Origin of the sequence: Nitrosospira multiformis, from assembly GCF_900103165.1 — a bacterium.
GTDB lineage: Bacteria > Pseudomonadota > Gammaproteobacteria > Burkholderiales > Nitrosomonadaceae > Nitrosospira > Nitrosospira multiformis_D.
Window position 1 is genome coordinate 1,211,101 of record NZ_FNKY01000001.1, and the last position, 57,671, is coordinate 1,268,771.

General features: G+C 52.3%; 49 protein-coding genes (2 of these 49 only partly in view). 34 read left to right on the forward strand and 15 right to left on the reverse strand.

Annotated elements, in window-relative coordinates; all coding sequences use genetic code 11:
- Positions 1-1,143, forward strand: partial view of a TonB-dependent receptor gene (locus BLR00_RS05435; RefSeq protein ID WP_074631315.1) — the final stretch only. 1,545 nt of this gene lie to the left of the window's left edge; the window shows 1,143 of its 2,688 coding nt (coding positions 1,546-2,688); the start codon falls outside the window, past its left edge; the stop codon is at positions 1,141-1,143.
- 82 nt (positions 1,144-1,225) lie between these two features.
- Here BLR00_RS05435 and serB read toward each other — a convergent pair whose 3' ends face one another.
- Entirely contained in the window at positions 1,226-2,056 is an 831-nt protein-coding gene (gene serB, locus BLR00_RS05440; RefSeq protein ID WP_074631317.1) for a phosphoserine phosphatase SerB, read from the reverse strand.
- Between the two features lie 397 nt (positions 2,057-2,453).
- On the opposite strand from serB, the gene purT reads away from it, so the two are divergent.
- Both purT and BLR00_RS05450 read left to right on the forward strand, forming a co-directional pair.
- Complete coding sequence (gene purT / locus BLR00_RS05445) at positions 2,454-3,671, forward strand: formate-dependent phosphoribosylglycinamide formyltransferase (RefSeq protein WP_074631319.1); 1,218 nt, start codon at positions 2,454-2,456, stop codon at positions 3,669-3,671.
- A 326-nt stretch (positions 3,672-3,997) separates the two neighbouring features.
- Entirely contained in the window at positions 3,998-4,681 is a 684-nt protein-coding gene (locus BLR00_RS05450) for an SH3 domain-containing protein (RefSeq protein WP_256324055.1), read from the forward strand.
- Between the two features lie 301 nt (positions 4,682-4,982).
- Here the strand turns inward: BLR00_RS05450 and BLR00_RS05455 are convergent, their stop codons facing one another.
- The 4 genes from BLR00_RS05455 to BLR00_RS05470 all read right to left on the reverse strand — a co-directional run bounded on the left by BLR00_RS05455 (position 4,983) and on the right by BLR00_RS05470 (position 13,927).
- A complete protein-coding gene (locus tag BLR00_RS05455) occupies positions 4,983-6,599 on the reverse strand; it encodes a sensor domain-containing diguanylate cyclase (RefSeq protein ID WP_074631322.1) in 1,617 nt (538 codons plus the stop codon).
- A gap of 224 nt (positions 6,600-6,823) precedes the next feature.
- Positions 6,824-10,285 (reverse strand): transcription-repair coupling factor, encoded by a 3,462-nt coding sequence (gene mfd / locus BLR00_RS05460; RefSeq protein ID WP_074631323.1) that lies wholly within the window; start codon positions 10,283-10,285, stop codon positions 6,824-6,826.
- Between the two features lie 468 nt (positions 10,286-10,753).
- Positions 10,754-12,553, reverse strand: coding sequence for a single-stranded-DNA-specific exonuclease RecJ (gene recJ / locus BLR00_RS05465; RefSeq protein ID WP_074631324.1), 1,800 nt, complete (start codon positions 12,551-12,553; stop codon positions 10,754-10,756).
- 120 nt (positions 12,554-12,673) lie between these two features.
- Positions 12,674-13,927: a DUF1207 domain-containing protein gene (locus tag BLR00_RS05470; protein ID WP_081346652.1), complete on the reverse strand. Its 1,254-nt coding sequence runs from the start codon at positions 13,925-13,927 to the stop codon at positions 12,674-12,676.
- 736 nt (positions 13,928-14,663) lie between these two features.
- Here BLR00_RS05470 and BLR00_RS05475 point away from each other — a divergent pair.
- The 3 genes from BLR00_RS05475 (at position 14,664) to BLR00_RS16910 (ending at position 16,294) form a co-directional block, all read left to right on the forward strand.
- Entirely contained in the window at positions 14,664-14,996 is a 333-nt protein-coding gene (locus tag BLR00_RS05475; RefSeq protein ID WP_074631325.1) for a DMT family transporter, read from the forward strand.
- A gap of 858 nt (positions 14,997-15,854) precedes the next feature.
- Positions 15,855-16,190, forward strand: coding sequence for a hypothetical protein (locus tag BLR00_RS16905; protein WP_176759915.1), 336 nt, complete (start codon positions 15,855-15,857; stop codon positions 16,188-16,190).
- Positions 16,160-16,294, forward strand: a complete 135-nt coding sequence (locus tag BLR00_RS16910; RefSeq protein ID WP_256324056.1) for a PEP-CTERM sorting domain-containing protein — start codon at positions 16,160-16,162, stop codon at positions 16,292-16,294. Before BLR00_RS16905 ends, BLR00_RS16910 begins: the two co-directional genes overlap by 31 nt.
- A 132-nt stretch (positions 16,295-16,426) precedes the next feature.
- Here the strand turns inward: BLR00_RS16910 and BLR00_RS05490 are convergent, their stop codons facing one another.
- On the reverse strand, positions 16,427-17,908 hold the full coding sequence (locus tag BLR00_RS05490) for a transglycosylase SLT domain-containing protein (protein WP_256324057.1): 1,482 nt from the start codon (positions 17,906-17,908) through the stop codon (positions 16,427-16,429).
- Between the two features lie 131 nt (positions 17,909-18,039).
- Entirely contained in the window at positions 18,040-18,459 is a 420-nt protein-coding gene (gene queF, locus BLR00_RS05495) for a preQ(1) synthase (RefSeq protein WP_074631326.1), read from the reverse strand.
- 114 nt (positions 18,460-18,573) lie between these two features.
- On the opposite strand from queF, the gene smc reads away from it, so the two are divergent.
- From smc to def, 7 genes are all read left to right on the forward strand, one after another.
- A complete protein-coding gene (gene smc / locus BLR00_RS05500) occupies positions 18,574-22,116 on the forward strand; it encodes a chromosome segregation protein SMC (RefSeq protein ID WP_074631328.1) in 3,543 nt (1,180 codons plus the stop codon).
- 14 nt (positions 22,117-22,130) lie between these two features.
- On the forward strand, positions 22,131-23,390 hold the full coding sequence (locus BLR00_RS05505) for a cell division protein ZipA C-terminal FtsZ-binding domain-containing protein (protein WP_256324058.1): 1,260 nt from the start codon (positions 22,131-22,133) through the stop codon (positions 23,388-23,390).
- Complete coding sequence (gene ligA / locus BLR00_RS05510; protein WP_074631333.1) at positions 23,391-25,478, forward strand: NAD-dependent DNA ligase LigA; 2,088 nt, start codon at positions 23,391-23,393, stop codon at positions 25,476-25,478.
- Positions 25,479-25,490: 12 nt separating this feature from the next.
- Positions 25,491-26,375 (forward strand): UTP--glucose-1-phosphate uridylyltransferase GalU, encoded by an 885-nt coding sequence (gene galU / locus BLR00_RS05515; RefSeq protein ID WP_074631335.1) that lies wholly within the window; start codon positions 25,491-25,493, stop codon positions 26,373-26,375.
- 37 nt (positions 26,376-26,412) lie between these two features.
- Complete coding sequence (locus BLR00_RS05520) at positions 26,413-26,958, forward strand: hypoxanthine-guanine phosphoribosyltransferase (RefSeq protein ID WP_074631339.1); 546 nt, start codon at positions 26,413-26,415, stop codon at positions 26,956-26,958.
- 155 nt (positions 26,959-27,113) lie between these two features.
- Positions 27,114-27,860, forward strand: coding sequence for an S-methyl-5'-thioinosine phosphorylase (locus BLR00_RS05525; protein WP_074631340.1), 747 nt, complete (start codon positions 27,114-27,116; stop codon positions 27,858-27,860).
- Positions 27,850-28,383, forward strand: a complete 534-nt coding sequence (gene def / locus BLR00_RS05530; RefSeq protein ID WP_074631342.1) for a peptide deformylase — start codon at positions 27,850-27,852, stop codon at positions 28,381-28,383. The genes BLR00_RS05525 and def overlap by 11 nt, the downstream gene beginning before the upstream one ends.
- 24 nt (positions 28,384-28,407) lie before the next feature.
- Here def and BLR00_RS05535 read toward each other — a convergent pair whose 3' ends face one another.
- The 5 genes from BLR00_RS05535 to BLR00_RS05560 all read right to left on the reverse strand — a co-directional run bounded on the left by BLR00_RS05535 (position 28,408) and on the right by BLR00_RS05560 (position 30,926).
- On the reverse strand, positions 28,408-29,016 hold the full coding sequence (locus BLR00_RS05535) for a shikimate kinase (protein ID WP_074631344.1): 609 nt from the start codon (positions 29,014-29,016) through the stop codon (positions 28,408-28,410).
- Positions 29,017-29,244: 228 nt separating this feature from the next.
- Positions 29,245-29,529 (reverse strand): EF-hand domain-containing protein, encoded by a 285-nt coding sequence (locus BLR00_RS05545; protein ID WP_074631348.1) that lies wholly within the window; start codon positions 29,527-29,529, stop codon positions 29,245-29,247.
- A 210-nt stretch (positions 29,530-29,739) separates the two neighbouring features.
- Positions 29,740-30,105, reverse strand: a complete 366-nt coding sequence (locus BLR00_RS05550; protein WP_074631350.1) for a hypothetical protein — start codon at positions 30,103-30,105, stop codon at positions 29,740-29,742.
- A complete protein-coding gene (locus BLR00_RS05555; protein ID WP_074631352.1) occupies positions 30,102-30,470 on the reverse strand; it encodes a phage holin family protein in 369 nt (122 codons plus the stop codon). The genes BLR00_RS05550 and BLR00_RS05555 overlap by 4 nt, the downstream gene beginning before the upstream one ends.
- A 42-nt stretch (positions 30,471-30,512) precedes the next feature.
- A complete protein-coding gene (locus BLR00_RS05560) occupies positions 30,513-30,926 on the reverse strand; it encodes an ElaB/YgaM/YqjD family protein (RefSeq protein WP_074634151.1) in 414 nt (137 codons plus the stop codon).
- Positions 30,927-31,587: 661 nt separating this feature from the next.
- Between BLR00_RS05560 and rpsB the strand changes: the two genes are divergently transcribed.
- From rpsB to BLR00_RS05625, 13 genes are all read left to right on the forward strand, one after another.
- Positions 31,588-32,328, forward strand: coding sequence for a 30S ribosomal protein S2 (gene rpsB / locus BLR00_RS05565; RefSeq protein WP_074631354.1), 741 nt, complete (start codon positions 31,588-31,590; stop codon positions 32,326-32,328).
- 112 nt (positions 32,329-32,440) lie between these two features.
- Entirely contained in the window at positions 32,441-33,349 is a 909-nt protein-coding gene (gene tsf / locus BLR00_RS05570; protein WP_074634152.1) for a translation elongation factor Ts, read from the forward strand.
- An 8-nt stretch (positions 33,350-33,357) separates the two neighbouring features.
- Positions 33,358-34,074, forward strand: a complete 717-nt coding sequence (gene pyrH, locus BLR00_RS05575; RefSeq protein ID WP_074634153.1) for a UMP kinase — start codon at positions 33,358-33,360, stop codon at positions 34,072-34,074.
- Positions 34,075-34,135: 61 nt separating this feature from the next.
- Positions 34,136-34,693 (forward strand): ribosome recycling factor, encoded by a 558-nt coding sequence (gene frr / locus BLR00_RS05580; RefSeq protein WP_074631356.1) that lies wholly within the window; start codon positions 34,136-34,138, stop codon positions 34,691-34,693.
- A gap of 102 nt (positions 34,694-34,795) precedes the next feature.
- Positions 34,796-35,602, forward strand: coding sequence for a polyprenyl diphosphate synthase (gene uppS, locus BLR00_RS05585; protein ID WP_074631358.1), 807 nt, complete (start codon positions 34,796-34,798; stop codon positions 35,600-35,602).
- Positions 35,603-35,638: 36 nt separating this feature from the next.
- Complete coding sequence (locus tag BLR00_RS05590; protein WP_074631360.1) at positions 35,639-36,460, forward strand: phosphatidate cytidylyltransferase; 822 nt, start codon at positions 35,639-35,641, stop codon at positions 36,458-36,460.
- Complete coding sequence (ispC, locus tag BLR00_RS05595) at positions 36,457-37,644, forward strand: 1-deoxy-D-xylulose-5-phosphate reductoisomerase (RefSeq protein WP_074631363.1); 1,188 nt, start codon at positions 36,457-36,459, stop codon at positions 37,642-37,644. Before BLR00_RS05590 ends, ispC begins: the two co-directional genes overlap by 4 nt.
- Before the next feature lie 291 nt (positions 37,645-37,935).
- On the forward strand, positions 37,936-39,303 hold the full coding sequence (gene rseP / locus BLR00_RS05600) for an RIP metalloprotease RseP (protein ID WP_074634154.1): 1,368 nt from the start codon (positions 37,936-37,938) through the stop codon (positions 39,301-39,303).
- A gap of 16 nt (positions 39,304-39,319) precedes the next feature.
- The gene (gene bamA, locus BLR00_RS05605) at positions 39,320-41,602 is read left to right on the forward strand and encodes an outer membrane protein assembly factor BamA (protein WP_074631366.1); all 2,283 of its coding nucleotides are present in this window, start codon (positions 39,320-39,322) and stop codon (positions 41,600-41,602) included.
- A gap of 25 nt (positions 41,603-41,627) precedes the next feature.
- Positions 41,628-42,155 (forward strand): OmpH/Skp family outer membrane protein, encoded by a 528-nt coding sequence (locus tag BLR00_RS05610; RefSeq protein WP_081346654.1) that lies wholly within the window; start codon positions 41,628-41,630, stop codon positions 42,153-42,155.
- A 151-nt stretch (positions 42,156-42,306) separates the two neighbouring features.
- Complete coding sequence (gene fabZ, locus BLR00_RS05615; protein WP_074631369.1) at positions 42,307-42,747, forward strand: 3-hydroxyacyl-ACP dehydratase FabZ; 441 nt, start codon at positions 42,307-42,309, stop codon at positions 42,745-42,747.
- Positions 42,748-42,866: 119 nt separating this feature from the next.
- Complete coding sequence (rnhB, locus tag BLR00_RS05620; RefSeq protein ID WP_074631371.1) at positions 42,867-43,472, forward strand: ribonuclease HII; 606 nt, start codon at positions 42,867-42,869, stop codon at positions 43,470-43,472.
- A 176-nt stretch (positions 43,473-43,648) separates the two neighbouring features.
- A complete protein-coding gene (locus BLR00_RS05625) occupies positions 43,649-44,128 on the forward strand; it encodes an FKBP-type peptidyl-prolyl cis-trans isomerase (RefSeq protein ID WP_074631374.1) in 480 nt (159 codons plus the stop codon).
- Positions 44,129-44,144: 16 nt separating this feature from the next.
- Here BLR00_RS05625 and mutS read toward each other — a convergent pair whose 3' ends face one another.
- The 3 genes from mutS to BLR00_RS05640 all read right to left on the reverse strand — a co-directional run bounded on the left by mutS (position 44,145) and on the right by BLR00_RS05640 (position 50,679).
- Positions 44,145-46,730 (reverse strand): DNA mismatch repair protein MutS, encoded by a 2,586-nt coding sequence (mutS, locus tag BLR00_RS05630; RefSeq protein WP_074631376.1) that lies wholly within the window; start codon positions 46,728-46,730, stop codon positions 44,145-44,147.
- 171 nt (positions 46,731-46,901) lie between these two features.
- Complete coding sequence (locus BLR00_RS05635) at positions 46,902-49,601, reverse strand: MGH1-like glycoside hydrolase domain-containing protein (RefSeq protein WP_074631379.1); 2,700 nt, start codon at positions 49,599-49,601, stop codon at positions 46,902-46,904.
- 265 nt (positions 49,602-49,866) lie between these two features.
- Positions 49,867-50,679 (reverse strand): inositol monophosphatase family protein, encoded by an 813-nt coding sequence (locus tag BLR00_RS05640; RefSeq protein ID WP_074631381.1) that lies wholly within the window; start codon positions 50,677-50,679, stop codon positions 49,867-49,869.
- A gap of 266 nt (positions 50,680-50,945) precedes the next feature.
- On the opposite strand from BLR00_RS05640, the gene BLR00_RS05645 reads away from it, so the two are divergent.
- The 8 genes from BLR00_RS05645 to BLR00_RS05675 form a co-directional block, all read left to right on the forward strand.
- The gene (locus BLR00_RS05645) at positions 50,946-51,701 is read left to right on the forward strand and encodes an RNA methyltransferase (RefSeq protein ID WP_074631384.1); all 756 of its coding nucleotides are present in this window, start codon (positions 50,946-50,948) and stop codon (positions 51,699-51,701) included.
- A gap of 260 nt (positions 51,702-51,961) precedes the next feature.
- On the forward strand, positions 51,962-52,432 hold the full coding sequence (gene iscR / locus BLR00_RS05650; protein WP_074631386.1) for a Fe-S cluster assembly transcriptional regulator IscR: 471 nt from the start codon (positions 51,962-51,964) through the stop codon (positions 52,430-52,432).
- Between the two features lie 72 nt (positions 52,433-52,504).
- On the forward strand, positions 52,505-53,659 hold the full coding sequence (locus BLR00_RS05655; RefSeq protein WP_074631388.1) for a cysteine desulfurase family protein: 1,155 nt from the start codon (positions 52,505-52,507) through the stop codon (positions 53,657-53,659).
- Between the two features lie 336 nt (positions 53,660-53,995).
- Complete coding sequence (locus tag BLR00_RS16620) at positions 53,996-54,163, forward strand: hypothetical protein (protein ID WP_176759942.1); 168 nt, start codon at positions 53,996-53,998, stop codon at positions 54,161-54,163.
- 31 nt (positions 54,164-54,194) lie between these two features.
- The gene (locus tag BLR00_RS05660) at positions 54,195-54,602 is read left to right on the forward strand and encodes a DUF4870 family protein (protein ID WP_074631390.1); all 408 of its coding nucleotides are present in this window, start codon (positions 54,195-54,197) and stop codon (positions 54,600-54,602) included.
- 372 nt (positions 54,603-54,974) lie between these two features.
- The gene (locus BLR00_RS05665; protein WP_074631392.1) at positions 54,975-55,223 is read left to right on the forward strand and encodes a KGG domain-containing protein; all 249 of its coding nucleotides are present in this window, start codon (positions 54,975-54,977) and stop codon (positions 55,221-55,223) included.
- Positions 55,224-55,342: 119 nt separating this feature from the next.
- Positions 55,343-55,762, forward strand: a complete 420-nt coding sequence (locus BLR00_RS05670; protein ID WP_074631394.1) for a cyclic nucleotide-binding domain-containing protein — start codon at positions 55,343-55,345, stop codon at positions 55,760-55,762.
- Positions 55,763-56,375: 613 nt separating this feature from the next.
- Positions 56,376-57,671, forward strand: the 5' portion of a protein-coding gene (locus tag BLR00_RS05675) for a cytochrome B6 (protein ID WP_074631396.1). The gene runs 249 nt beyond the window's last position; the window shows 1,296 of its 1,545 coding nt (coding positions 1-1,296); it begins with the start codon at positions 56,376-56,378; its stop codon lies off the right edge, out of view.

A 57,671-nucleotide genomic window follows, 5' to 3' on the forward strand; every position in this document is an offset into this window, starting at 1 on the left:
CTTAAGCTGAGCACTCCAGCGCTATTCGGCAATCCAAAATGGTCATTAGTAACCGGCTACCACTGGGATCAGTACAATTTGAACTTCAAGCAATATAGTCTAACAGATTTCGATACGCTTCAGCGAGGTGCGCTGCAGGCTAATAGAAACAATTCTGGCCGTACTTCGACTCAGGCCTTCTTCGGACAGTCCGCTATTCGCTTTTTGCCTGACTGGGACATTACCGCAGGAGCCCGTTGGGAATGGTGGTCGGCCTCGAATGGAGTCGCCTCAAGTACCATCGGTACGGGTTCCTCTGCAGTCACTGTAAGTACACCGAGGCCAGATCGTGACCTGTTTGCAGTTTCACCCAAGGTTTCTGTGGGCTACGAGCCGGGAAACTGGAAATACCGGTACTCGTTTGGCCGTGCTCATCGATTCCCGGTAATTGCTGAACTATTTCAGTCTCTCAGTTCGCCAACTAGTATTACTGAAGCCAATGCGGATCTTAAAGCCGAGAATGGCACTCATCACAACTTTATGATCGAGTACGGTCTACCAAGGGGCTATATGCGCATGAATGTGTTTCGTGATGATATTAAGGACGCCATCCAACAGGTACTCCGGGCATCGGGCCCCATTACATCAAGTTCATTTCAGAATATCCCCAAAACTAGTACTACCGGGATTGAGCTCATCTTTAACCAACGCCGCATCATGGATTCAAAATTTGATTTCATGTTCAATGGGACTTGGATGAATGCAAAGGTAGACAATGGGGGAGGGATTATCAAATTCACAAATTCACTTGGACAGAATGCTGATTACAGTATGGATGGGTTACAACGCATCCGCTTACCTCATTGGCGGGTAAATGCTTTCGTTACCTATAACGCTACCGAAAACTGGGATACATCGGCCGCGGTTCGTTACACCAGTGATTCGTTTAATGATCCTGATAACAAGGATTTTGTCAACAATGTATTTGGTGCTCAGAGCGATTTCACCTTTGTGGATTTAAAAACAAATTACCGGCATAAATTCGCATCCGGCATTAAAAGCCGTTTTTCGTTTGGTATTACCAACGTGAATAATATGCAAGCGTATGTTTTTCATCCTTACCCCCAACGCACCTATCTTGTTGAGGCTGCGTTTAGCTATTAAGTAAATCCTGTATGGTTCCTGGTGAACCGCCCTAGCGGCAAACCCGGGTCTTCATTCAGAGAGTCGAGATAAGCGGCGAAGATTAGCCAAACAAATTAATCACTCCGTCAAGGCCGACATGATTGATTGCATAAGTAGCCTTTTCCTGCACGATGGGCTTGGCATGATAAGCGATACTGACGCCGGCTTCCTCCAGCATCCTAAGATCGTTGGCGCCATCACCGATGGCGATCACTTGCTCCCGCTTCAATCCCAGTTCCTCGCGCACGCGTTTGAGCACGTCGGCCTTTCCCTGCGCGCCAATAATTTCACCCAGTACCTTGCCAGTAAGTTTTCCGTTCACAATTTCAAGTGTATTGGCGGCCGTATAATCGAATCCCAATTTTGTTTTTATTCTATCGGTAAAAAATGTGAATCCCCCGGAAATGACCATCGTTTTGAGGCCCGCCGACTTCATCTGTTGCAGCATTTTTTCCGCGCCGGGACTTAATTGCACGCGCTCGTCGTAAACTCGTTGCAACGCATCCTGGTCCAGTCCTTGCAGCAATGCGGTGCGTTGTCTCAAGCTCTCGGCAAAGATGATTTCGCCCCGCATGGTTCTCAGGGTAATTTCGGATACTTGTGCCTTCACACCATGCATGTCAGCTACTTCGTCGATGGATTCGATCGCAAGCAATGTGGAGTCCATATCCATCGCCACCAGGCCAAAGTCCCCGAGAGGCGCCGTTTGCTCAACGAAAGCGAAGTCCAAGTCGGCACCGGCACAGTATTCGGCGATATGTTCCCGCCGGCTTGCATTCTTAAGCCGGAACGCTTCACCGGTGATGCGCTCGATCTGGTTAGCACCAGCAAGCTTTGCCAATTCTCTTAAATCATGGTTGGCTATCTCAGAGCCCTGAATAATGAGATTCATAGAAGATATCAGTTATTATTAAAAAAGTTTTTTGTACGATGGATTGTCTCAAACCCGTTGCTCAATAGAGGGCCTATCTTGTTATTGTCATAAGAAGATCTCATAAGCGGTATGGGTGTACGCGGATTACCCATGCAACAACCTTTCCCCGAAATGTGTGAGTGGTTTTGAATACTGATGTTTTTTTAACAGCCCGTATTTTGCCAGCAATTGCAGCTTACTTCCATACAAGGTTTCCAGTAAGCTGAAAATGCCACACGCCTCAATTGTTTAGCCCAATTGTTGACAATGCCCTTAAGATACCCCTATGCCATGAGATAGCTCCGCGCCATGAGAATGGCAAGTGGATATATCTATGTTCTACCCTTCATAACGAAAATGTTCAAACAGGTGAATCATGACTAAACCGCTTATTATCGGGACCCCGCTGAGTCCCGCCGCCACAAAGGTGATGTTGTTGGGCAGTGGTGAGCTCGGCAAGGAGGTCATTATCGCATTGCAACGCCTTGGCATAGAAACCATCGCCGTTGATCGCTATGCGAATGCGCCCGGTCATCAGGTGGCGCACCGCGCGCATGTAGTCAATATGGCGGATGGCGCCGCATTGCGTAAACTGATAGAACAGGAGCAGCCGCAACTTATCGTACCCGAAATCGAGGCGATCGACACCGGCATGCTGGTAGAAATCGAACGGATGGGCATAGCACGTGTCATTCCGACAGCACGCGCCGCGCAACTCACCATGCACCGTGAGGGAATCCGCCGTCTTGCGGTTGAAACGCTGGGCTTACCAGCGTCATCGTATGCCTTTGCCAGCAGCCTGAAAGAATTGCGTACAGCGATTGAAAATAGCATCGGCTATCCTTGCATAGTGAAACCGGTGATGTCTTCTTCCGGCAAGGGTCAATCGAAAATTGATCGTACGGGAGAAGTAGAGACCGCGTGGAACTATGCTGCCAGCGGCAGCAGAGTGGATCAGGGACGGGTAATTGTCGAGGGTTTCATCGATTTCGATTACGAAATAACACAGCTTACCGTACGTGCGATGAATGCGAATGGTGACGTGGAGACGCATTTTTGTGAGCCGATTGGTCATATTCAAATTCACGGCGATTACGTGGAAAGCTGGCAACCGCAGACAATGTCACTACTTGCGCTGCAACGTGCGCGTTACATTGCCGAGAAGATCACCGATAACCTCGGAGGCCTGGGTATTTTTGGCGTGGAACTATTTGTTAAGGGTGACGATGTCTGGTTCAGCGAGGTCAGCCCGCGCCCGCATGATACCGGCATGGTAACGATGTGCAGTCAGTTTCAGAACGAATTCGAGCTTCATGCCCGCGCCATACTTGGTCTTCCAGTGAATACCGATTTGCGCGCGCCGGGTGCGAGTGCCGTGATTTACGGGCAGCTGGATCAGAAGGCTATCGCGTTTAGTGGCGTAGATGAAGCGTTGCGTATACCGCAAAGTGATTTGCGTCTATTCGGTAAGCCGGAATCGTTCGTCAATCGCCGCATGGGCGTGGCGCTCGCAAATGGTGTCGATACGGTTGAGGCGAGGGCTCGCGCAAAACTTGCGGCCAGCCGCGTGATGGCGGTAAAAAATACCGCTTAAAAACGGGCGGTTAAGGTAAAGTCCAGGCATATTGTACCGTTATTGTAAGTAGTCTATCAGCGTACTGATGCCTATCACATAAAGCTGAGCTGCGAAATGAGAACTGCGCGATAATACATCGTGTATTTTAAGTATTGGAACCGGGAGATACGGAAGTGAAAGGATTTTCGATACAGATGGATAAGCCATACAGGCTGCCACAGGTTCGAGCGGGACAGATGTTATGCTGGATAGCCTTGGTGTTGCTGGGTTTAAACATGATGGGATGCAGTCTCCTTCTGAAATCTCAATCACCCGAGCTTCCGGCCGTCTCTCCAGAGTCCAATATGAAGGAACAGCAAGAAATTGAACGCATGCAGAAGCTGCTAGTGGAAAAGGAAGCGGAAAAAGAGGCGCAGCAGCAGGAAATCGAACGCCTGCAAAAGATACTGGTGGAGAAAGAGGCGCAGATCCGCGTTCAACAAGCCCGGCAGCAGGATCAGGCCAAGACTTTACAGGAGACAAGCAGTCAGGCTGTCCACGCCCAGGTGAAGCTTCGGCGGTTGGCCACACGGCCCGCCGCCGCTTCGACAATTGCGGAGGCTGAAGTTGCCATGGAGAACTTGAAATCATCTCCATTTACAGAATCCGAGCAGGTGGTGCAAAGCCAGGCACAGCGTCTCTTGAGCGCTGCCGCCGCGTCCTACGCGGAAGACAATCATGTCGCGGCCATGGAGTACGCTGCGTACGCTCGCGGATTGATCGACATGATAAAGAATAATCGTGCTTTCAAGACGTCGGATTCGCGCCGTGTGACAACGCCGTTCGAGGTACCCATCCCGTTGCGTGCCGCGACCAACAGCAATCTGCGCCAGAACCCGGCGCTCAGCGCAGCGGTGTTGAGTGTAGCGAAGAAAGATTCCCTGATGACAGCGGAGGCATATCAAGGTGACTGGCTGCGAATTCAGACAGCCGATGGGCAGTCGGGATGGGTACTGAATACATTGGTGGAAGCACAAGTGGGCAAGTAGTATTGTTCACAACAACGACGAATAATGCGGAATGGGAATAATCCAGTCGTGACTCTATGCGGTTTCCTGCGCAGGCGTCAAATCGAGAATAGTTCGCGGGTATATTCTTAAAACAAGCGATATTTCTGATGCACCAGTAGTGTCCGCCGAACTCAAAGGAAATCGGCTGCAAAAGTTATCTGGCCGGTCCATATTTCGCCGCTTTTTTCAGCCAATGAAACAACTATTGGCCTTCAGAATCGTCAAAATTTGTCCTCGCCCCGTTACTTTTTCGCTTCGATTCTTTAAGTACGATAGACCGCTAGGAGACGCAGAAAGCTCGATTACGGCCGGCATGCTTTGCCCCATAGAGTGCGCTATCGGCGCGAGCGAATACCGCTGTGGGTGTCATATCGCCGGACTGGCACTGCACGACGCCGATACTCACCGTTACTGCGATTACCGAGTCATTGGCGCTGTAACGCATGTTTTCCACCTGGGAGCGAACGCGCTCCGCCGTTTTCAGCGCCTGGTCCGTTGACGTTTCCACCAGAATAATAATGAATTCATCGCCGCCATAGCGTGCCGCATAATCAATACTGCGGATCGACTGAATGAGTATTCGGGCTACCGCTGTCAGGATCTCATCGCCAGTAATGTGGCCATAAGTGTCGTTGAGCGTTTTAAAGTAATCGATATCCATCATCAACAACGTAAATTCTCGCTGGGTACGTTTGAAACGCGCAAGTTCATCGCTGAGGATCGCGTCAAGTTTGCTGCGGTTGTACAAGCCGGTAAGACTATCGGTGATGGAGAGTGTTTCCAGCACCTGATTCTGCTGCTGCATGGCTTGATTGGCAGCCATAATCTCGGCGTGACTATGACGCAACCTGTCTGCCATCTGATTGAATACCTGTGTGAGATGTCCCAGCTCGTCATTGCGTGTTGCAGTCAGCCGCACCTCAAGATCGCCGCCGGCGATCCTGTCCGCCGCGCCAATCAGACGTTGCAGCGGCCCGACAATCGAACGGCCCATCTGAAAGGCCACTGCCGCCACTACAATGACCAGCGCACCTACAAGCGCCAGAAACATATCGCGCAGTTCTACCCAGGCGCTGTATACCTCGCCGCGATCACGTTCCGCCACGATGGTGACTGGCAGATTTTCGGATACGTCGGCGAGTCCGATAACCTCCCGATGCGTCATTCCCTGGAAGACCAGGGACTCGCCGGGTTGTGACTGCAAGCGTCGCAGTACCGATGTATCCAGTTGCTTCAGCTTCTCCGCATCGATCTGACTGCTGACAAGAATTCTTCCGTCCCGATCCAGCAGGAGTACTTCGCCCGGCGGCGATTTCTTGGCACTTTTCAGATGAGGCTGTAGCGTACGCAGGTCAAGCACGGCAACCAATGCACCCATTATGAGATTGTCGTATGATAATACTGGAACCGCGATGCTGAGTGTGGTGGTGGTGTATTGTTCGTCCCAATGAGGAGGTGTGATCACGAGACCCTCCGTAAGAGAGTTTGGCGACCACTCGTCTGGAAGCGTTACGGCGGCGGCCACTGCCGCACTACTGGCTACGACCTGCCCGTCGGCGTTCACTACGGTTAGTTCCCGGAACGTGTCGAGCTTTTCCTGGACTGAACGCAGATAGTGCGCCAGGGCTTGCGGATTCTTGGTGACCGTATTTGCCCGGATATTCGCTTGCGGCCGGGCAATCGCCGATAACCCGTCGATGACCGCATTGGACGTGGACGATACGCGCACCTCGTGGGCACGTTTATCAATCCAGAGTTCTATTTCGCGACTGGCGTCACTTGTCAGCGTACGAAGTTCACGAGTGACGTTACCGCTGATCTGCGCCTCATTCTGCCGAAACGACAGCAATCCCAGTCCCAACGATGGAATAAGCGTGGCTATGATGGCGAAAACCATTATTTTGCTTCTTATACTTTTTAACCACACCATGTGAATAAGTATATCTAAAAATTTCAAAATAGACGGGAACGTCATACCCGAACGCAGGATTATTTTTCCTGAAGGCAGCGATTCTACGCTTGAAAGTCCTACTGAAAAAATCCTATAGCGGTTCTCAATATGCGCCGGAATCGTACGGGAATGCAATACGGATTTTAAGCATATTTGATTTTACGGGACTTTCATTTACTTAACTCTGTGATCAAGTTCTTTATTCGTTTTACCCGTTCCACCACCCCCGTAATCTTTACCTTTATTTTCAAGCGATCGGGGCCTGAAAGTTCATATTCGCGGCTGCGTTGAATAAGTGCGATGATTTTAGCGACATCTACCGGTGGATCGGGGATAAATTGTACCTGGATATACTCAATGCCAGCTTCTACCCGGGTGATTCCCAATGGCTTGGCGGCGGCGCGCAGGCGATGGCAGTCCAGCAATGCTCTGACAGGATCCGGCAAAAGGCCGAAGCGATCGATCAATTCACTTTGCATGTCATCCAGCTGCTCATCGCTTGTGCAATTGGCCAGGCGTTTGTACAGTGTCAGGCGCTCATGCACGTCACTGCAATACTCCTCCGGCAACAAGGCGGGTACATGCAGGTTAATCTCGGTCGCGACTCCCAGGGGATGCTGGATATCGGGTTCTTTACCCTCTTTCAATGATCGAACGGCGGCATCCAGCATGGTGGTATAGAGACTGAAGCCAATTTCCTGCATTTCGCCGCTTTGGGATTCACCCAGCACTTCCCCGGCACCCCGGATTTCCAGGTCGTGCATGGCGAGGTAGAAGCCTGCTCCCAACTCTTCCATTGTTTGAATGGCTTCGAGACGCTTTCTGGCTTGTGTGCCCAGCGCCTCTTCCTCCGGTACTAGAAGGTAGGCATAGGCCTGATGATGTGAGCGCCCCACTCGCCCGCGCAACTGATGCAATTGGGCAAGGCCGAATCTGTCCGCGCGATTGATGATGATGGTGTTGGCCGTGGGGATGTCAATGCCGGTCTCGATGATGGTGGTGCAAAGCAACAGATTAAAACGCTGCTGATAGAAATCCTTCATCACGTGTTCCAACTCGCGTTCGCGCATTTGTCCATGGGCGATCTGTATGCGCGCTTCGGGCAATAACCGGACAAGCTTGTCATATATCAGCGGAATGGTGCCTATTTCGTTGTGCAGAAAATATATTTGGCCGCCACGTTTTAGTTCTCGCAGGCACGCCTCGCGGATGACCCCCTCGGAAAGGCGGCTGACAAAAGTTTTGATTGCAAGCCGCCGCTGCGGTGCGGTGGCAATCACGGAAAAGTCGCGCAGGCCCTCCAGCGACATCGCAAGCGTACGGGGAATGGGTGTCGCGGTAAGTGTCAGTACATCGACTTCAGCGCGTAGATTCTTCAGTTGCTCCTTTTGGCGCACGCCAAAGCGATGCTCCTCGTCAATGATGACCAGGCCCAGATTCTTGAATTTCACCCCTTTTTGAATCAGTTTATGGGTGCCAATGACAATTTCTATTTGCCCATTGGCCAGTCCATTCAATGCCTGGGTTTGCTCTTTGGCTGAACGGAAACGTGACAGCTCCGCAATTTTTATTGGCCACTCCTCCGCAATCAGACTGAAGCGATCGGAGAAATTCTGGAAGTGTTGCTCGGCCAGTAACGTGGTAGGCACCAGCACCGCAACCTGTTTGCCATCGGCAACAGCGACGAACGCGGCGCGCAACGCCACTTCGGTTTTACCAAAACCTACGTCGCCACAGATCAATCGGTCCATCGGCTTACCTGAAGTCAGATCCTCGATCACTGCCTCAATCGCAGCTGCCTGATCGGGTGTTTCCTCGAAGCCGAAGCCCTCGACAAAGGCTTCATAATCATGTTGCCTGAAACCAAACGCATGGCCCAGACGAGCGGTCCGCTGAGCATACAGATTGAGCAGTTCCGCAGCGGTATCGCGCACCTGCTGCATCGCTTTGCGCTTGGCTTTGTCCCATTGGCCGCTGCCGAGTTTATGCAGCGGTGCGGCTTCGGGCGCCGCCCCGCTATATCGCCCGATAAGATGCAGTTGCGAGACCGGTACGTAAAGTTTGTCTCCTCCCTCGTATTCCAGCGATAAAAACTCGGTTGCGCCTTCTCCCAGATCCATGCTTATCAGCCCAAGGTAACGGCCAATGCCATGTTGTTCATGTACCACCGGATCACCGGATTTGATTTCGGAGAGATCGCGCAGCATTGCATCACCCACCGCTGTAGCTTTACGCGAATCACGTTCACGGCGGCCGTGCAGATGTCTTGCGTAGAGTTCACTTTCGGTAATGAAGGCCATGCCCTCAGCGGATAGTATGAACCCGTTATGCAACGGCGCAACGCTGAGCATAAAGGATTGGGTGCTTGCCAGAAATTGTGCGTAACCATCGCAAATATCAGGGGATAGCCCATATTGCTTCAGGTGATCCAGGATCAACTCCCGTCTACCAAGGCTTTCCGCCAGCAGCAATGTTCGCCCCGCCGGCGATTGGAAGCTGGCGGTGAATTCCGGAATGAACCTGGCAAGCCTCTCCGCGGGATTGTCAGCGCGGCGGTCGATTTGCAGGGGCGGCAGCAAACGGGTCAAATTCTGGGCATTGAGATCCGTGCCTTGAATTTCGGATGGGATTTCAACACGAGGATAAGGCTTTAGCGCGCCAAAAAAAGCATCCGTCGTGACAAACAATTCTCCCGGTGGTAGAAGCGGCCGGTCATGGTCGCCGCGTAGCAACTGATAGCGTGATTGCGTGTCATGCCAAAAGCTCTCGACTGCCGGGTAGATATCATGGTGGAGGCATAGCGGCATCGTTTGTGGCAAGTAGTCGAACAGCGTCGCAGTATGGGCAAAAAATAGCGGCAAGTAATACTCAATCCCCGCGGGTGCGACACCTTTGCTTACATCCTTGTAAATGCGGCTCCGTGACGGATCGCCTTCAAATTTTTCGCGGAAATTGCTTCGAAAACAAGCACGGCCCTCTTCGTCAAAAGGGAATTCACGCGCCGGCAATAACCGTATTTCGGTGACGGGATAGACGCTTCTTTGCGTATCCACGTCGAACGTGCGGATGGTTTCGATTTCATCGTCCAGTAAATCAATGCGGTAAGGCAGCGGACTGCCCATCGGGAACAGATCAATCAGACCGCCACGCAAGCTGTATTCTCCTGGCGATAGCACTTGAGTGACATGAGTGTAACCCGCCAGAGTCATCTGGCTGCGCAGCGCGCTTAGATTGAGCGTTTCTCCCCGCTTAAGAAAAAAAGTGTGCGCAGCAAGATATTCTCGCGGCGGCATGCGATATAGCGCGGTGGTGACGGGTACGATTAATATATCGCAGGCGCCGCTCATGAGCTGATAAAGCGTGGAGAGCCGCTCGGAAATCAGGTCGTGGTGGGGTGAGAAGGTGTCGTATGGCAGTGTCTCCCAATCCGGCAGCAGATGAGTTTTCAGTTCGGGTGAAAAAAAAGGTATCTCTTCCAGTAATCTTTGCGCGGCAAGCGCGCTCGCCGTAATAATCGCTATCGGTTTTGCCTGCTGTGCCAGCTGTGCGAGCGCGAGCGCATCGCAAGAGCCGTCGAAATGGGGATAGCGAATTGTTGATCTGGGTGCGGGAATCGTCAGCTTGAGTGGCATCTGCGGATACTATTGTCTGTTATCGATGGGCAGCGAATGATAAACCTAAATCCGGCAGTTGATCGCTCATTTAATAGATCAGTGTTGTGATTAATAACAATATTTCGTATTATTTTACGCTTACCTTTTGGGTGAGTCCGCTACAGGGCAGATTGCACGGTTTTTACGGCGCATGGCAGCGTTGCAACTCCTTGGAATGGAATGACCATTCCGCGTCGTTGCGCCTCGCTCTGCACCCCAAAAACCGCACACTCCGCCCCGTCCAACTGCCGGATTTAGGATAAACGCCATCGCTCCCCATTGAAAAGAAGTTTATGTGTCAGTGATCGGGCCGGCGTCCGGTATGGCTGGTTGACTGTTGCAGGAAAAGTGGCGCCGCTGTTCATCCGGTTCAACAGGCTGATCAAGGGACGAGAGGCAGATGGCAAAATGAGCACGTCAAGGTTCTTGCCTTTCAGGAACCGATAATCAGGCGCCAGTGCTTAAAGCGGATGGAAACCAGTAATCCAGAATGAATTGCAGGGTGGAGCCGCCGTTGAACTCATTCATTTCCAACCGATAAACCGCATCTATCGTTTCCGGAAGCGGAGTCGTGTGAAAGAACAGCATGGCGTCATAGAGACGGCCTGATTTGTTCGATTCGCGCTCTCCGGGCCGTGTTTCCTGTTTCCTCAATTTTAACTTCAGATGCTTCTCTCCGACTATTCGCTGCGTTTCCACCCGGAAGCAGGCATTGAATGCGGGCTGGGTGAAGCCCTGCCCCCACACCTGTTCCGTAAGACGCCGTACCAGTTCCGGACTCAACTCGGACTCATCCAGGCTCCCGTCGGTTTCGATAACCAGCGTGAGGTCGGCCGGGGTAAGCAATGTCTGCGCGATTTGCTCGAAAGCATCACGAAATTTTTCGAAATCGCTGGCGCGTACTGTCAGCCCCGCCGCCGCCGCGTGGCCCCCAAACTTGAGCAGCAGGCCTGGGTAACGCTTGGAAACCAGATCCAATGAGTCCCGCAGATGGAACCCTGTAATGGATCTCCCCGAGCCTTTTATTTCGCCGTCGCCGCCAGGTGCAAATGCAATAACGGGGCGATGGAATTTGTCCTTTATGCGCGATGCGAGTATGCCGATCACGCCCTGGTGCCAACCCGGATTGAACAGGCTCAAGCTATGGGTATTCAGAGTCTTGCCAGTGGCGTTTTGCGTCGCATTATGCATAGGCTGCGTGGAAAGCGCGGTCTCCAGCATAACCAGTGCGCTGTCCTGCATGTCCGATTCGATTTCCCGGCGTTGACGATTAAGCGCGTCGAGTTGCAAGGCAATTTGCGAGGCGCGAGATTCGTCCTCGGTGATGAGGCACTCAATGCCCAGTGCCATATCGTCCAGCCGTCCCGCGGCATTCAATCTCGGCCCAAGCATGAAACCCAGTTCGTAGGTGGAGGTCCGCCGGAAATCCCGCCGCGCGACTTGCATCAGTGCGTTGATACCCGCGCAGCCATGTCCTCTGCGGATGCGTTGCAAGCCTTGCTGCACCAGGATACGATTGTTGTCATCAAGCTTCACTACATCGGCCACGGTGCCCAATGCAACCAGGTCAAGCAGGCTGGCCAGATTAGGTTCTTTTTGGGGAGGTGCAAATATTCCTCTAGCGCGCAGCACCGCCCGCAGCGCCAGCATCAGGTAAAATATCACGCCCACTCCGGCAAGATGCTTACTGGGAAAATCACAGCCGCGTTGATTGGGATTTACAATAACGGCGGCGTCTGGCAGTTCATCCCCAGGCAGATGATGGTCGGTCACAAATACTTGCATGCCGAGACGATTGGCTTCCGCCACCCCTTCCACGCTGGCGATGCCATTATCCACCGTTATGAGGATGTCCGGACGATTCGTGGTAGCGGCGGCAAGCCGTACGATTTCCGGCGTGAGGCCATAACCATATTCGAAACGATTGGGAACAAGATAATCCACTATCGCGCCAAATTTTCTCAGTGCACGTATGCCAACAGCACAAGCGGTGGCGCCATCCGAGTCATAATCGGCAATAATCAGCAGGCGCTTCCGCGCAAGGATTGCGTCGGCCAGGCGCACCGCCATGGTGGAAACGTTCTTCAGACGCTCAAATGGAATCAGTCGCGACAATTCCATGTCGAGTTGATTCGGCTCTTCGATGCCACGCGCAGCGTAAACGCGAGCCAGTACTGGATGTAAGCCACTTCGGACAAGCGTATCGAAGGTATGCGACGGATAATTGCGAATAATGATATTGGGCATGCACTAGAGATTGAAACCTTTAATTTTCTAGTATAACGCCTGCCGCTTTATTCGCGTTCCTTTCCAATCCTCTGCGACGGGAAAGAACACTCGTCATCCATTCATCTATACAAATTGAATTCAAAAATGGTAGTGCGCTCCGATACCGAGATATTCGACCCTTTCCCTATAAAACTGGCCGGTTGGAGAATTGCCGTGAAAATACTCCACGAGAAACTGGAGCTTGCGGCCGAATGCTTGAAAATTATCGAATTGCACGCCGGCTCGGGCGGATACGTCGAGGTTCCAATTGTTTTGTTCCCAGTTTTTCATATCCACCGCCAGAATCGGTCGCATTGCCGCGAACTCAATACGCCAGGGGCTTCTGAACTCAACGCCATAGTGTATTAACCAGGGCTTGATTGTCGATGGCTGTTTGTGAAAAATACCGCCCCCACCACCGTATACCCGCAATCCATACGGGAGTTCGTACGAAAGCTTGAGATCAGCCCCCTCGTAGCTGAGATTTATGCGCTCCACGGTGGTACGCAGCAGGAACTCATCGCCAAGATGCGAGCTTTGATGGAAGATACGGCCAAATGCGGAAAATTGACGTGCGCGAACACTTGCGTAAACCGATGCAATAAAATCTGTGTTGATGAGGTCGGATGAGCGTGCATCCAGGTTGAAGTCACTGAAGACACCGGCCTGCAGACCTGTCTCCCATTGCACAATGGACTTCCCCAGATTGGCCCGATAAAACGGTATCGTTTCACCAAAACTGACCGCTCCATTGTTGTTTCCGTCAATATTATCCCCGATATAATTGCGGTAGGCGGCTGAGAAGTGAGCCCATCGCGGATCAGCCAGTAATGGTTTAAACAGGTGCCCGGTGGGTAGAAAGCCCGTCGCAAAAACGGTTGTATTTGTTTCGGATGAACTTTCGGGAGCGCTCCGGATGCCTGGCGCTGCAGGATCGGCTATAACCTGCTGATGGGCGCTTTCCAGCTTTTTATCCGCTGCTTGCTCGGTTTGAACAGGGTTGGGCGCTATAACCTCTTTGCCGGTGCCTTCCAGCGCTATTACTCCGGTAACTCCGGGGATTTCCGATAACGTCTGCAAAATTCGTGTTCGGTCTTCTGGCGTTAAATCACCTACCGGCACCGTAATAACGCCATTTCGTACCACCAGGGAGGAGAGATCGAGCTTGAAATCACGTTTGAGGGCCCCTGCGGCGTAACCCGCAATATAGGAATCATCGGGTATTGCGGCGCTGCCAACGGACGGGTGAAATAAAATGGCCGCAATGATTGGTAAGAACCATGAAGCATCCGTCATCTTTTTGCCGTACAGCCTGAATAACCAGGAGAGTGTGAGCATTTTTTTTCTTGGCATTTTTCACCTCTTGTTAAATGATCTGAGAAACGGTTTTTTTTAGTTTGAATGAATTGGTAATCGAGAAAGTTTAATGAAAAGATGGGATTGGGGTCGGTACGTTGCCACACAAAGCATTGTTATTATCGATGATTGAGATTGCCGTGCCTGGCCCTTTATTCGGGTCGACTGATAATCTCATTTCGCTAAAGTCAATGATGTTCTTCGTTATTAATCGCAGGAATGCTTTTACTCTGTTCAGCAGGACACGCGACCAGGTGAAAGCTTTCTCTAGGGCCTGTTAACACTTATTTTGCACCCGCGTTGCTACACAAAAAACACGGAGGCAAGGCGCGAAGCGCAGGCCATAGTAGGCCTATGGCCAAGCTTCGCAACGCGGCATCCGCGTTTTTTGTGCGCAACCCGAAGGGACGGGACGGATTTCATCCAGCCCTTCGTTACTCGCCGCTTACGGAAGCCTGCTCCGCCGCGCGGCTCATGCCTCGTGCTGGATGAAATCCGTCGCCATCGCGGGTGCAAAATAAGTGTTAACAGGCCCTAGATGAACAGCCATCTCAGCATGTTGCTGAGACAAGGGGAAACCTGCTTGCGAATTTCTGCTAAATTACAGAAACTGATGCCATCAATTTAATGTAATCCCCTATCACTCTATCGCGAGTTTCTGTCTCTATTTGATAGGGGAGTGATATTGAATTTGTGGATTTTGGCCGGCGTCCATTTGTGAAGGAGCACAGCAATGAAGCAGTGGCTTTTCCTCTCCATCGCAATCGTCAGCGAAGTGGTGGCGACCTCCGCCTTGAAGGCGAGCAATGGTTTCACACAATTGTGGCCCTCGCTTTTAGTGGTGGCAGGTTATGCTATTGCCTTTTTCTTTCTGTCGTTGACCTTGCGCACTATTCCGGTGGGAGTTGCCTACGCTATCTGGTCCGGCGCCGGTATCGTACTTATCGCGCTCATCGCCTGGCTGGTTTTTGGACAATCACTTGATATCCCGGCTATCATTGGACTGGCGCTTATCATTGCCGGGGTGGTCGTTTTGCAATTATTTTCCAAGTCGGCTGTACATTAGCTGCCGGATTTAAAGGAAATTGCCCTAAAAAAGATATTCCGGACCAAACCGCTTGCCTGGGCCAATGGAACTGCCACTGGCTTCAAAATCCTCAAAGTCCTTCCTCACCCGATTGCTCATTCGCCTGAATTCTTCAAATCCGGTTGGCTGCGAGGTGTACTAATGTCCAATTGTGCCTTTAGCCAGAATTGCTACGATGCAAACATACTCAACGCTGAGTTTCAGCGTAATAGCTCTGGCATCGGAATCTTCATATCATGGACACAGCAAAATTTTTATTTCAGGCAGCGGCATTGCTGATCGTTTTATTTTCAGCGAGCGCTCACGCTATCCCAATATTGCAAGTCAATGGGGCGAGTGCTGCGAATGAAGATATTTATTCCGCGAAGTACAGTATGAGCCGCCCGGAAGCTGATAACGTATTATTTCCTGTGAATTCTTCCGTATGGAGTGAGAACGCTAATAAGAATAATCTGCTAGATAATTTTAGCGGGCTCAGTTTGCTTTATGGCCTCTACTCAGCCTTTGCAGCGCCGTTGCTGAGTTCGCCCGCTGCCGGTTTCACGATTTTCGATCTCCCCTTGGGCAAGATCGCCGCAAACGATGAAGATATCGGATCAAGCGAGGATGAAAATACAATTATTGGTTTCTTTGCTACCCTGGGCCTCGGTTCGATGGACTGGGGGCCAGATGGAGGAAGCCCGGAGGCCGCTGGCCAGCAGGCTCAATCGGATCAGACCCACAACTCCTCCCCGGCGCCGCGTGGTCCGAGAGGCGATTGCCTGCAACGGCATCATGGGCAGTCGCAAAAGACCGGCTTACGGGACGATGGCCTTTGTCCCGGAGGGACTGGCCTAGGTGGCGCGGGTAGCAGAGGAGGTGGCCGTACCCTCTCCGCTGGGAGCAATGGTGGTTCTGGTGGCGGCGGCGCTGGCGGTGGCGGTTCTGGCGGTGGTGGTTCTGGTGGTGGTGGTTCTGGTGGTGGTTCTGGCGGTCCCGGTTCTGGCGGTCCCGGTTCTGGTGGACCTGGTTCTGGTGGACCTGGTTCTGGCGGCCCCGGTTCCGGTGGACCTGGTTCCGGTGGACCTGGTTCCGGTGGACCTGGTTCCGGTGGTCCTGGTAGTCCTGATCCCGTTGATCCTCCCAGTACTATTCCCGAGGAAGTGGGCACCGTTCCGGAACCAGCGACGCTAGCGCTTCTCGGTCTTGGCCTCGCGAGCATGTATGCCATGCGCAGTCGTAGGAAAATACCCGGGCGAGCCAATCATCTTGACGGGATTCATAGCGAAAGCGTCTAAGGAACTTCAGGATAAGTCATTGCCGTTTGGGGAGGAGCATCGGACCAGCCTGTATTTCGCCGCTTTTTTGGCCGATAGAATTAATTGTTTCTCGCTTCGGTCTTCAAGTCCGGTAGGCGGCTGGCAGCAACGTCACATACTCTTTTTTGCGGGGAGGGCGCTTTTCTCTGACGAGCGAAGGGGTGTTCTGTCAAACGGGGTATGCTTGAGCACGAGTTTCTGGCCGATCAGGAGCCGTTCGGTACCGTCATTCCATGCCTTTATTTGTGCCACAGTAACACCGTAACGCTGGGCGATACCGAATAGCGCATCACCTTTTTTGACGGTATAGACGAAATCGCGTTCGAAGATTCTTGGTGCAACAGGTTTGTTGTTCATGATTGAAATATCCGCACCATCAGCGCGACCGTTAAACGGTACCAGCAACGTCTGCCCCGGCATTATCCTGCTGTGTCCGTTTATGTCATTGATTTCTTTCAGCCGCTGTACACTAATGCCGTACCGCACTGAGATTTTCTCGGCGGTTTCTCCTTTTTTTGCCTGGTAGGCTTGCCACGACACCAGGGGTTTGTCATGATTCCTCAGATTCTCAGTAAAAATGTCTACTTTATCTACCGGCAGCAGCAGGATGCGCGATCCATCGACATTTATGACGGGGCGGTTGTGGGCGGGATTAAGCGCGTTAAACTCGTCCACGGAAATATCCGCAAGGTTTGCCGCAAGTTTTACATCCATATGGCGAGTTGCCGGGACTTCCTCGAAATAAGGCTGGTTAGGCACAGATTCAAGCTCGATACCAAAGATTGCCGGATTGGAGATGATATTTTTTATGGCGATCAATCGAGGCACATAGCTCTGGGTTTCGGGTGGCAATTTGATATTCCGGAAATCCATCGGCAACCCATTGTCGCGGTTTTTCATGAGTGAGCGCCCCACTGCGCCTTCGCCCCAGTTGTATGAAGCCAGCGCAAGTTCCCAATCGCCAAACATGCTATAGAGGTTCTGTAAATAATCCAGCGCGGCGCGCGTGGCTGCGACAATATCCCGCCTGTCATCATGCCACCAGTTCTGTTTTAAGCCGTAGTTCTTGCCAGTGGATGGAATAAATTGCCAAATGCCGGAGGCATGGCTACGAGAATAAGCCTTGGGATTGAAAGCGCTTTCAATAATAGGCAGCAAAGCGATCTCGGCGGGCATGCGGCGGCGCTCCACCTCCTCAACAATATGAAACAGGTAGCGTTTACTGCGTTCAATAATGCGTTTTACGTATTTGGGGTTATTGACGTAGAAATCCTCCCCATTGCGCACCTCATCGCTATCCATTTCAGCCATGGCGAAACCGCTGCGTATACGCTCCCATAAATCGCCTGGAGGCGCGGGTATTACGGCGGCGGAATCGTCTGATTCGTTCGTTTCTTCGGAGAGTACGTCAATTTTGCTTTCTGCGATGGGAGTATCTTCGAATTTTTCGTGTGCTTCCGCCGGGATAGATTGAGAAATTGGCCGTTCAGCGGGATTCGCCCCATATGCTGTAACATTTGCGGTTGCCAGCGCCAGGCTGACAACCAGGAACGCTATGGATTGTTGTATTTGCGGGCTTCCGGCTAGTGGCATGACCATCCTGTAAGATCTGTAACTTTGAATGTAGCGTAGGCTGATTTCAAAAATTGGCAGAGCTGAGGAGAGCTTCTCGATAACGCATAGGCAAAATAAACGCGGAATCTTCATCATTACTCCCTGGCAATTTATCCGCGTGTTGTAGACTGACCCTCAAACTTACCCAGCTCTACTAACGGTAAAGGTTTCCATCCTGATTTGCGGTGTTCCACGATGATATTGGTGAAGATGCCGCCACGTACAAAAAATTTGGCGGTGAGACGCAGATATCTTGGTTTTAACGCGGCGGTCAGGTCATCGACAATACGGTTCGTAACAGCCTCATGGAATGCGTTCTCGTTACGATAAGACCAGATATAAAGCTTAAGGCTCTTAAGCTCGATGCATCTTTTGTCCGGAATGTAGTCGAGGATCAGGGTGGCGAAATCCGGTTGCCCGGTCTTTGGACAGAGGCAGGTAAACTCCGGAATTTCCATGTGAATATGGTAATCTCGCGCCGGTGTGGGGTTGGGGAAGATTTCCAGTTCTTTTGTGGGACGACTGGGCATTCTCTTATCTCGGTCAAATCGGTTAGAATGGTCTGCGCCCAAGTGAGACCTTTCAGGAACGACGTTAAGATTTTACGTTGGGCTGCACAATTATAACTGTTTGCGAACGATAAATTGCGTCTCTCTCATATCAAACTCGCAGGTTTCAAGTCCTTTGTTGATCCCACAGAAATTCCTGTTCCCGGTGATCTGGTCGGGGTTGTGGGCCCCAATGGGTGCGGCAAATCCAATGTAATCGACGCGGTGCGCTGGGTTCTGGGCGAATCGCGGGCATCCGCGTTACGCGGCGAATCCATGCAGGACGTTATTTTCAACGGTTCCGCCAATCGTAAACCGGTGGGCCGCGCAAGCGTGGAGCTGATGTTTGACAATCATCTCGGTAAGGCGGCGGGGCAGTGGTCGAGCTATGCGGAGATTTGCATCAAGCGGGTGCTACAGCGGGATGGCGAATCGACTTACCACATCAATAATATTCATGTACGCCGCCGCGACATTGCCGATATCTTTCTCGGCACCGGCATAGGCGGCCGTGGTTACGCCATAATCGAGCAGGGCATGATCTCTCGTATTATTGAGGCAAAGCCCGAGGAGTTGCGTATATTTCTTGAGGAGGCGGCAGGGATATCAAAATACCGCGAGCGTCGCCGCGAAACGGAGTCGCGTCTGGCAGATACGCGTGAAAACCTTTTGCGGATGAGCGATATTTGCCAGGAACTGCAAAAACAGTTGCTGCATCTGGAAGAGCAGGCCGGGATTGCCTGTCAGTTCAAAGATATGACAGCCCGGCTACACACGGCGCAGAACCTTTTGTGGCAAGCCCGCAAACAGGAAGCTGCCATGCAGCGTACCGCCGTGGAAAAAGAGTCCCAGTTTCTGCAAACAGCTCTCGAATTCGAAACCGCGAACCTGCGTGAAGCGGAAAAGCGCCTGGAAGCTAAGCGCGCTCAACATTATGCCATCGGTGACAGCCTGCATGAGGCTCAGGGCGAGCTTTACGCCGCCAACGCGGAAGTCGCGCGTATCGAACAGCAGATACGGCACCTGCGCGAAAATCATCAGCGTATGGAACAACAAATCACCATGGTCAGGGGTCAGCTTGAACACCATGAAAAACAGGTGGAGGATGCGGGTGACAGCTTGAATCACTGGCATGGAGAGCTTGAACGCGCGCACCTGGCTCGCGAGGCCGGTAAGCAAAAAGCCGAGACGGAAAATGAGAAACTGCCGCAGGCGGATTCCGCTTTTCGCTTGTGCCAGGGAAAACTGGCTGAAACTCAGCGCAACCTGCTCCTGGCTGAGCAGGCTGGGCAATTGGAAGAAAGCCATCGTGTTTATGCCGAAAAAACCTTTCAGCAGCTTGAAGCGCGCCGCACAAAATTAATGTCGGAGCGAGATACCCTGCTCCAGCCAAATGTTGAAGAGTTATCCCATTTGCACAGGGAGACGGAAGACACCGCAACCGGCTTGAAACAGAAACAAGAAGTGCTTGCGCAAACCGAGAGCCTGTTGCTGGCCGCGAATGAGGCCCAACGTGAATTGGCGCGGAAAGCGCAGGTGCTGGAGCAACAGATTACCCAGACGGAAGCCCGGTTCAATGCCTTGCAGCGCTTGCAGCATCGGCTCGAAGGCAGCCAGGGGTTAAATGCATGGCTTGTCAAGCATCAACTGGATGCGGCACCGCGTTTATGGCAAAGCCTCCAGATCGAGAAAGGGTGGGAAGATGCGCTTGAAGCGGTACTGCGGGAGCGTCTTAACAGTGCGCGGCTGGAACAATTGGAAGCGGCGCATGACTGGGTAGGTGATTCGCCTCCCGGAAAATGGGCGTTGTTTGAATGCGCAAGATTGCCGGTACAGGGCGAGTACGCAAATGATATGGCGGAGGGCAGGGAAGGCTGGATGTCGTTACATCGCTACCTGACTTGCGACAACGCGGGAATAAAACCTGTGCTGGATGAATGGTTGAGCGGGATATTTGTGATAGAAGGGGTGCGGGACGGTCTTTTGCAGCGAGCGAAACTTTCTCCTGGTGAAATGCTGGTTACACGTGAAGGCCATATTTTTACGCGTCACAGCCTTACTTATTATGCGCCGGATTCACAATTGCATGGGGTGCTGGCGCGGCAACGGGAGATGGCCCAGATTAAAATCGAAACGGACGCGCTGAGCGCCCGCCTCTCGGTCGAAGGCTCTGCCCTGGAGGCGGCGCAAGAAGATTGCCGCGAACTGGAATCCTCCGTATCGCGTTTACGTTATGACGCCGGACAACTCCAGCAAGAGCACCATAATGCGCAAATGCAAGCATTGAAGCTCACTCAGTTGGCTGAGCGCGCCAACCAGCGCCGGAGTCAGATCGATACAGAGTTGGCGGAAATCGGTCAACAGGCGGTCGCGGAAACCGCCCGGATGCAGGATGCCGAAACAAAACTGGCGGAATATCGAGTCCAGATTGGAGTTTTGCGGGAACAGGAGCAAAAGGAAAAGCTGGCGAGTGAAGCGGCAGAACAGTTTCTGCACGCTCAGCGTCAGCTCGCGCAGAATGCGGTGAAGGAGGTGCAGGAAGCTGCGTTTCATGAAAAAACCTGTCAGAATAAAATTGCCGAGGTGGAGAATTCCGTCCAACTCATCAACGAGAATGCCGTTGAACTCAGAGACAATCTGGAAAAATTGCTGAATGATCAAAGCGGTTTTGATGAAAGTCCGCTGAATGATCACCTTCAGGAATGGTTATCATTGCGAGAACAACGGGAACGGAAGCTGGCGGCGGTTCGCAATGCCCTGGAAAGCGCGTCCGGTGATTTGCGCGGAATAGAGCAGGAGCGCATGACTTCCGAGCAAAAGTTGCACCCGTTGCGGGAATCCATTAACAACGCTCGCCTCAAGGAACAGGAAGCAAGGATTACCGAAAATCAGTTTAGCGCGCAGTTAAAAGAGGCGGGGGCGGACGAGGAGGAATTGATACGGGTGCTCGGGAAAACGCGGCCTTCCTCCTTGCAGGCCGAGATTAACCGCCTCAATATCGAGATAACTGCCTTAGGCGCGGTTAATCTCGGCGCACTGGAGGAATTGCAATCTGCCCAGGCACGTAAAACCTATCTCGATTCGCAATCTCAGGATCTAAAAGAAGCAGTGGAGACTCTGGAAAATGCAATTCGACGGATTGACCGTGAAACCCGTGAACGTCTGCTGGAGACCGTCGACAAGGTGAATGGTCACCTGAATGAATTGTTCCCCACCATATTCGGCGGCGGACAGGCGAAGCTGATATTGAAGGGCGAGGAGATTCTTGACTCGGGTGTACAGATCTTTGCGCAGCCGCCGGGCAAGAAGAACAGCTCCATTCATTTGCTGTCTGGCGGTGAAAAAGCCCTGACCGCGCTGGCGCTCGTGTTCTCACTGTTCCAGTTGAATCCGGCTCCATTCTGTTTGCTGGATGAGGTGGATGCGCCGCTCGACGACAGTAATACTGAACGTTTCTGCAATCTCGTGAAGAGAATGTCGCGTCACACCCAGTTTGTGTTCATCAGCCACAATAAAATCACGATGGAGATGGCGCAACAATTGATAGGTGTCACCATGCAGGAACAGGGCGTCTCGCGCGTGGTTGCGGTAGAGATCGAAGAAGCCGTCAGACTGAACGATGTAGCCATGGCGACCTGACCGGCATGACGGATATGAGCGAATTGCAGATCAGCCTGATTGCCATTGGTTTCGTGGTGGTGCTCGGTGTGGTTTTCTTTAACTGGATGCAGCAGCGGCGCTACCGCCGGGGCGCGGAAGAAGCCTTCGCACGCAAACATGAAGATATACTGTTAAAGACAAAGGCGGATGCCTCAGTCGCGGACGATGAACGGGTCGAACCGCAACTCGGTAAGGAATTATTGCGGGAATTGCAGGGAGAGCCGGGCGGAGGACCTGAACCGGTGGAAATTACGGAGCCGGATCTGAACGTTACCTCCGTAGCGGCCATACCAGATGGCTCTTCGGTTACGTCGGCTGGTTCGGCCACGTCAGCCGATTCGACCATATCAGCCGGTTTGATCGCATCAGCCAACTCAACCACCTCAATCAGTTCGGCCACCTCGCATGAACAGACGCCTGCCAGTCATGTTCATGTTGTGGATGCGGTCGATTATATCGCTAACATCCGTGCCAAAACATTCATCGCAGATGCGGAACTGGCAGAGGTATTACAGCGGAAATTCGATTTCAGCAAACCGGTGCGATGGCTGGGGCAAAGAACTGTAGAGTCGTCTTGGGAAGAAATCACGATAGAGACCCTTGGTAAGGGTGGCTATATTAGCTTGAGGGGCTGCCTGCAACTTGCCGATCGTGCCGGTCCTGTGAGCGAAGTAAGCTTATCCGAGTTCCAGGACATGGTGCAAAACTTCGCGACGCGCGTGAATGCGGTTGCGGACTGTCCCAATGCTCGCCAGGCATACGCGCAGGCATTATCGCTGGACCAATTCTGCGCGGAAGTGGATGTCATGATAGGCATCAACATTATCAGCAGGGATAATAGTGTATTTACCGGTGCCAAGATCCAGGTTTTAGCGGAAGCATCGGGTTTCAAACTGGGGGCCAATGGTGTGTTCAGTTCCCGCGACGAAAACAACGCTTTATTGTTTTCCCTCAATAATCATGAATCCTCTCCATTTCTTCCCGATAGCATGCGAACGGTTACTACTCATGGCATTACTTTTCTGCTTGACGTGCCCCGTGTGGCAAACGGCGAAAATATTTTTGATGAGATGATGCATCTCGCCGGGATTTTCTCTGACACCCTGGGGGGTATTATGGTCGATGATAATCATATGCCCCTGAGTGATAGCGGTATTGGCAAAATCAGACAACAGTTGAGTGCCATTCAATCCATGATGCTGGCACGCAGGATTCCGGCCGGCGGCGAGATTGCGTTGAGGCTGTTTGCGTGAATGAACATTCCTGATCACATCAGGCATCAGGCACATAACCTGCGCAATACAATCGAACTGCATAACTATCAGTATTACGCACTGGATGCGCCAGTTATTCCGGATGCTGAATACGACCGCCTGTTTCGAGAGTTGCAGGAACTTGAACAACGCTATCCCCAGCTCATTACACCGGATTCTCCTACGCAGCGCATAGGTGCTGCGCCGCTCAAGGAATTTCCGAAAATTGTTCATCGTACACCCATGCTCTCGCTCAATAATGCGTTTGAGGCGGCGGAGGTGGACGCATTCGACCGGCGTGTGCGTCAGACCCTTGGGGTGGACAGCGTGGAATACATGGTGGAGCCAAAATTTGATGGGCTTGCCGTTAGCCTTCGGTACGAGAATGGGATATTTACCACCGGCGCAACCCGTGGCGATGGATACATCGGCGAAGACGTCACTTTGAATTTGCGTACCGTCAAATCCATTCCCTTGCATCTGCATGGCGGCTTGAGTAGTGGCTCCCCACCTGCCCTGCTTGAGGTGCGGGGCGAAGTGTTGATGCTGAAAGCCGATTTCGAGAAACTTAACCAGCAACAGCGTGAAAAAAATGAGAGAGAGTTCATCAATCCTCGCAATGCCGCGGCCGGTTCGCTGCGGCAGCTTGATCCCGGTATGACCGCTAATCGCAGGCTTACGTTCCTTGCGTACGGCATTGGCGCGGATCCCGATGGAAATGTGCCGCATGATAAACAAAGCCGCATAATGGATTATCTGGCGTCGCTACGTTTTCCGGTGGCTCGTGAGGGTAGCGTGGTGAATGGGGTGGCGGCATTGATGGAATATCACCGTGAAATAGAAGGGATGCGTGAATGCCTGCCTTACGACATAGATGGCACCGTATATAAGGTGAATGATCTGGCTCAGCAGGAAAAGCTCGGGTTTGTTTCCCGAGCTCCCCGATTTGCCGTGGCGCACAAATTTCCGGCGCAGGAAGCGATAACCGAAGTGCTGGGAATCAATGTCCAGGTGGGTAGAACCGGCACATTGACCCCGGTTGCGCGACTGAAGCCGGTATTTGTGGGGGGTGTCACCGTCACTAACGCGACACTGCACAACGAGGATGAAATCAGGCGCAAGGATGTGATGATCGGCGATAGCGTGATTGTGCGACGGGCGGGTGATGTGATTCCTGAAGTGGTGGCTGTACAGAAGGAGAAGCGATCGGGGCATGTCAAATCGTTTGTCATGCCCGGTCACTGTCCGGTTTGCGGTGCCAAAGCAGTACGCTTGCCGGGAGAAGCAGTGACGCGCTGTACCGGTGGACTGTTTTGTCCAGCGCAGCGAAAACAGGCGATCCTGCATTATGCATCGCGTCGTGCCATGAATATTGATGGCCTGGGAGAGAAGCTGGTGGAGCAACTGGTGGATAACGCCATTATCAGAACGCCCGCGGATCTTTATAGACTGGGCATTGCCGCGCTTGCAGCCCTGGAGCGCATGGCGGAGAAATCGGCGGGTAACATAATAAACGCTATCGAGAAAAGCAAGCATACTACGCTGGCCAGGTTTATTTATTCACTCGGTATCCGCAACGTTGGCGAGACCACGGCCAAAGACCTGACCCGGTATTTTGGAAACCTCGATCGATTAATGGCGGCGGATAGGGAAGTCTTGCAGCAAGTCCCGGATGTCGGTCCGGTGGTAGCCGAGAGCATTGCCGATTTTTTTGCCGAGCGACACAATCTCGAAGTCATCGAGCAATTGCGTGCCGGGGGTGTACGGTGGGAAGAAGGCTCGGGCATGCAGCAGGCGGAGGCGGGCTCCGGTGTCAGCCTGGGCAAGCTCGGAGGCAAAACTTTCGTATTGACGGGAACCTTGCCTAATCTTTCCCGGGAAGATGCCAAGGAAAAGATTGAAGCATTGGGTGGGAAAGTCTCGGGGAGTGTTTCGAGAAAAACCGATTATATAGTGGCCGGTGCTGATCCTGGCAGCAAGTATGACAAGGCGGTCGAGCTGCGGATAACCATCCTCGACGAAACAGGGCTGTTACAATTAATGCAGGATTCACAGACTGACGGACGTTCAATTTCTGAAAACCCTTAATCGAGTAAGCTTATGCCAAAAATAACCAAGGCCGTTTTCCCCGTAGCAGGTATGGGTACCCGTTTTCTGCCAGCCACCAAGGCCAGTCCCAAGGAAATGATGCCTATCGTGGATAAACCGCTGATTCAGTATGCGGTGGATGAAGCCATTGCGGCGGGCATTACAGAAATGATTTTCATCACGGGACGTAACAAGCGCGCAATCGAAGATCACTTCGATAAGGCTTACGAAATGGAAACGGAGCTGGAAGCACGGGGCAGGCATGAGACGCTGAAAATACTGCGAAGCATTCTGCCGAAAAATATTTCCTGCATCTATATCCGGCAGTCGGAAGCCCTGGGATTGGGCCATGCGGTATTGTGCGCGCGTCCTGCGGTGGGTAACGAGCCGTTCGCGGTGCTGCTGGCAGACGACTTGCTGGTTGGTGATGAGCCAATCATGCAGCAGATGACCGGGGTATATGAACAAAACGGCTGTTCGATACTGGCCGTGCAAAATGTCGAACCGGCAGACACGGTGAATTACGGTATCGTGAGATGCGGGCCGGGAATGAATAGGCTTCATCCTATTACAGGTATGGTGGAAAAACCTGCACCTGAAAAAGCACCCTCGACCCTGGGCGTGGTGGGCCGTTATATTCTCACGCCGAAAATCTTTAATCATCTGGAACAAATCGAACCGGGTGCAGGTGGAGAAATTCAGTTGACTGACGGCATAGCGTCGCTGTTACAGGAAGAACGGGCGCTTGCTTACGAATTCTCCGGAATCCGTTATGACTGTGGAACCAAGATAGGTTATCTCAAGGCGACTATCGCGCTGGCGCTTACGCATCCCGGAGTAGGCAGGGAGTTTGCGCAATATCTGGATACGTACGGCCGTCGCAATCCCTCTGCATGATTGCAGGCCTCCTGTCGTTTTGCCTGGTATCGTATTGATGTTATCTTCCGAAGAAGCCACGAGAATACTCGGCGCAGCGGAGCAGATATATTCCGCTGCCGACGTATCACGGACCGTCCGGCGCATGGCAGCGGATATCACTATGCAGCTGTCGGGAAAATATCCATTGGTGTTAAGTGTAATGGGGGGTGCGGTGGTATTTACTGGACAACTGTTGCCGCTCCTGGAATTTCCGCTTAATTTCGATTATCTGCACGTCAGCCGCTATGATAATGAAATCCGGGGTGGCAAAATCAGCTGGAAGGTGACTCCTCATGAAAATGTGCGAGATAGAGTGGTGCTGGTTCTGGATGACGTTCTCGATGAAGGAATTACGCTTGCGGCGATCCGCGACTGGATCATGAGTCATGATGCGGCAGCATTTTACAGCGCGGTTTTTGCCGAGAAGGATCTCGACAAACCCAAGCCGATCAATGCGGATTTTGTGGGGGTCGTATTGCCAAATCGCTATGCATTTGGTTTTGGAATGGATATCCACGGCGCATGGAGAAATTTGCCGGCGATTTATGCATTGAAGGATTGAACCTGAATCCGGTGATTAAACGCTCATTCTGGTAGATAGTATTATGATTAATAGTAATATTTAATATTATTTGAACCCATATTCCGGGTTTGAAAGTTTGAGTTTTTCGCGGTTTCCTGATACCCGTATTTTCTTCACAATTGGCTTCTGAAAGTATGCTTGCAATCATAGGTGGCACCGGTATGGCCCAACTCGCCTGCCTGGAAATATCGCATCGACAGATTATGAGAACCCCCTATGGCGAACCATCCGGTCCGTTGACTTTTGGAAAAATCAATGATCATGAGGTGGTATTCCTTGCGCGCCATGGCTATGGCCACACTATCCCGCCGCATGCAGTGAATTACCGTGCCAATCTGTGGGCGTTACAATCATTGAACCTTTCCCGAGTGATATCTGTTGCGTCGGTGGGCGGGATTCACGCTGATTTCACGCCTGGTACGGCCGCTATTCCGGACCAGATAATTGATTACACCCATAGCCGCAAGTATACTTATTATGACGGTACAGACAGGCCCGTTACCCATATTGATTTTACCGAGCCTTATTGCCCGATAACGCGGAGAAGCCTGCTGGAAGCGGCAAAACGGGCAAATGAAAAAGTTATCGACGGTGGTGTCTATGGCGCCACCCAGGGGCCACGTCTGGAAACCGCCGCGGAAATCAACCGGTTGGAGCGGGACGGAGTTGACATGGTGGGTATGACCGGCATGCCGGAAGCGGCATTGGCAAAAGAACTAGGTCTCTGCTATGCGACTATCGCAGTCGTGGCAAATTATGCCGCAGGTCGTGCAACGAGTGCTCATGCCATCCGTCTGGAGGACGCTCATGCTGTTCTGGAAAAAGCGATGGTAGGTGTCAGAAATATTCTCGAATGGGTGGTAGAGCTCGATGTCGATTAAACCAGTATTGAGAATGGGTGATCCACGTTTGCTGGAAGTGGCCGGCAAAGTGAAGAAATTCGGCACACCCGAACTCAACGAACTCATTCAGGACATGCATGACACGATGGAAGCGCTGAATGGCGCGGGGCTTGCCGCACCGCAGATTGGAATCAGCCTTCAAGTCGTGATATTCGGCGTGAAGCGCAATCCACGTTATCCCGATGCGGAAGAAGTGCCTTATACCGTGCTGATAAATCCCGAGGTGGCACCTCTCACGCAAGAAATGGAACAGGATTGGGAGGGCTGCCTGAGCGTACCCGGTATGCGTGGTATGGTGCCACGCTTTACCAGACTTCGCTACCGGGGCCTGGATCAATATGGCGGATCCATCGATCGCGAGGTTGACGGATTTCACGCCCGTGTTGTGCAACATGAATGCGATCACCTGCAGGGCATCCTCTACCCCATGCGAATCACGGACTTTCGTACATTCGGCTTTACCGACGTTTTGTTTCCGGATCAGGCACCCATGGACGAGTAGGGAAAAGATCTCCGCCAGAAATAGTCAGCCGTTCTGGCTAATTTGTTTTTTATCCATTATCAAATCAGAACAGGCCAGTTGCTGTGCTAACAATTGGGCCAGATGACGGGCGCTTCGTTTCCCGCTCTCGACAATGATATGTGCTGTCTCCCGGTAAAGCGGGTCACGCTGGGCATAAAGTTCGGCCAATTTCCGGCGAGGATCTGAAGTTTGAAGTAATGGCCGATTTTTGTCCTGCCGGGTGCGCCGCCACAAGTCATCCACTGTCGCCCTCAGATAAATTACCGTGCCGCCGCGCTTTAACATCTCACGGTTTTCGATATTCAGCACTGCGCCGCCCCCTGTGGCAAGCACGATATTTTCGCTTTTCAGCAGTTCCGCTAACATTTCGGTTTCACGCTTGCGGAAACCAGCTTCTCCTTCAATTTCAAATATTACCGGGATGCTGACCCCAGTGCGTTTCTGAATCTCCCGATCCGAGTCAAAAAAAGTTTTGTCCAGAAAGTGAGCCAGTAACTTGCCGATGGTAGTTTTCCCCGCGCCCATCATACCCACCAGGAAAATATTGCCGCTTGCCTCATTTGCGTCATCCGCGGTTTTTTCTGACGCCAGTGTTGCATATGTGGAATTCATGCGCGTAATTGTAGCGGAAATACCCTGGATCGCGCATAGACAAAACGTGCTTGAGCTGGAGAGCCAAGTACTTTTTCTTGTAATCAGCACTGGTATGAAGGGCCGCGGGCGCAATGACCCGATTATGATTTACACGAGAGAATCAAGACCAGATTCCGGTCTGTGGAACCGGCAATGCGGTGGAGAAAGAATGACGTGGAAGAAAAAGATTTAAAGAAACTCTCTTTGTTAGTCCGGCTGAATGGGCGGTGTCGCGCTGAACTCGTCTTTGTTCAATCTGCCATCCCGGTCAATATCCAGACTCTTGAAAATCCTGGCGGGCATATTTTGCTCCTCCGCTTCTTTCGCGCTTATGTAGCCGTCCTTGTCCGTATCGTATAATTCCCAGGGCGGGCTCGTATTTTTTTCTTTGGGTCCCACAGACGTTTCCGCATGAGCCAGAGAAGAGATACCGACAATTAATATTGCCGATAATTGTACTGTTTTCTTTTGGAACGCCGGGAAGTGATTCATTGCATCTCCTGAATAATTACCGTAAGGGATATGGATAAGCAGCGCTCAATTCATCAAAAGGTAGATTATTATTAAAACTGACGCAGGTACGCCTAAAATCCAGGCGAGAAAATATTTACCCATGATAGTTCTCCCGAAAAAGGCCTGAGACGATATATTTCAGGATATTACATTTCCATGGTGTGCTTAAACTGTACTACGCGGCTCGCATCATGGAAGGCGTTCCCGCGAGCGCGGGTTGTGCGAGCGTAACAAATGTACCACTGAGGGCAGTACCTGCCGTATCATCAATGTTCTGGCCTTGTTGCCCAGTAGTCCTGCCGTAATGCCGGCGCCGCCTCTTGCCGCTTTGCGTAAGGAGCCGCGCGGCATTATCGCCAGCACGGCCACCAGGCCCAAAGCAGCGGAATAGGGGTGGCGCGTTAAAAACTTGAACGTATGGCTGCGCGGGAATGCGTCCAAGGTATCGGCGGGAATATTCTCATCCGGATGGCTGAATGTGGACCGATAGACATCCCGGCTGGCATGCATCCGATCCAGCAGTATTTTTCTCTCGTCTTCGAGGGAAGCGCTCATACCACATCCTTCATCAGCTTGACATCCTGCCGTATTTCGTCACGCAGGGTATCAAAGGTGGAAGCAGGACGTGTCTTATCTTGACTGCCCATATAAGCCACGAAGGCGATCAAGGCATAACAGGCCATTACTCCCCATGCGGCGGCCGCTCGATAAGGTGTATCCCAGCAAGTAATTATGATGGCCAAGCCCAAAAAAATCAGGCTCAAGGCAGCGAAAAGCGTCACTATCACAAAGCTGATTATCCGTTTTTTCAAGCTCTGTCCTTGAATCTCAACGGATATTCTTATCAATTCAAGGTAATCGTCGACACGTTCCAGCGCAATGGCGGCTAGGCGCCTGGCTTTCCTGATGGTCTCAAACATGGCGATTTTGTCTCGACTGACGTGCCGGGGCACCAGGAGAAATTAGCGACGCGTAATCAACACGCCGAGCAGAAAGCCCGCGAATGCCGCATAACCGACCGATTGCATGGGATGCTCTTTCACGTAGTCCTTGGAATACTCAACGCCATGATCGAACTGCTCGCGGGCGTCATTCGCCATCTCGGTCGCCGCTTCCCTGGTGGAAGCAATTTTTTCCAGCAGCTTTTCCTTGGCTTCTTCCACTTCGGTTTCCGATAAACTGGAGAGACGGGAGATCAGATCGCTCAGATCGGCACGGAGATGGGCCAATTCCTCGCTGGCAACGACGCCCGCCCGCTTGCCAGCCGATCTGGCAGCGTCTCCCACCTTATATGCTGCCGTACCTGCCCGCTGTGCCATATGCTTCACCTCGGCTTGTGCTTCATCCGCTTTGGTCCTGGAAGTATTGGTTGCCATGGTTAACTCCTTTTTGTAATAGAAAGTATGCTGTATATCAGCATGAGACACCAGTTTCCCGCAATTGGCAATTCCGGTATGTACGTTGACACACATAATCCTGAATCCGGCAGTTGGACGGGGCGGAGTGTGCGGTTTTTGGGGTGCAGGGCAAGGCGCAACGACGCGGAATGGTCATTCCATTCCAAGGAGTTGCAACACTGCCATGCGCCGTAAAAACCGTGCAATCTGCCCTGTAGCGAACTCACCCAGAAGGTGAGCGTAAAATAATACGAAATATTGTTATTAATCACAACACTGATCTATTAAATGAGCGGTCAACTGCCGGATTCAGGATAATCAAATCGATTTGTATGGATTCGATTACCTCATCTGTATTTCGTTACTATACACGTTAGATCCGTTGCAATCGATAAGCCGGGTCGATTGATGGAAGAAAGGCATTTTAGAGTTCCGAGAGTGCATGTTCTGATTTCCTCAGGTTCAAATTGAGTGAACCCCGCAACAATGCTATAATGCCGCGCTAATCTGGCTTTGCGTCGCTTATCCCATTCCGGGTTCAGCTTAAATCCCAGATTAAATTCACATACCTGCCTATTCCAAGGGTGCTCTCTTATAGAGCGACTATGGCGGGTAGAGGCTCAACCCAAAGGAGAAGTTCATGTCAGTAACCATGCGGCAAATGCTGGAAGCGGGCGTTCATTTTGGACATCAGACCCGTTTCTGGAATCCCAGAATGGCTCAGTATATTTTCGGCCATCGTAACAAGATACACATCATTAATCTGGAAAAAACCCTGGCGATGTACCAAGATGCGATGAAATACGTGCGTCAGCTATCCGCCAACAAGGGAACCATCCTTTTCGTCGGCACCAAGCGTCAGGCGCGGGACATCGTACGAGAGGAAGCACTCCGCTGCGGAGCCCCCTATGTCGATCAGCGCTGGCTCGGCGGGATGCTGACCAATTTCAAGACGATAAAACAATCCGTCAAGCGCCTGCATGATATGGAAGCGATGGTGGAGGACGGCACGCTAGATAAACTTTCCAAAAAAGAAGCGCTGGATATTCAGCGCGAACTGGAGAAACTCAATCGTAGCCTGGGTGGCATCAAGGATATGAAGGGAATCCCCGATGCCATGTTCGTAATTGATGTGGGTTATCAGAAAGGCGCAATCACCGAAGCCAAAAAATTGGGTATCCCCATGGTGGGTGTTGTTGATACCAACCACAGTCCCGAGGGATTGGATTACATAATTCCCGGCAATGACGATTCCAGCCAGGCCATACGCCTGTATGCACGAGGGGTGGCTGATGCGATTCTGGAAGGACGCAACCAGATTGTTCAGGAAATCATCACAAACGAATTTGTGGAGACGGACGAGACAACAGCCGCGGAATAGCAATCAGCTTAGGCTATGAATTGCGAGCAGCGTGCCGGCAGTGCTGATTTCAAGATGGCTGCCGGTATGTGAATGGGCTGCGGCTTTAATTAATTTTGTATTTGGAGCGAGTATGGCGGACATTACCGCACAAATGGTAAAGGAATTACGCGACATGACCGGCCTGGGCATGATGGAGTGCAAAAAGGCTCTGACTGAAACCAGTGGCGACATGAAAGCAGCGGAAGATTTGCTGCGGATCAAAAGTGGCGCCAAGGCAAGCAAAGCGGCCGGACGCATTGCGGCGGAAGGAATGGTGGCGGCGTATATTGCGCCTGACGGCAAGCGCGGCGCTTTGGTGGAAATCAATTGCGAGACCGACTTTGTTGCCAGGAATGAAGATTTTATCAATTTTGCCCGTGGCCTGGCACAATTGGTGGCCGGGAGCGGCGTCGCGGATACGGCGGCGCTGGCAGGCGCCTCATTGCCGGGCGGTGAAAATGTGGATGACTTCCGAAAAGCGCTGGTAATGAAACTGGGTGAAAACATCAACGTACGCCGTTTCGTACGATATGTGGCGGATGGCCGCCTGGTTTCATATCTGCACGGCACAAAAATCGGTGTAATGGTCGATTATACAGGCGGTGACGAAACATTGGGCAAGGACCTGGCCATGCATATTGCGGCGAGCAAGCCTATTTGCGTTTCGCGTGAACAGGTTTCACCCGAATTGCTGGTGCGTGAACGGCAGATCTATACTGCGCAAGCGGCGGAGAGTGGCAAGTCCGCTGATATCGTCGCAAGAATGGTGGATGGACGTATTGCCAAATACCTTGCTGAAGTGACGTTGCTCGGCCAGCCCTTCGTCAAGGACGCGGATCAGACCGTGGAAAAACTGCTTGCAGCTAAATCAGCCACCGTTAATGGCTTTACCCTGTTCGTCGTGGGGGAAGGTATTGAAAAGAAGTCTGGAGATTTCGCCGCCGAGGTGATGGCTCAGGTGAGCCAAATGAAAGAAGATCAGGCCTCACAGACAAACTAAAGATGTTCATGACGAGTACCGTCTATAAGCGTATTCTGCTGAAGCTCTCCGGTGAGGCCCTGATGGGTGAGGACAGCTATGGCATCAATCGCACCATCATTGAGCGAATTGTCGCAGAAATCGCGGATGTGAGCCGGTTGGGTGTCCAGATCGCAGTGGTTATCGGCGGAGGCAACATTTTTCGCGGTATGACATCGGCGGGAGATGGGATGGATCGTGCCAATGCGGATTACATGGGTATGCTGGCTACGGTCATGAATGGCCTGGCACTTCAGGATGCCATGCGCCGTGCCGGCCTGGTAAGCCGGGTGCAGTCCGCGTTGCGTATTGATCAAGTGGTGGAGCCCTATATTCGCGGCAAGGCAATGCGCTATCTGGAAGAAGGAAAGGTGGTAATTTTTGTTGCCGGTACCGGCAATCCCTTCTTTACTACCGATACTGCTGCCGCGTTACGTGGAATGGAAATGAACGTGGATATCGTGCTCAAGGCCACCAAAGTGGATGGTGTATATACCAGCGATCCAAAGACAGACCCTCGCGCCATACGTTACCAAAACCTGTCGTTTGACGAAGCAATCTCTCAGAACCTGAAGGTGATGGATGCCACTGCCCTGACTCTTTGCCGCGATCAGAAGTTGCCGCTCAATGTATTCAGCATCTTCAAGGCGGGAGCATTGAAACGGGTAGTGATGGGTGAAGATGAGGGGACGCTGGTGCGGGTTTGAATTTATTCAAGATCCCTGACAAAAGAAAGTATTCTTGTCCTTACCGTAATTGACAAATATCATGATCGCCGATATCAAGAAATCAGCTGAACAAAAAATGCTAAAAAGCCTTGAAGCATTGAAACTGGATCTGGGCAAAGTGCGAACCGGCCGGGCTCATACAGGTTTGCTCGACCACATTACAGTCGATTATTATGGTACCCCCACGCTCATTGGTCAGGTAGCCAGCGTCAATTTGGCGGATGCCCGTACTATCACTGTTTCCCCTTGGGAAAAGAAGATGTTGAGTGCAATTGAAAAGGCAATCCGGAATTCCGATCTGGGGTTGAATCCTGTAACCGTCGGTGAAATAATCCGTGTTCCCATGCCGTCACTTACCGAGGAACGCCGCCGCGACCTCACCAAGATAGTGAAGCACGAGGCTGAAACCGCGAGAGTAGCAATGCGCAATATTCGGCGTGATGCAAATGCCCATTTGAAGGATTTACTCAAGGAAAAGAAGATCGCCGAAGATGACGAGCGCCGTGGACAGGATGAAATTCAGAAGCTTACGGATCGTCACATCGCAGAGATAGACAAGCTGCTGCAGACCAAGGAAGCGGAATTAATGGCGATTTGAGACCACGAAGTATTGCCACACCGCAGGGTAAGCACGCAATCCGCGAAACCGAGTATTTGAAATTCGGGATTTTGAGATATCCCTAACTCATTGTGTTTCCCCATGCCCCTTACCACCAGCTCAACGCGAGAAATACCTGAAGCCGGCATGATTCCCCGGCATATCGCCATTATCATGGATGGCAACGGCCGTTGGGCGAAAAAGCGTTTTATGCCTCGCGTGGCGGGGCATAAACGTGGAGTTGAGACAGTGCGGACTGCGATCAAGGCTTGTGTCGATCACGGTGTGGAATATCTCACTTTGTTCGCCTTCAGCAGCGAGAACTGGCGCCGGCCGGCGGATGAAGTCACATTCCTCATGCAACTTTTTATCACTGTGCTGGAACAAGAGGTTGTCAAACTGCATGAGAACGGTATTCGCTTTAAAGTAATTGGCGATCTGTCAAAATTCGAACCAAAAATAGTCGAGTTTATTCGTAATGGGGAAGCGCTGACCGCGAACAATACACGCTTTACACTCACCATCGCGGCCAACTACGGTGGCCGCTGGGATATCATGCAAGCTGTTCGCAAGATGCTGGAGCAACATCCGGAATTGGCGGCTTGTTTCGAAGAAAAGGATTTGATGCAGTATTTTGCGTTGAACTATGCTCCGGAACCCGACCTGTTTATTCGCACTGGCGGGGAAAAACGCATTAGCAACTTTCTGTTATGGCAACTCGCCTACACGGAGCTGTATTTTACCGATACCTTATGGCCGGATTTTGATACGCGGGCATTGAATCTGGCCATTCAATCCTATCAGCAACGCGAGCGCCGTTTTGGCCGTACCAGTGAACAGCTCCAGGTAGCGTCATCCACCAAGGAGCTAAGCGAGATTGCCGCCGAAAGAATGATGAAGTTTCAATAAATTGTTGGCCGGCACTGTTTTTGCCTAACCCCTTCCATGCTTAAGACCCGGATTTTCACCGCCGCCATCATGTTGCTCCTGTTTCTGGCGGCATTGTTTTACCTATCAGCGGTTTTCTGGACGATATTGCTGCTTGCCCTGACAGTGGCTGGCGCATGGGAATGGAGCAAGCTCGCAAAATTCTCTCTCACATATTCCATCACTTATCTGCTTCTTACCGCAATAGTAGGCGGAGAGTTATTGTTTACATTGAGCGACGCGGTTTTGTCCGATCCCTACACGCCGTTATTTCTCTGGTTTTACGTCGCCTCATCGGTATTCTGGGTGCTGGGCGCTCCCTGTTTGCTGAAATCTAATCGTTCCATCAGGAATCCAATTCTATTGTCATTGACAGGCTGGATATTGCTATTGCCCACTTGCCTTGCCTTATTTCAGCTGCGGGCCATCGACCCGTTGCTCCTGCTAGGTTTCATGGCTACGGTCTGGATTTCGGATACCGCGGCGTATTTTACGGGGCGTGCATGGGGAAAGCGCAAGCTTGCGCCTGGCATCAGCCCCGGCAAGACTTGGGAAGGGGTGGCAGGAGCACTGGTGGCGGTCACATTTTACGCCGTGGCGTGGAGTTATATCGCCGGAGAAAAAGCCCATGGGTTATTACTGGTTCCGTTGTTGCTCGTGCTTGTCCTGATGGGCATTATCGGTGACCTGTTCGAGTCATTGATGAAACGTCATGCCGGAGTTAAGGATAGCGGCAATATTTTACCTGGTCACGGTGGTATACTTGATCGCATCGATGCGCTCACGTCAACTCTGCCGATAGCTGCTTTGGCACTCTTATTTTTACAATCCGAACTATGATAGCCACTCGTCATCTCACAATTCTTGGCTCTACCGGCACCATAGGCGTGAATACGCTGGATGTGGTCGCACGTCATCCCGGCCGGTTTCATGTTGTTGCGCTTACCGCCAACAATAACGCAAAAAAAATGCTGGAACAATGCCGTCACTTCCAGCCACGCTACGCGGTGATGCTGGATGCGGTCAGCGCCGAATGGCTGAAGTCGGAGATTCGTACGGCTGGACTCGTCACCGAGGTGCTATCCGGTGTTGAATCGCTGGAGAAGGTGGCGTCGCTGCCCGAGGTGGATACAGTGATGGCGGCGATCGTCGGTGCCGCTGGCATACGCCCCACATTTGCCGCCGCCGGCGCGGGCAAGCATGTACTGCTTGCCAACAAGGAAACCCTGGTGATGGCCGGGCGGATTTTCATGGATGTCGTTAAGCAGAATCGTGCCACACTGCTGCCGATAGACAGCGAACATAACGCCATCTTCCAGTCATTACCACAGAATTTCTCTGGAGATCTGGGTGCGGCCGGCGTGCGCCGTATTTTGCTGACTGCCTCTGGCGGGCCATTCAGGCAATTATCACTCAGCTCATTGGATGATGTAACGCCGGGGCAGGCTTGTGCTCATCCCAATTGGGTGATGGGACAGAAGATTTCGGTTGATTCCGCCACTATGATGAACAAGGGCCTTGAAGTCATCGAAGCCCACTGGTTGTTTGATGCGGCGCCTGAGCAGATTCAGGTGGTAATCCATCCGCAAAGCATCATTCATTCCATGGTTGAATATGTGGATGGTTCGGTACTGGCACAACTTGGCAATCCCGACATGCGCACCCCGATTGCCCATGCCTTGGGTTTTCCTGAGAGAATCGAGACCGGTGTAGCTCCTCTGGACATGTTCAAAGTAGCGCGGCTGGATTTTGAGGCTCCTGATTTCAAACGCTTTCCCTGTTTGAGGCTTGCATATCAAGCACTGGCCGCCGGGGGCAGTGCGCCGGCAATCCTTAACGCCGCTAACGAAGTGGCGGTAGAATCCTTTCTCAAGTGCCGGATGCCATTTACCGCGATTCCAGCCATGATTGAACACGTTATGGAGGCGGTAAGCCGCAAGGACATCGCCACGCTAAATGATGTGCTGATGGCAGATGACGCGGCGCGTGAAGCCGCACATGAATGGCTGGCTTGCCTGGTATAAGGTGCCTGGCTTATCGGCTTCCGGAACGGGCCCGGCAGCCGTTTTACGCGCCGGCCTGGAGCCGGCGAAGCGGCCCGGGCGAGGAATGAGATCTTACCGTACCCCCGGTAAATGGACCGCAGGTTTATCATTAACGAACCGGCGTGTTCTTTTTCGTTCTCTGCTTGTTACCCGCCTGATTTTTTCCTTCCGATTTCGTGGGCTCAGTCTCTTTTTTGATGAGACGACCATGCAGATCGTCTCTTTACCGAAATCTCTTTTGTGTCATGATCGTTGTCGTTTTGCATGGGTATGACTTTTTTTTCCACAATCATTGCTTTTGTCGTTGCCCTGGGGTTGCTGATCGTATTTCACGAATTCGGCCATTACCTGGTGGCACGCTGGTGCGGAGTGAAGGTATTACGTTTTTCCATCGGTTTCGGCCGGCCATTATTAACGAAGCGCTGGGGAAATGATCAAACCGAATGGGTAGTGGCTGCCCTTCCCCTGGGCGGTTACGTCAAGATGCTCGATGAGCGTGAAGGTGAGGTCGCGCCCGAGGATCTGACGCGATCGTTCAACCGCAAACCGGTGGCACACCGGTTCGCAATTGTCGCGGCAGGGCCGGTCGCGAATTTTTTGCTGGCGATCATATTGTACTGGGTGCTATTCATGCTGGGCGTCAGTGGCATGAAACCTGTGGTAGGGCCGATCGCTCCCGCGACACCCGCCGCGTTTGCGGCTTTCGAGAGGGGGGAGACGATAGTAAAGATCGGAACCGAACCCGTCGCTACCTGGCAGGATGCTCGCTGGGTGCTGTTGTCGCATGCGGTGGAAAGATCTCCTGCCGTAATCGTCGACGTCATTGACCGGAGCGGAGAGATCGTTTCGCGGCAGTTGGATTTGAGCAGTATGCAGTCCGGCGACCTGGATGGGGATTTTTTGCGAAAGATCGGTCTGAGCAGTTATCAACCGGCAATAAAGCCCATTATTGCGAAGGTCACTGCGGACAGCGCGGGTAGTCGCGCCGGCTTGCTGCCGGGTGATGAGATCGTGTCGGTGAATGGGTCGAAGACCACGCTCTGGGAGGAAGTGGTGCAAAGGATACGAACCAGCCCGGGAGTGCCGTTGGCGCTGGAAATTCAACGTAACAACAGAATCACCAATATAGAAGTTGTTCCCGATACTACCACCGAAAACGGAGAAAAAATCGGCAGAATCGGCATTGGACCGAAAATCGATCAGGATGAATTGGAAAAACTGCTGATAAAGGTCAGCTATCCAGCCGGACCGGCCTTAATCAAGGCTGTGCATAAAACCTGGGAAATGTCGGTGTTTACGCTCCAGATGCTCTGGAAAATGGTGGTCGGAGAAGTATCGTGGAAGAATGTGAGCGGGCCTATTACCATCGCCGACTATGCCGGTAAGTCGGCCCAAATGGGACTTGCGTCTTATCTTGGCTTTCTTGCGCTCATCAGTATCAGTCTGGGGGTGTTGAATTTGTTACCTATTCCCATACTGGATGGAGGCCATTTAATGTATTATGTCGTCGAAATCGTCAAGGGCAGTCCGCTTTCTGTCAGAGCTACGGAGATTGGTCAGCAGGTAGGGATGGCGCTGTTATTTACCCTGATGGCTTTTGCCATATATAACGATGTCAGTCGGCTCATCTCCAGTTAAAGCATGAATGTCAAGTATGAAAGTCAAATATCTCGTGGCGCTTGTTTCTGCATGTTGCGCTTCGGTTTCATGGGCTCTTGAGCCATTCGTAGTCAAGGATATACGGGTGGAAGGCATACAACGCACTGAAGCGGGAACGGTGTTCAGTTATTTGCCGGTTAAGGTGGGCGATACACTTGACGATGAAAAGGCCGCAACCGCCATCAAGACACTCTATGCGACCGGTTTCTTCAAGGATGTTCGACTGGAATCGGACAATGGTGTTCTGCTTGTAGTGGTGGAAGAACGTCCGGCTATTGCTCAGATTACTATTGTCGGTGCCAAGGAGTTCGAGAAGGATAAGCTGAAAGAAGGGTTGAAACAGGCAGGTCTGGCGGAATCACGCATCTTTGACCGCTCGATGCTGGATAAGGCCGAGCAGGAATTAAAGCAACAATACCTCAGCCGCGGGAAATATGGCGTCAAGATCACCACCACGACCACTCCACTTGACCGTAATCGTATAGGTATCAACTTTGACGTGGATGAAGGAAAAACCGCCAAGATCCGCAAGATCAATATTGTCGGCAATAAAAATTTCAAGGAAAAGGAGTTGCTGGACGCGATCGTGCTGCGAACGCCTGGCTTGCTGACTTGGTTCACCAAGGAAGATCAGTATTCGAAACAGAAGCTGGGGGCCGATTTGGAGTCTCTGCGCTCTTTTTATCTCAATCGCGGCTATCTGGAATTCAACATCGAATCGACCCAGGTATCCATTACCTCCGATATGCAGGATATTTACATTACGATAAATATCGTCGAGGGTAATAAATACACAGTTTCCGAGATTAAGCTCGCCGGCGAAATGCTGTTGCCGGAAGATGAATTGCGCAAGTTCATAAAATTGGCGCCGGGTAGCGTATTTGCAAGGGAAAAGCTGACCGAATCCGTCAAGCTCATTACCGACCGGCTGGGTGATGATGGTTACGCGTTTGCAAATGTCAATGCGTCACCGCAACTGGATCAAGAAAAACACGAGGTGGCGTTTACTTTTTTTATTGATCCGGGCCGCCGCGTTTACGTGAGACGTATCAATATAACAGGTAACAATCGCACACGGGATGAGGTGATTCGACGGGAAATGCGTCAATTCGAAGGAGGGTGGTATTCAACCTCCAAAATCAACCAATCCAAGCTACGCGTTGACAGATTGAATTATTTTAATGCTGTCAACATAGAAACGCCGGCTGTTCCCAATGCCACCGATCAGATCGATGTAAACGTCGAGGTCAAGGAAAAGGCAACGGGCGCCGTCATGTTCGGAGCGGGTTACTCCAATATGGAAGGCTTGATACTAAGCGGTTCCGTTGCCCAGGACAACATATTCGGAACCGGAAAATTCGTCAACCTCATGGTCAATACCGGCAGCGTAAACAAGACCTACTCGCTCTCCTACACGGATCCTTATTTTACGCGTCACGGGATAACCGGGGGGTTTGATATTTACAAGCGGGTGCTCAATACACGTTCGCTATCCTCGGTAAGTACTTTTAATACCGATACCACAGGAGCTGGCCTGCGTTTTGGCATTCCGCTGAATGAGAATGACAGTATCATGACCGGTCTTGGTATCGAAAATACGAAAATCGATCTGGGTCCTAACAGCCCGCAACGTAATATCGATTTTGTGGAAAAATTCGGAAGCAGCACCATCAACATACCGTTGACTCTGAGCTGGCGGCGCGATGGCCGCGACAGCGCCATCTGGACCACCTCGGGTACCACTCAGCGGGTATTTGCAGAAACGGGTTTGCCGGGCGGCGACCTGACCTATTACAAATTGGATTATCAACTCAAGTGGTATTATCCACTCACCAATATTTTTACCCTCTTGTTGCACGGGGAACTTGGATACGGTGATGGCTACAACGGAAAAGATCTTCCTTTTTTCAAGAATTTCTTTGCCGGCGGCAATACTTCGGTGCGTGGCTACAACATCAGCTCGTTAGGTCCTCGTGATGCCAATAACAGAACGCTGGGAGGTAATAAGCGCGCAGTGGGCAGTGTTGAAATACTGTTTCCGATGCCTGGCATGCGGAACGACAGATCAGTGCGCCTGAGCGCGTTCTTGGACGGCGGCACCGTATGGGGTCCTGACGGCCAGATACCTCAGGCGGAAGGGCTGCGTTATTCCACGGGAATTGCGGTTACCTGGATTTCTCCGATGGGGCCGCTTAAAGTCAGTATCGCCCAACCGATAAATAACCAACCCGGGGATAACTTGCAGCGGTTCCAGTTTCAATTTGGACAGCAGTTCTAATTAAACGGATAAGCAGGAGACAAAATTGAAGCATAAGGTTCAATGGCGGCGAACTTTGACGGCGGCATGCATGACTATCGTTTTCGCCAGCGGATTCTTTGACGCCCATGCGGATGATATCAAGATTGGTGTGGTCGATACCGAGAGAATACTGGCTGAATCGGCACCTGCGGTCAGGGCGTTGAAGAAGATAGAAAAGGAATTCCTGCCGCGCGACCAGGAAATCAAGAAGATGGCATCACAGGCGAAAATTCTTCAGGAGCTTCTGGAAACAGAAGGTAAGGCCATGCCGGAGGCGGATCGGCGTAACAAAGAGCGCGATCTCGCCACGCTCAATCGAGAACATCAGCGGGCCCAGCGGCAGATGCGCGAGGACCTGAGTTTGCGTCAGAATGACGAAGTTGCCACGCTGCAACTGAGCGCCAGTAAAGCAATTCAAATTATCGCGGAAACGGAAAAGTATGACTTGATATTGCCCTTGCGGGATCTGGTTTACCGCAGTCAGCGCATGGACATTACCGAGAAGGTTATCAAAGCGCTGGCAGACAAATAGCAGTCAATTTTTTTCCAGCCGGTGCTGTCGCGACGGTGTCAGCCATCACCCATCCATAGGGAAGAGAGTTTGAAAGTTTGTGCCGTTGCACGTTGCGTCTTGTCCCGACAACCGAATACCCCCACCCCGTCCAACTACCGGATTTAAGATTATGAATATCCATGAAATTCTGCAATACCTGCCTCATCGCTATCCGTTTCTTCTGGTGGATCGCGTTCTCTCCTGTGAGCCAGGGAAGAACATAGTTGCACTCAAGAACGTGACGATTAACGAGCCCTTCTTTGGCGGTCATTTTCCCCACCATCCGGTTATGCCAGGCGTGCTGATTATCGAAGCGCTGGCGCAGGCTGCGGCGATCCTGACGCTCAAGACGATGAATGTGAAAGTCGATGAAAATTCGATATATTATTTTGTCGGCATAGACAGGGCCCGTTTCAAGCAACCGGTCCAGGCGGGTGACCAATTGATACTCAAGGCGACGATAGAGCGGCAGCGAATCGGTATCTGGAAGTATTCCGCCCAGGCGGAAGTGGATGGCCGTATTGTTACCGAGGCTGAGTTGATGTGCACGGTGCGAAGCAAGGAGCCGTAGCGGATATACCGGATATACCTGGACGAGCCTTATCGTCCGCTTGAGTGCGCGGGATCGCAGCCAGTTGGCACTGGCCGGTTCCTTTATCGTCACCGACCGAGAATTGGGGATTGTGAGAAATGCCAGCTGAAGGGATCAACCGGGTTTGCGGCGTGGACGAGGCTGGCAGAGGGCCATTAGCAGGGCCGGTGTTCGCCGCCTGCGTGGTACTTAATCCGGACCATAGAATAGAGGGTTTGGCGGATTCAAAAACACTCAGTGAAAGTCAGCGCAACAGGCTGACCATTGCCATTAAAACCTATTCGGTGGCCTGGGCTATTGGTTTCGCATCCGTTAACGAAATCGACCGGCTAAATATTCTGCAGGCAAGCCTGCTTGCCATGAAACGCGCGGTGGAAGGCCTGTCATTTATTCCTGGTAGAGTATTGGTGGATGGGAATCATAGTCCTCGTCTGACGTGTCCCGTCACCACAATTATCAGGGGCGATAGTCTGATACCGGAAATTTCGGCTGCATCGATTCTTGCCAAGACGGCGCGCGATGCTGAAATGGTGGCATTGCACCAGCGCTTTCCCCACTATGGCTTTGATCGCCATAAAGGATATTCCACCAAGGAACACATTGCGGCCTTGCGGGTCCACGGGGCATCGGCGGTCCATCGTCATAGTTTTGCGCCGGTCAGGGAGTTGATAATAAATGGTAAAGCTCAACAGGCGAAAATTTAGTCTCTTGTTTGAGAAGGAACCTTATTTCGTTTCATATTACTAATATAATATTCACTATCGCCAACATGCTTGAGGTACATAGCGAACGGGCGAGCCAGCGGGTACTTGAAGCGCGGGTGCAAGAAGCGATTGCACGCGTACCGATTGCAGTAACTTAAATCACAGACCTGAATAATATGCGCATTGAAAAAGACACGGTGGTATCCCTCACCTATGAGCTTCTTGATTCGACCGGTGAGGTTATGGAAAAAACCGACTCACCGATCACCTATTTGCACGGTGGTTATGACGGGATCTTTCCAATGGTGGAAGAGGAATTGCATAGCAAGGAGGCGGGTTACAGTTGCTCTGTTTATATGGAGCCGGAAAATACCTTTGGTGAATACGATAGTCAATTGGTGCGAGTGGAGCCGCGCGATGCATTTCCCGACAATATTGTGGTGGGAATGCAGTTTGAAGGCGGCGAAGAAGACTCCGACGATGTCTTGATATTTACCGTAACCGATATCGCCGATGACAAAGTCGTTGTGGACGGCAACCATCCATTGGCCGGTAAGGCTCTGCGTTTTGACTGTACGGTTGTCTCGGTACGGCCTGCGACTGCGGAGGAGTTGTCTCACGGCCACGTTCATGGAGATCATGGTCACGAACATTAAGTTCCAGCTCCTAAGACTATCCTTTCTCGAGCGCCGTTTTCAGTGCGTAGATTTTTTCCAGCGCTTGTCTTGGGCTTAACTCGTCTGGTTGAATCGCGCTTAATAATGTAAGGGCGGGGTGTTCCGGCGGGGTTGCTTTTGCGACGGGGGTTGTTCCCGAGAATAAATCGCCTTGCAATTGCTTATCTACTGTTTCCTGTTCAAGTTTTACCAGATATTTTCTGGCTGTTTTGATCACAGACTCCGGCACGCCGGCCAGTGCCGCGACCTGCAGTCCGTAGCTTTGACTGGCGGGCCCCTCAGTGACGGCGTGCAGAAATACAATATGATGTTTGTGTTCCACCGCATCCAGATGCACATTGACAGCTTGGGCAAACTCTTCCGCAAGTCGCGTCAACTCAAAATAATGCGTCGCGAACAAGGTATAACTGCGGTTTTTTTCCAGTAGATAGCGGGCAATTGCCAAAGCCAGCGCCAGGCCATCAAAGGTTGAAGTCCCTCTTCCAATTTCATCCATCAGTACCAGACTTTGTGCGCTCGCATTGTGCAGGATATTGGCAGCTTCCGTCATCTCCATCATGAAAGTCGAGCGGCCACCGGCAAGGTCGTCGGATGCGCCGATACGGGTAAAAATCTGATCCAGCGGACCCAGGCGAGCGCTTTTAGCGGGAACGAAACTGCCACAATGGGCGAGCAATGCGATCAGCGCAACCTGCCGCATATAAGTGGATTTGCCACCCATATTGGGTCCGGTGATGACAAGCATTTGCCGCCTGGCGTAGCCGAAAGCGCCGAGCTGTACATCATTGGCGATGAAGTTCTCTACCTGGTTTTCCACTACCGGATGGCGGCCCGCTTCAATTTCGATCATGGCATCACGGGTAAAAACCGGCGCAACGTAATCGAGTGCGAGCGCACGCTCGGCGAAGGCGGCCAGCACATCCAGTTCGGCAACACTCCGGGCAACCTGCTGCAAATGCCCGATATACGGCCCAAGCATATCCAGCAACGCCTGGTATAAAAGCTTCTCTCGTTCCAGCGCCCGATCCTCTGCGGACAGCGCCTTGTCCTCGAAAGCTTTAAGTTCCGGCGTGATATAGCGCTCGGCATTCTTCAGCGTCTGCCTTCTGCGATAGTCATCGGGGATCTTCTCGCTGTGAGCGTGGGTAACTTCAATATAAAAGCCATGTACCTGGTTATACTCCACTTTGAGATTCGAGATGCCGGTGCGGGTTTTTTCCCGTGCTTCGAGTTGCAGCAAAAACTCGCCACAATTATTTTGTATGGCGCGCAGTTCATCCAGTTCGGCATCATAGCCATCAGCGATTACGCCCCCTCCACGTAGTACGACCCCAGGTTCTTCGCGCAGCGATCTTTCCAGAAGGCTGACAAGCGCCGCATCCGGTTCCATCATTTTTGTCAGCCTGACCATATGCTCGCTGGAGGAGTCCGTAATCTCGGCAATGGCGGTAATGGCTTGAGGTAATCGTTTCAGGCTATCACGCAATCCTGACAAATCTCGTGGGCGTGCAGATGCCAGCGCGATACGCCCGGTGATACGTTCGATATCAGCCACACGCCGGAGGCACTCGCGTACCTGAAGGTGCGGCCCCAATCCCGCCGCCCCGATTAAAAAAGATACGCCATCAAGCCTGCTCTGGATTACCATGCGGTCACGCAACGGATGATGCAACCATTGCCGCAGCAAACGGCTGCCCATGTTGGTTGAACACGTGTCGAGCAGCGATAGCAATGTAGGCGACATCTCGCCAAGCATGGTTTCTGAAATCTCCAGATTACGGCGGGTGGCGGCATCCATACGTACGTAGGTACTGTCCCGCTCCACCCGTAGCGCTTTGACATGAGCAATACCCGTACCCTGTGTGAGGCGGGCGTATTCCAGCAACGCCCCTGCGGCACCCAAAGATGCATGCAGCCCGTCGCAGCCGAAACCGGAAAGATCGCGGGTTTCAAATTGCCGGGAGAGACTGCGGACAGCGGCATCGATATCGAACTGCCATAGGGGCAGACGCTTAAGGGACAGCTTCTTGAGGGCGCCCGTGCCCGTGCCGTTGAGTCCGGCCGGCTCCAACGACTCCGGCAAGAGAATTTCCGCAGGCTTCAAGCGTTCGAGTTCGCTCGCCAGATTATCAGGCGAAACCTCCATCACGCAAAATTGCCCCGCGGCCAGATTGAGCCAAGCCAATCCCAGCATGGATTCTTGCACGCATAAGGCTAGCAACACGCAGTCGCGTTTCTCGTCCAGCAGCGCGGCATCGGTCAGTGTGCCCGGCGTGATGATCCGCGTGACCTGGCGTTCCACGGGACCCTTGGCGGTGGCGGGGTCGCCGGTCTGTTCGCAGATCGCCACCGATTCGCCAAGCCTGATGAGTTTCGCCAGATATTGTTCGGCGGCATGATAGGGCACGCCCGCCATCTTGATGGGTTCCCCCGCCGACGTGCCGCGCCGGGTTAGCGTGATGTCGAGCAGTTTCGCGGCCTTCTCCGCATCATCGAAGAACAGCTCGTAGAAATCTCCCATGCGGTAAAACATCAGCATGCCGGGGTGTTGCGCCTTGATGCGCAGGTATTGCTGCATCATGGGTGTGTGGTTTTTATCCAATGAATTTCTCTTCTGACAGGATGATGAGTTGCGGTTTGATGACGGTTATTTGCACTATTCCCGTCAGAATTATTCCTTTGTGACCCAATGTGATCGTGCTGGCCGGTAGCTAATAAATCCACGTGCGCGTACTTTTGCAGCTGAAGGCAACTATGACTTCGAAGGAGCAATAGGCGCCTGCTGCTTCCAGAATTCCGGGATATTCTGATGATAGCGGCGCATCACCAGATTTGCCGCCAGTCCGCTCCAGCTTTGATGGCTAGCTCCCAGGCCCTGACCTGTTTCACCGTGGAAATATTCGTGAAATAGCAGCAGGTCGCGCCAGTGCGGATCGGTCTGATGCGGGCTATCCATGGGAAAGGCCGGAATCAGATCGGATTCATCTCGGCGGAAAATGTCAACGAGCCGCTCGGCCAGCATCGTGGCGGCATATTTAAGGGTAACTTCGTAGCCGTTCAGACAGGGTGCAGGAAAGGTAAAGGCATCGCCCAGAAAGCGGTGCAGTTTTTCGATGGACTGAATCAGCAAATAATTGGTCGGCATCCATACCGGTCCGCGCCAGTTGGAATTGCCGCCGAACATCGGCGAGTCGGATTCACCCGGTACATAACGGATGAAGGTATCGCCAATGCCGGGGATATGCTCCGGATTCCGGTGCGTGGCATGGCGCTTGGAGACCCCGCGAATGCCGTGCGAGGAAAAGAATTCCTTTTCATCGAAAATACGCGGCAATATTTTTACGAGCATTGAAGCGGTTACCAACGACAATAAATGTTCCCCGCGTGCATTGGTATGCACCGGGCAGGCGCATATGGTGCTTCCATCAAACATTCCTCCTTTGTGTTCCCACAGCAGCGCCTTGAAGCGCGTCCGGTGTTCGAGCAAGCGTGCGTCCACCACCTCGCAGGCAAATAGCGGAATGATGCCAACCCATGAAAAGACGTCGATACGATTTACCGTGCCATCCGGGCTGATCATGAGATCCTTGAAGAAGCCGTCCTCTTCGTCCCAGAGGGGTACGCAGGCACCGGTATGGCCGGCAATAGCGTAACCTATCGCCAGGAACTGGCTATAACACTGGATGGCAATATTCTCATAAGCCGGATCCTCAACAGCAATTTCCAGCGCAATCACGGTAAGCTGCAGCGAAAACATCGCCATCCAGCCGGTGGCATCGGCCTGCTTCAGGGTATAGCCGGGAGGCAATGGTTTGGACCGGTCATATACCGAGATATTGTCCAGCCCCAGAAATCCTCCTTCGAACACATTCGTGCCGGTAGCATCCTTGCGGTTGATCCACCAGGTGTGATTCAACAACAGCTTGTGCAGTACGCGTTTGAGGAAGGTAGTGTCGCCCTTGCCGCGCTGTACCCGTTCTGCGCGGAAGACCTTGAGGGCCGCCATGGCGTGTACCGGGGGGTTCACATCACCGAACGACCATTCGTAAGCAGGGATTTGCCCATTGGGGTGCAAATAGGTTTCAAGCAGCAACAGTTCAACCTGCTCTTTGGCGAAGTCCACGTCAATAAGCGCCAGGACGGCGCAATGGAAAGCCAGATCCCAGGCGGCAAACCAGGGATATTCCCATGCGTCCGGCATCGATATCACATGGCTTGCCTTGAGATGACGCCAACTGTGATTGCGTCCATGCTTTCTTGATGAGGGTGGCGATACCCCGTCGCCCTGCAGCCAGGTGGATACATCATAATGAAAAAATTGCTTATTCCATATCATGCCGGCCAATGCCTGGCGGAGGATACGGTGATCTTGGACGCTGGCTTCGGGTAGTAATCCTCTGAAAAACGAATCAGCTTCCGAGCGGCGCAAGGCAAAGATGCTCTCATGATGAATGAAGGGCTGGGGACGGTGAATGCGCGACAATACCAGGTCGATTGTGCCGGCCTGACCCGGTGCAACCCTGAGCTTGTGCACGGCGCCGAATTTGGTTCCCTGCTGTTCCGGATTCACCGCTGCGTGTTCACCATCGACAAGGTAGCGATGGAATGCGTCTTTGGCATACGATCCCGCGCTGGCCGTGCCCCACAATCGCGAGCGGTTGGTCTCATTCTCGGTATAAAGAACATCGGCATGCTGCCGCCCATAGAGATGGTATGTTCCCAGCATCGAGTGCTCCGCCACGACCGCCCAGGCTACGCCACCGGAAGGGGATAGAGCACGCAGTACCGGTTTCGGGGCGCCGTTCCTCGACCATGCCCAGTCATTGCGAAACCATAGTTGCGGCAATAGCCACAATGTCGCTTCGTCTTCTCCCCGGTTGGTTGCAATGATACGAATATGTAGCTCCTCGGGCGATGCCTTGGCGTAGCATACTTCCACGTCCCAGTAGCGTCTATCGGCGAAAGCACCGCTATCCATCAGGCTGAATGGCGGATCTTTGCGCGAACGGCGCGCGTTTTCCTCAACCAATCGTGTATAGGGAAATGCGGACTGCGGATATTTGTAGAGATAATGGAGCCAGGAATGCGAAGGGGTGGCATCAACATAGAAGTAGCATTCTTTCACATCCTCGCCACGATTGCCCTGCTTGCTGGTGAGACCGAAAGCACGCTCTTTCAGGATGGAATCCCTGCCGTTCCATAGCGCCAGCCCGAAACAGAGCCGCTGTGCCTCGTCCGAGATACCCCCCAGGCCATCCTCGTTCCAACGATAGGCGCGGGAACGGGATTGATCATGATCGAAGTACTCCCAGGCGTCACCGTCCGGACTGTAATCTTCGCGAACGGTTCCCCAGGCACGCTCGGACAGATAGGGTCCCCACAAACGCCAGTCCTCACAGCCAGTTCGCTGATTTTCGAGCCGCTGCCGTTCCGCATCCGGTTGATTAGACATGACGTTACTCCTCTTTTGCGCGGTGCCCCCCGGCGAGCACGCTATTCCAGTTTAACCCAGGTACTGCGCGCCGCATGAAGCAGTTCACATTGAAGGTTCCGATACCATGTTCAAGCCGGTATCGAGCAAGTGATCGCGGATAGGGGCAAGGCGGGATAAGGCCGGGCCGGCATCGCCTGGCGCAATCATCCGCATGGATTACTGGCGTGACTTGACCTTCAATCCTGGTAAGTTCAGCTCATCCCATCCAACGGACCCAGGGTCATTAATCCTTCCCTGTATCTGTTCTCAATTCCTTCGACAGATGCGGCGCAATGACTTGCAGCAGTTGCGCGAAAACTTTTGGATTGCCGGCAAGCAAGTTGCCGCTCTGCATATAAGTGGCATTGCCTTCCAGGTCGCCCAACAGGCCACCCGCTTCCGTGATGAGCAGGCAGCCGGCGGCGATGTCCCACGGAGAGAGTCCCAGTTCCCAGAAACCGTCGTAACGTCCGGCAGCCAGGTAGGCGAGGTCCAGTGCGGCGGAACCGGGGCGGCGGATACCGGCAACTCGTGGCATGACATCCTTGAACATGGCGATGTAGGCGTCCATGTGCGAAAACTCCCGAAACGGGAAGCCGGTGCCGATCAGGCAATCACCAAGATGCGTGCGCTTGCTTACGCGCAAACGATGATCGTTGAGATAAGCGCCTTGTCCGCGGCTGGCAGTGAATAATTCATTGGCGGAAGGATTGTATACGACCGCCTGGACTGGTATGTTCTTATGCATCAGTGCGATGGAAACCGAGTAATGCGGAAAACCGTGAAGAAAATTGGTGGTGCCGTCAAGCGGGTCGATAATCCACTGGAATTCCGACTCGCCTTGAGCGCCGCTCTCTTCTGCTAGAATCGAATGATTGGGATAAGTATCCAGCAACACCTTGATAATGGCATCTTCCGCCGCGCTATCCACTTCGCTGACAAAATCATTGTGCGCTTTGCGCGAAACGTGCAGTAAATCGAGATTTTGCGCAGCCCGATTGATGATACCGCCTGCGCGGCGTGCGGCTTTTACCGCAATAGTGAGCATAGGATGCATTTTTTTGGATTCAGAATTGAGCAGAGTGCGATTTTAACCCAGATAACCCATTAGGACGCGAGATGATGGCGAGACAGGTTGCGAGACGGTTTTGCCGGTTGGGAGAAGTTCATAGCTGGATCTATGGATGCCGCGCCGGTGGCAAAAACGGCGGCAAAAAAATAGCCGCAAACTGCTCCCAGCACTCGGCCCGATCCCGCTTCACGGAGCCCTCCGTGCGACATGGTATTAATGAATAAGCGATCAACTACCGGATTCCGAATAATATGAATCCCCTCTACCTGCTTGATAAAGTCCGTGTCGTGCTAAGCCATCCCAGTCATCCGGGCAATATCGGCGCAACGGCGCGGGCGATGAAAACAATGGGACTGAGTTCGCTCTACCTGGTGAATCCTAGAACTTTTCCCGACAAAGACGCGGAAGCGCGCGCCGCGGGTGCATGGGATATATTGAACGATGCCAAGGTTTGCGCGAATCTTGACGAGGCTCTGAGCGGCACGGTTCTGGCGGCGGCAATTACCGCTCGCCCACGCGATCTTTCGCATGAGGTTTTTGATGCGCGCCGGGGAGCGCACGAATTGCTCGATCATGCGTGCCAGCATCCCGTTGCGCTGGTTTTTGGCACGGAAATGTCCGGTCTTACCACGATGGAAGTGAGCAAGTGCCAGATTGTTGTGCACATTCCCGCCAATTCGGAGTACTCCTCCCTCAATCTTGCCAGTGCCGTTCAGATAATGGCCTATGAATTGCGCATGGCGTTGCCTGAATTAAGGTCTCTTTCGCCCGTGGCAAACATCGCGGCGGATTTCAACGATATGGAATTGCTTTACCGTCATCTGGAGCGGGTGGCGATTAGCAGCGGTTTTCTGGATCCCCGGGAACCGAAACGATTCATGCAACGGATGCGTCGGCTATTCGCCCGTGCGCGATTGGAAAAGGAAGAAGTCAATCTATTGCGTGGGATGCTGAGCGCTCTCGAAAAGGGGATCCAGTCGCCGCAACAAACCCAAAACCTTGAGTGAGTCCCGGATATCGCCATCAACACGTATACAGTAAGTTTTTTCAGCGGATTGGCTGCACGTACCGAAGTCCGGGGCGGAAAAATCACCCTGGATAAGGCGGCCCCCGTCATCCGAACAAAATAGTTGACTGAGTTAGAGGGACTTTATATACTTGACAAACATTGTCGGGTATTAAGACGGCGAACGACGATAATTCAAGAGATTTGCACAAGATAGTATTCCGTGTTGATTCTGTATCAAATTCTCATGAGGAGCAGAAAATGCGATTGACGACTAAGGGACGCTTTGCGGTAACAGCAATGATTGATCTTGCCTTGCACAGCGGTCATGGGCCTGTTACGTTGGCGGGCATCAGCGAACGTCAGAAGATTTCGCTGTCTTACCTGGAGCAATTATTCGGAAAACTGCGGCGCAATAAATTGGTGGGCAGCGTGCGTGGTCCTGGTGGTGGTTACCGGCTGGCGAAACCGATGAACGAAGTATCTGTGGTAGACATTATTCTTGCGGTGGATGAGCCGATTGATGCAACACAATGCGGGGGCAAGGAAAATTGTCACAATGACCAGCGCTGTATGACTCACGATTTGTGGGCCAGTCTTAATGTCAGAATACGGGATTACTTGGCGCTGGTTACGCTGGAACAGCTGGTGGCAAGCCCTAAAGTAAAAGATATCGCGGTATTGCAGGATATGAGAGCGTGCAAACAGCCCGAAGAAACCGCTCTGGCTTGATTCAGGATCAATAAGTTCTTCAGACTTTGGATGCAGATAGGGAATGACGCTCCAGGAGAATGAGAAAAGGCTATGGACGTTTATTTTGATCACAACGCCACCACAGCGGTCGACGACACCGTGCTGGATGCAATGCTGCCGTATTTTCAGACAAAATTCGGCAACCCTTCCAGTCGCCATGTCCGTGGTATGGAAGCCCGCAGGGCCGTCAATCAGGCGCGCGAGCAAGTAGCGGATGCGGTTGGCGTGCAGCCTGCCCAAGTGGTTTTTACCAGTGGTGGATCGGAGGCTAATAACCTGTTCATTCAGGGTGCGGCAGGCTATCTGAAACCTGCGCAAATAATCGTCAGTGCGATTGAACACCCGTGCGTAATGCGGGCGGCCCAGGAATTGGCGCGGACCGCCAACGGGAAATGGAATTTACGCCGGTTGTCTGTCGATAATCTGGGGCGGGTGAATCCGGCCGATTTCGATAAGGCCATGGCGGAGCAGCAGACCGGTCTGGTGTCCGTGATGCTGGCGAACAATGAAACCGGCGTCATTCAGGATGTGGCGGCGATTTCGCAGAAAGCCAGGGCATGCGGCGCGTGGATGCACACCGATGCGGTACAGGCCTTTGGCAAAATTCCAGTGGATTTTGCGTCGCTCAACGTACACGCCATGACACTGTCCGCCCACAAGATTTATGGACCTAAAGGCGCGGCGGCATTGATTATAGACAAGCGGTTGTTGCTCAAGCCGCTTATTTACGGAGGCGGCCATGAAAACGGGTTGCGTTCGGGTACCGAGAATGTTCCCGCTATTGTGGGGTTTGGTATAGCCTGCAGCCTGGTCAAATCACGGATGGCGGAGAGCGCCACCCGCATTGCGGCCATGTGTGCGCGGTTAGAGCAGGGACTGGTTGAGATGGGTGCTGTTATTTTTGGTTTGAGTGCATCGCGTTTGCCCAATACCTGTTATTTTGCGTTGCCGGGCATTGAAGGCGATACGCTGGTTGTTCGTCTCGACAAGGCGGGTTTCGCGGTAGCAAGTGGTGCCGCCTGCTCCAGCGTCAACCCCGGCCAAAGTCATGTGCTCGAAGCGATGGGTGTGGAACCGATGCTGGCGCGTTGTGCAGTGCGAGTCAGTCTGGGCAGTGGCAACACACTGGCCCAGGTGGAAAATTTCCTTCAAGCACTAAGCGGCGTGGTGGAGGAATTGAAACGGATGAGTATGGTTACGCTCTAGCAGCTTTCCGGCGTTGCGCCTTGCCCTGCACCTCAAAAGCCGCGCACTTCACCCTGTCCAACTACCGGATTTAGGTTTAATTCAATAATTTTCATGTCGACAGACAGTCTGTGCGTTAAAGTAGTCTCTGGCGAACAGCCTGAATAGCAGGTATCCTCCCTGCGAGTACATTGCAGTCATTTCCAAAAAAAGAAACGAGTTCTGAAGTCCCTGCATAGGGCCTTTAGATTATTCTTTTTTTATGTGGACGGAAAATTTGGCTTATGTATAAAATCACCGGGAAGAGTCGAATTCTCGAATGCTTTACATCAAAATATCTCTAAAGGGGTAATCAAGTTGGCACAACCCAATTTTCAGTATGAGAAGCGTCAAAGGGATTTAATCAAGAAGAAGAAACAGGAAGAAAAAAGACAACGTAAACTGGATAAAGGCAAGGAACAGCCTGGCGAGACTCCGGATCAGGCGCTGGATGGGCCGAATACGGAAGATGCCGGGAAAACCTAGAAATCTTTTACAAGTCGCCGAGGCATAGGCCATGATCGATAGTCATCCACGCACCGTATCTGTTGTCCCTGAGAGCGGCCTCGTCCGGTTGACTCATATTATTTATTTGCTGCACGGTTTCAGCGTCCTGATGGGTATTCTCGGGCCAGCGCTCATTATTACGACTTTTCTCACCGGCTGGCCTTCCATCATTGCGGTGATCATCAACTATGCAAAACGTGACGACGTGCGCGGGACTTATCTCGATTCGCATTTCGGCTGGCAAATACGCACATTCTGGTATACGTTGCTTTGGGTAGCGATAGCGGCGTTGCTGTTCATCACAGTGATCGGCATTGTGCTCGCTTACATCGTAGCCGTGGGTGCGGGAGTTTGGGTGCTTTATCGCATCGTTCGCGGCTGGATTGCGCTCAATGACGGCAAGCCAATGCCGATTTGAACCAGAATCAGCCTTCCGTTTCGTAATCCGGTCAAAAATCTTGCTTTTTCACGGGATGCTTGCCATACGGCTAGCCAGGCGGAGCCTCTCGCATCTCATCTTTATTTTCATATGCTTCCATGATTTCTTAACCGATCGTCATGGATGTGAACGCACACCCTGCGCATCTGCCTCCCCGCAGGGACTATTCAGCAGCCCTTATGTGTGTCGCCGTACAGTCTAGAAGTCATCCTGCTTATTAATATGCCATCATCTCGCGCTTTTTTTTATCGCGGAGAAAGGCCTCCGAAGGCATCGATACGACGCAAGTCGTTATTAAAAAGAGTGCAGGCGGGGAAACGGAAACGCAGGTTCGCACTTCAGGAGACAGGCATGAGTACAGATAAGGGTAAAAACAGCGGGGGGAAGTATAGCAAGCGTGGCTTTGCTTCCATGGATAAAGACAAACAACGGGAGATCGCGAGCAAGGGTGGAAAAGCCGCTCATGAGAAGGGGAGCGCCCATCGGTTCACTTCTGAAGAAGCCAGCCTGGCGGGCCAAAAAGGTGGCGCCGCGCACGGGAAAAATGCAGCAGCGGGCGAGGGCCGTCAGTCCAGGCCGCAAAAAATAGCTAAGGGATAAAAAAAATAGGTCATTTCACCGTTCGATGTTCTATCGACGCGTAGTGGTTCGCACGAGGAATTCCTGGACATGACAGTCAGGATCTGAAGCATTGGTTCCCGGGATTGAGAAAATCATCCATGCCCCCAACCCAAGGTCCCAGGCAGAACAGGATATTTGCAGCGTTACCTCCTGCGACTTACACGCGCCTGTTACCGCTTCTTGAATTAGTGTGGTTGCCGGCAGGCTACACAATCTATGAGCCCCGGCTTCCTATCAGGTATTTATATTTCCCGACGACCTGTATCGTTGCACGCCGGTATGAGATGGAAAATGGCTCATCCACGCAGATTGGAACCATCGGCAATGAGGGTTTGACCGGCATCTCCCTTTTCCTGGGTGCTGAAACCAGCGCGGTGCGTGAAGTCGTGCAAAGTGCAGGTAACGCTTACCGCATCAATGCGAGCTTTCTTAAAAAGGACTTTGAATCGGGTGGAGACTTCCAGAATCTCCTCTTGCGGTTCGCGCAGGCACTGATTGCTGCGAATCAAAGTTCCTAACCGGCACTCCCTTATCAGTGATCAACGGCTTTTCCTGGATTGGCCGCCAGGCGACGACCCCCTACCGTTAGGCGACGCATAAACACGCCAGCCAGTATGCTGCGAGTGCGATCTGGCCCAGTGGTGAAAATCAAATATTTCGCGGTTGCAGTGTGCGTTTTCGTACAGACCTGTCCTGATAGAACCGGATAATAACTATTGCTGCGTGGCCAGAGTTCTTGATCTTCGGAGACCCCGTACCTCAAAAACCGCACACTGCGCCTAGGGCCTGTTAACACTTATTTCGCACCCGCGTTGCTACACAAAAAATGCGGAGGCAAGGCGCGAAGCGCAGGCCATAGTGGGCCTATGGCCAAGCTTCGCAACACGGCATCCGCGTTTTTTGTGTAACAACCCGAAGGGACGGGACGGATTTCATCCAGCCCTTCGTTACTCGCCGCTTACGGAGGCCCGCTCCGCCGCGCGGCTCATGCCTCGTGCTGGATGAAATCCGTCGCCGTCGCGGGTGTGAAATAAGTGTTAACAGGCCCTAGTCTAACTGCCGGACTCAGGATTATTGCGGCCTTACGTGTGATTGTTCGTATTTAGACGCAATTAGATAGCGGAGATCATCATGAAAAGAATAAATATCCTTATCCTGGGTTTGGGACTCGCTGGTTTAGGCGCGGGAATGAATAGCGCGATGGGTCAAACCAACAATGAGACGCGCCAGGGAAGCATGCAGGCGCCTGATGCTGTCAGCAATGCTCAAACGGTTCGCGAAACGTCCATTACGCGCCCCGAGCAGAAAAGGAGCGAGCATGACCGCTCCAATATCTTTGCTGCGCCGAACGCGGCGCCTTCATCGCCCGCTTTTGACAATCAGCCCGATAAGGGAAAGATATTGGGGTTTGATTTTTATCGTGATCCGCTGAACGCGAAAAAACCGATGCAAACGTTTGAGGAAATGATGAAAGCCGATGTGGCTGATCGCGCCAAGGTCATGAAAACGCAGCATGAATTGCTTCTTCGGCATTACGACCTGGCTCCCCGGCTTGACCGGGAAGCGAAAATGTCACGCGGTAAGCCGCTCGCGGTGGGGCCAACCGCACGATTGGCCGGAGGAATGAGCTGGCAAAAACTTGCCAGTATGTCTCCATCGGAAATACGCAGCCAGAATGTATTCCCTTATCCCGCCTTGCCCCATCCTAAACAAACCCCGGGCGGGCAGGTTTTTCCTCAGGTTCAAGTCAATATGTTTCCGCGGCTGGAGCGGTTTGACATCGAATTCGATTTACCCGAAGCGTTCCTGCCGGAATTTCCACCAGCGATTTTTCTTCAGAACCGGCCTGAGTTGGGCGACGTTTCGCGGGGAGAAGTGGTTTCGATCAATAATTACTATCGGCTGTTCAAGGATCTTCTGACACCTGTACAGCTCGATGGCTTGCGGATGCTACTGACCCCGTTCCCGCAGGAAGAGTTTAATCCGACTGATGACCGCAAAAGCGCACAACCCAGCCTCGGGGTTACCTGTTTTGATTGCCACGTGAATGGCCACACGACCGGACAATTTCACCTCACTCCTGATATCAGGCCACAGGAACGGCGCTTCCGCCTGGACACCGTCAGCTTACGCGGCCTGTTTAACCAGCAGATTCACGGCTCCAAGCGTAGCCTGCGATCGGTGGAGGATTTTACCGAATTTGAGTTTCGCACCGCTTACTTCAATGGCGACGCAATTCATTCGATGAAAAAAGGCCTTACGATTTTTGATCGAATTCACGTAAGTCATATGGCACAGCTTCAGAATATGCTGGATTTTCCGCCCGCGCCCAAGCTGGATAGCCAGGGACGGCTCGACCCGGCTAAGGCAAACGAGAAGGAACTTCGCGGCGAGAAACTTTTTTACGGGAAAGGCCAGTGTGCCAGC

Bases quoted from the DNA above. Each gene is read 5' to 3' on its own strand.
- serB (WP_074631317.1), bottom strand. From the start codon at position 2,056: ATGAATCTCATTATTCAGGGCTCTGAGATAGCCAACCATGATTTAAGA.
- purT (WP_074631319.1), top strand. From the start codon at position 2,454: ATGACTAAACCGCTTATTATCGGGACCCCGCTGAGTCCCGCCGCCACA.
- BLR00_RS05450 (WP_256324055.1), top strand. From the start codon at position 3,998: ATGAAGGAACAGCAAGAAATTGAACGCATGCAGAAGCTGCTAGTGGAA.
- BLR00_RS05455 (WP_074631322.1), bottom strand. From the start codon at position 6,599: ATGGTTTTCGCCATCATAGCCACGCTTATTCCATCGTTGGGACTGGGA.
- mfd (WP_074631323.1), bottom strand. From the start codon at position 10,285: ATGCCACTCAAGCTGACGATTCCCGCACCCAGATCAACAATTCGCTAT.
- recJ (WP_074631324.1), bottom strand. From the start codon at position 12,553: ATGCCCAATATCATTATTCGCAATTATCCGTCGCATACCTTCGATACG.
- BLR00_RS05470 (WP_081346652.1), bottom strand. From the start codon at position 13,927: ATGCCAAGAAAAAAAATGCTCACACTCTCCTGGTTATTCAGGCTGTAC.
- BLR00_RS05475 (WP_074631325.1), top strand. From the start codon at position 14,664: ATGAAGCAGTGGCTTTTCCTCTCCATCGCAATCGTCAGCGAAGTGGTG.
- BLR00_RS05490 (WP_256324057.1), bottom strand. From the start codon at position 17,908: ATGCCACTAGCCGGAAGCCCGCAAATACAACAATCCATAGCGTTCCTG.
- queF (WP_074631326.1), bottom strand. From the start codon at position 18,459: ATGCCCAGTCGTCCCACAAAAGAACTGGAAATCTTCCCCAACCCCACA.
- BLR00_RS05505 (WP_256324058.1), top strand. From the start codon at position 22,131: ATGAGCGAATTGCAGATCAGCCTGATTGCCATTGGTTTCGTGGTGGTG.
- ligA (WP_074631333.1), top strand. From the start codon at position 23,391: ATGAACATTCCTGATCACATCAGGCATCAGGCACATAACCTGCGCAAT.
- galU (WP_074631335.1), top strand. From the start codon at position 25,491: ATGCCAAAAATAACCAAGGCCGTTTTCCCCGTAGCAGGTATGGGTACC.
- BLR00_RS05520 (WP_074631339.1), top strand. From the start codon at position 26,413: ATGTTATCTTCCGAAGAAGCCACGAGAATACTCGGCGCAGCGGAGCAG.
- BLR00_RS05525 (WP_074631340.1), top strand. From the start codon at position 27,114: ATGCTTGCAATCATAGGTGGCACCGGTATGGCCCAACTCGCCTGCCTG.
- def (WP_074631342.1), top strand. From the start codon at position 27,850: ATGTCGATTAAACCAGTATTGAGAATGGGTGATCCACGTTTGCTGGAA.
- BLR00_RS05535 (WP_074631344.1), bottom strand. From the start codon at position 29,016: ATGAATTCCACATATGCAACACTGGCGTCAGAAAAAACCGCGGATGAC.
- BLR00_RS05545 (WP_074631348.1), bottom strand. From the start codon at position 29,529: ATGAATCACTTCCCGGCGTTCCAAAAGAAAACAGTACAATTATCGGCA.
- BLR00_RS05550 (WP_074631350.1), bottom strand. From the start codon at position 30,105: ATGAGCGCTTCCCTCGAAGACGAGAGAAAAATACTGCTGGATCGGATG.
- BLR00_RS05555 (WP_074631352.1), bottom strand. From the start codon at position 30,470: ATGTTTGAGACCATCAGGAAAGCCAGGCGCCTAGCCGCCATTGCGCTG.
- BLR00_RS05560 (WP_074634151.1), bottom strand. From the start codon at position 30,926: ATGGCAACCAATACTTCCAGGACCAAAGCGGATGAAGCACAAGCCGAG.
- rpsB (WP_074631354.1), top strand. From the start codon at position 31,588: ATGTCAGTAACCATGCGGCAAATGCTGGAAGCGGGCGTTCATTTTGGA.
- tsf (WP_074634152.1), top strand. From the start codon at position 32,441: ATGGCGGACATTACCGCACAAATGGTAAAGGAATTACGCGACATGACC.
- pyrH (WP_074634153.1), top strand. From the start codon at position 33,358: ATGACGAGTACCGTCTATAAGCGTATTCTGCTGAAGCTCTCCGGTGAG.
- frr (WP_074631356.1), top strand. From the start codon at position 34,136: ATGATCGCCGATATCAAGAAATCAGCTGAACAAAAAATGCTAAAAAGC.
- uppS (WP_074631358.1), top strand. From the start codon at position 34,796: ATGCCCCTTACCACCAGCTCAACGCGAGAAATACCTGAAGCCGGCATG.
- BLR00_RS05590 (WP_074631360.1), top strand. From the start codon at position 35,639: ATGCTTAAGACCCGGATTTTCACCGCCGCCATCATGTTGCTCCTGTTT.
- ispC (WP_074631363.1), top strand. From the start codon at position 36,457: ATGATAGCCACTCGTCATCTCACAATTCTTGGCTCTACCGGCACCATA.
- rseP (WP_074634154.1), top strand. From the start codon at position 37,936: ATGACTTTTTTTTCCACAATCATTGCTTTTGTCGTTGCCCTGGGGTTG.
- bamA (WP_074631366.1), top strand. From the start codon at position 39,320: ATGAAAGTCAAATATCTCGTGGCGCTTGTTTCTGCATGTTGCGCTTCG.
- fabZ (WP_074631369.1), top strand. From the start codon at position 42,307: ATGAATATCCATGAAATTCTGCAATACCTGCCTCATCGCTATCCGTTT.
- rnhB (WP_074631371.1), top strand. From the start codon at position 42,867: ATGCCAGCTGAAGGGATCAACCGGGTTTGCGGCGTGGACGAGGCTGGC.
- BLR00_RS05625 (WP_074631374.1), top strand. From the start codon at position 43,649: ATGCGCATTGAAAAAGACACGGTGGTATCCCTCACCTATGAGCTTCTT.
- mutS (WP_074631376.1), bottom strand. From the start codon at position 46,730: ATGATGCAGCAATACCTGCGCATCAAGGCGCAACACCCCGGCATGCTG.
- BLR00_RS05635 (WP_074631379.1), bottom strand. From the start codon at position 49,601: ATGTCTAATCAACCGGATGCGGAACGGCAGCGGCTCGAAAATCAGCGA.
- BLR00_RS05640 (WP_074631381.1), bottom strand. From the start codon at position 50,679: ATGCATCCTATGCTCACTATTGCGGTAAAAGCCGCACGCCGCGCAGGC.
- BLR00_RS05645 (WP_074631384.1), top strand. From the start codon at position 50,946: ATGAATCCCCTCTACCTGCTTGATAAAGTCCGTGTCGTGCTAAGCCAT.
- iscR (WP_074631386.1), top strand. From the start codon at position 51,962: ATGCGATTGACGACTAAGGGACGCTTTGCGGTAACAGCAATGATTGAT.
- BLR00_RS05655 (WP_074631388.1), top strand. From the start codon at position 52,505: ATGGACGTTTATTTTGATCACAACGCCACCACAGCGGTCGACGACACC.
- BLR00_RS05660 (WP_074631390.1), top strand. From the start codon at position 54,195: ATGATCGATAGTCATCCACGCACCGTATCTGTTGTCCCTGAGAGCGGC.
- BLR00_RS05665 (WP_074631392.1), top strand. From the start codon at position 54,975: ATGAGTACAGATAAGGGTAAAAACAGCGGGGGGAAGTATAGCAAGCGT.
- BLR00_RS05670 (WP_074631394.1), top strand. From the start codon at position 55,343: ATGCCCCCAACCCAAGGTCCCAGGCAGAACAGGATATTTGCAGCGTTA.